This window comes from Trichocoleus sp. AS-A1 (genome assembly GCF_039962015.1).
Taxonomy (GTDB): Bacteria; Cyanobacteriota; Cyanobacteriia; order Cyanobacteriales; family FACHB-T130; genus FACHB-T130.
Window position 1 is genome coordinate 1 of record NZ_JAMPKG010000041.1, and the last position, 48,924, is coordinate 48,924.

Here is a 48,924-nt window from a genome sequence, read left to right on the forward strand (position 1 = left end):
TTCTTTTTGCCTGCTTATTGCTCCCAGATGAACCCCATCGAAGGACAGTGGCATCAACTCAAAACCCATGAAATTTCAGGACGAATGTTCGACAATGAATATGATTTAGCCCTGGCTGTAATGGACGGCATGGAATCACGGAGTGAACAAGGGGGATATACGTTAGAGCGTTTTAGGTTTAAATCATCCTAGCTACTTATGTCTTGCCTCGCTAAGGGCATCGGCACCAGGATTGACGACAAATAAGAAGCTGAATTATGCTCAAAACCGAATTGAAAATTTTAGAAAGTTGCCTGTAAGACAATACTGCAATGATTTTTGGCTGGAAGTGCTGCAAGTGGCTTTGGGGCAGAATGCTTGTCGAGCATTTGCTTCGTCGCTATACTGTAGATACTCTGTAGATACGTACTTGAATAAGGGCAGAGTATAGAGAGCGGTTTCGCTAGATGGAGATTCAGACTATGGCTGCGACTGTTGCAAAGTGGGGAAACAGTCTTGCTGTTCGGATTCCACAGAATTTAGCCAAGGAGATCCAGTTAGCTGAAGGGGCTGAGATAGATATTAGTGTGGTAGATGGAACTCTAGTTATCAAGCCCAGAAATCGAAAGCGTTACTCGCTTGATGAGCTTATTGAGGGAATTACACCGGAGAATCTTCACACTGAAATTGATAGTGGAATCGCTGTAGGGAATGAAGTTTGGTAGCACAAGCAAATCTGTATATTCCAAGCCGAGGAGATATCGTTTACTTGGACTTCGATCCGACAAAGGGGCACGAACAGAGGGGTCATAGACCAGCTTTTGTAATCTCGCCTCTTGTTTATAACGAGAAAAGCTCCCTGGCTTTGTTCATGCCTATCACAAAACAACAAAAAGGATATCCTTTTGAAGTTCTCTTGCCATCTGGATTGAAGATTCAGGGGGTTATTCTTGCAGATCAGATTAAGTGTTTAGACTGGAAAGCTCGTGGTGTTCAATTTGTCGAGTCTGTGCCAGAAAGTCTGATTGAGGAAGTACAAGCAAAAATTGAGCCACTTTTGCTATAACTAATCAATAAATAGCTTGACAAATTGAAATCTATCGCCCCAGTCAGAGTTTAGATTCAACTACTTAATCAAACAAGCCATCTACCTTTTGACGAAAGGCAATCAAGGCATGATTGCTCGAAAACTCCTTCAGGTCTTCTAGTAATTGGTCTGATATCTCTTTCGACACAATGGTTTTGACTTCAATGTTGGTGTTATAGCCAGCGATATCTCCCATACGTTTACCGTGACTACCAGCGCCCTTGGCTGGAATAATAGTGTAGCCAGAAGCACCCAATCCGCTGAGCAGCTTAACTAGGCGATCTTGCAATACCGTTTCGCAAATGATCGTGACGAGATAGCCCTGGCTGTGAGAAATGGTCATAAAAATTTTAGGAACAGTTGTGTCCCCATTATTTCATAGAGCAGTTGCAGGCTAGGGGAAGGCATCTGAAAATCTGCTTAAAGACTGAGATCCCAGCGCTACGATTGAAATAGTTAGAGGATGTTTGAGAAGCTAGTTTTCTAGGGAAAAAACTCTCAGCGATCGCACATCTATACAATCGTGCGAGACAAGTTTTGATGAGTTACGCTGATTTCAAGTCCCTCTAGATAGTATTTAGCTCAAGATAAATTCCGAGGGATAGAACGCATTACAGGCTGACAGATGAGTGGCGCTGCATTCAAGAGGAAGCTGTATGGACGCAGATATTAAACCAGAAGACGCAACCAAAGCAACCAGCAATACTCCAGAAATGGGGGGCGGTTTGCCCGTCGTGCAATATTGGGCAGAGCATACCCTGTCACCGGAAGGGCCAAAACTGTGGCAAACGTTGTTACATAAAAGTGCTTGCTTGTCCTGTGCTTGGGGAACGGGGGGACACAAGGGTGGCTTCGCGAACGAGTTGGGGGAAACGATGCAACGCTGCGCCAAAAGTGTTGAGGCAATTTCCGCCGAGTTGCAACCACCCGTTCCGACTCATTTCTTCGACCGCCACAGTATCGCCGAACTCCAGCAGTTAACTTCCTTAGAAGCGGATCGCCTCGGTCGTCTCAGCTTTCCGGTCATTCTGCGCGAGGGAAAATTTCATTACGAGCGGATTTCCTGGGATGAGATTTACGAGATTAGCGAAGCTGGTTTTCGCAAGTCCCCGGAGCGAGTCGCTTCCTATAGTTCCGGGCGATCGTCGAATGAAGCGGCTTATCTGCTGCAACTGATGATGCGATCGCTGGGGTCGAATCATTTGGCAGATTGTTCGGATTTGTGCCACGTCCCCTCGACGGTGGGACTGAAGCAGATGTTTGGCTCTGGCACCTCAATGGTGAGTCTGGATAGCCTGAAAAAGGCAGACTGCGTGGTGCTGATCGGGTCGAATGCGCCTGCTAACCATCCGCGCTTGATGAACGAACTGATCGAGTTGCGCGATCGCGGTGGCAAAGTTATTGTCGTTAATCCAGTAGTGGAAGTGGGGTTGGTCAAGTTTGCTTCCCCAGCATTTCCCCTCAAGTCGCTATTTACCGGATCGGAAATTTCCTCACTTTATCTGCAACCGATTCCCGGTAGCGATGTGGCGCTATTTATCGGCATCCAAAAAGCGCTAATTGAACGCAACTTAATTCAAACAGATTATCTTCGCACCCATGCTGAGGGTTGGGAAGCGGTTGTTGATTATGCTGGCTCTATTTCGTGGGATGCGATCGCGCAAACTTGCGGTGTTTCCCAACAGGAGATCGAAGTCGCCGCCGAACTAATCGCCTCTTCTAAGGGTGTGGTGTTTGCTTGGGCGATGGGTGCAACGCAGCAAGAAAACGGCGTGGATAACATCTATGCGATCGCTAACACCGCTCTGCTGACAGGCAATGCGGGCAAAGACGGCGGCGGTACGATGCCCATCCGGGGACACTCCAACGTCCAGGGTTTTGGCTCGATGGGAGTGACAGTCCAACTCAAAAAAGAGATTCAAGAAGCGTTAGAGAAATTGCTGGGGCGATCGCTCAACCGCAACCCTGGATATCGCGCCCGCGACTTAATTGATGCGGCTGATGCAGGGAAAGTAGATACGTTGATTTGCCTGGGTGGAAATCTGTATGCGGCGAACCCTGACTTAAATCAAGCAAAGCGAGCTTTAGGCAATATTGACACCATTATCTACCTCGCCACCAAACCGAATCTAGGACACTTTCACGGTTTAGCGCAGAAAAATACCATCATCATTCCCGTATTTAACCGCTTTGAAAATCCGCACGAAACTACTACGGAATCGGGCAACAATTTTGTGCGGCTCAATGATGTTGGGAAAACCCATCTCAAGGATGCGGATTTGATTTCCGAGGTAGAATTTCTCACACAATTGGCGCATCGGATTCTTGGCAGCGATCCGGTTGATTGGCGCAAACTGCAAGATACTAAATATGTCCGTCAACTGATTGCCAAAACGATTCCCGGTTTTGAGCAGATGGCGACGATTGATGAAACCAAGGAAGAATTCACCATCGCCGGACGCATTTTCAAGGAACCAAAATTTGCTACACCGTCGGGTAAAGCGAATATGTTTCTCACGCCATTACCAGAATTGCATTTACCGGAAGCAAAAGAGTTTGGAGTCCCGGAATCTAGGCAAAGCATTGTATTAGCATTGATGACGGGACGCAGCTACTCGCAACATAACACGGTAGTTTATAAACAAGGCGACAAGTATCGCGGAATGCCGCACCGAAATTGCATTTTAATGAACCCCTTGGATGCAGAAGAAGCAGGATGGCAAGAGCATCAACGAGTCACGGTGCAGGGTGATGCAGGCAAGTTAGAGAATGTTGAAATTATCTTTGGTGCTGTGCGTCAAGGAGCAGCAATGATGTTCTATCCCGAAGTTAATGTAATCTTTAAAGCGCGTATAGATAAGCAGTCTGGGATACCTGCGTTTAAGCGAGTTCCGGTTGTAGTTTACACCTGATAGCGGGAGAGCGATCGCTAATGCAAATCAACATATCATCGACGGCTGACTGCTCAGTGAGATCGCTACTCAAGCCTTAACCGTTCATCAAGTTTCCTCAAATATCTGATGCTAAGATATTCCTATGCGGTTTGAGTGGGATGAAAACAAAGCGGCAAGCAATCTCTCAAAGCACGGAGTTTCCTTTGAAGAAGCCAAAACTGTTTTCGACGATCAACTCTATGTTGACTTCTACGATCCAGACCACTCTGATGACGAAGAGCGTTACCTTATTGTTGGAGAGTCCAATCAAGGACGCTTATTAATTGTCTCTTATACGGAAAGAGGAGACTCGATTCGTCTCATTAGCGCAAGAGTTGTTACCCGCTCCGAGCGAGAAGTCTATGAAGAGGGTTGAGCCAGAAATGGAAGATGAGATGCGATCGGAATATGACTTAAAAAGTCTACGAGTCAGAAAGTTAGGTTCCCAAAGAAAGAGTTTTGGCGAGACAATCGTTCGCTTAGAACCCGATGTCGCAGAGATGTTTCCCAATGCCAATGCAGTCAATGAAGCTCTACGGTTTCTAATAAAAGTTATGCAGGAAAACCAGCCTCCTGCTGCCATAACCCAGCCTAAAACTGCTTTGGAGCAGACAGATAAAAGCCCTTAACGCGAATTAGTGCGATCGCTAAGGCGAATTAGCATAGAATTGAAGAATTAACGCCCAATAACAATAATCAAAAATAAATTAAAGTTTCAAAATTTTACTAAAAAAAATGACACATCCAGATCCTAGACACAAATTAATTTCCGAATTAAAATCAACTGCTCAAGAGTTTCGAGAGCAATCAATAGAATTTCAGGGATTGGAACGGGAATTTGCATTAAATCAAGACAAACTATTTAATGAATATAAGCGGTCATCATCCATCAGGCACCCAGGAGATAAAGGTGCTGTTCGAGAAGAAATATTACGAGAATTTTTGTCTGAAAAAGGATATCTTCCCTTAAAGTATGGAGTTTCAAAGTCAAGTGTTCGGGTTGTTTCTCAAACTGGACATCAAACTGAGCAAATTGATATAGCAATTTATGACTCTTTCAACAGCCCAAAATTAGTTAGCTATTCAAGTCTGTCATTTTTAGCAATTGAGGCTGTTTACGGTGTAATACAAGTTAAGTCAAAATTGAGTAGCAAGGACGATGTAAATAAGGGATTAAAGAATATAGCTTCATTTAAGAAGCTTAAAGGGGCTGAGGAAAGATTTGGCATTTTATTTGCATATGAGTGCAGCTTACAATGGACAACCTTAGCAAAAACCATAGAAGAATTTATGATAGAAAATCCTTCGTCAATTTGGCCAAATTTTGTTGTTGTTCTGAACCAAGGGTTAATAATACCTTGTGAAGAAGGCTTGGTGCCAAATGGATTAAGATATCACTATTTCAGGAACAGTGATATCAAAAATATTTCTAAGCCAAAAGCTACAGGTATTCCTAATATAGGCAATACCCTTCTAATTTTTTACCTTTACTTAATGGAATTACTAGAAGTTGCCAACGTCAAAACAGTAGATTTATATCAATATGTAAGACTACCATTTACGTCAAGCGAAAGAGCGTATTGTTTTACTTATGGGGAGGTTGAAGAAATTGGAGATTGCCCAAAACACGGTCGCTATTTTCGTAAGATATCTCATGAAGCAATTAACACAATTATAGAGGTATGTTTTAAATCAAAACCGACGGATTTATCTACAATTTTCAATATTGCTATGGCTTCTGATGATACTACATCTTCTGAAGATGTGCCTCAATCAAATCAAGTTTATATTTACAATCCTGAAAATTTGTCTTTAAAGGATATATTATTCTTACCTGGATTTAGTAGTTGGCAATTTTATTCTCTAACAATAGATGGTAAACAGTGCATAATACCTAAATATTATAGTTTTAGAGATAAACTTATCCATGAATGTCCAAAATGTAACTATCCAGCGACTTTGTAGTTAAAGTGAGGGTTATACATTGTTAGCCATACAGGGATCTATGAGGAGTATTCCTGGCAGGGTAATTATGCAAAAGCAGATAATACGCGATTACCCATTAACGATATATCTTCATTGCCACTTGTCAAGCAGTTGGGATTAGAAACTGGCAAGCGATCGCAATTACGCCTTGTGATTCCAGTTAGATAGCAGTTAGTCAGAAGAAAAAATAAGCGATCGCATCTTCAGATTTTTTGAATTTGCAACTTAGGCAAACTCGATCCACACTGAGATAAGGATTTATTTCGGAGTAAAATCGGATGCCAAATTTGCTTGAAAGAATTACAGTTAATCCAAAACAGTGTGGTGGTCGTCCCTGTATTCGGGGTATGAGAATTCGGGTATCAGATGTGCTGGACTTGTTTGCGGCTGGTTTAAGTGCCGAAGAAATCTTGGAGGAAATGCCCGATCTGGAAATGGAGGATCTGAAAGCAGCACTCACCTACGCGGCGCGTAAAGTCGATCATCCAGTTCTGGTGGCATGACGATTTGGGTAGATGCACAACTGTCGCCTGGAATTGCACCCTGGATCGCGAATACATTTGGGGTGACAGCAGTAGCCTTGCGCGATATTGGTCTGAGAGATGCTGAAGATTATGAGATTTTTGAGGCAGCAAAAGCGCAAGGAGCGATCGTTATAACCAAGGACAGAGATTTTGTTGATTTGGTCGCTCGCTACGGGGTACCTCCACAAATTATCTGGTTGACGTGTGGCAATACATCCAATACGCGATTGCGAGAGATTTTGAGTGCAACATTGCCAGACGCTTTGGAGCTTTTGCGCTCAGGCGAGATGTTAGTAGAGATTAGCGGGGATTAGTCCATCAACGGAAGGACTAGCGATCGCTCTCAGGTGCTTGTGGAAAAATAGAAGCACTGAATTATTTTTGTTGTGGTTGCCATGAATATAGTAGAACTAATGCCCACCTTACGAAGCTTGTCTCGTGCAGACAAGCTTAAAGTCATGCAGTTTCTAGTTTTAGAATTAGCGAAGGAAGAAGATGCGCTGCTATTAGAAGCTGGGGGGATATATCCAGTTTGGTCGCCCTACAATTCCCACGAAGCTGCCCAAAAACTAGCTCAATTGCTGGAAGAGGATAGCCAGACGGACAATGCCTAACTCTCAAAGATTCCCGTTTGTAGAGAGGAATGATGCCTTTGGAGTTCCTGATGCTGTACCAGAGTTACCTCTAACCTTAATTTACCGAGATACTACTGTGCAGATTTCAGGGTTGTTGGACACTGGAGCTAGCATCAACGTTCTACCTTACAGTGTCGGCATTCAATTAGGAGCAGTTTGGGAAGAGCAAACTACCTCAGTCATGCTTGCAGGAAATCTAGCTCCTGTTGAGGCAAAAGGATTGTTAGTATCTGCTAAAATTAGGGATTTTGTGCCTGTTCGTTTGGTATTTGCGTGGAGTCTGTCAGACGATGTGCCATTACTGTTGGGACGTATGAATTTCTTCTTGGAATTTAATGTATGCTTCTATCGATCGCAGATGTGGTTTGATTTGTCACCAAAGCAGTGAACAGTGAGTGTTAAGCACAAATGCGCGATCGCAACTTTGACTCTCTCTCGGCTTGAGTGCGATCGCCAATTTCTATGTATTGCGGTATAACCAGAACACCAAAATAGTGTTTATCCTTGCTGCTGTGACTGAGAGGCGCAGAAATTATAATTTTTTCCGATAGTCAAGGTCGCTTTAATGATGAAGCCTGACTTTAGCAAAAGGACCCGTCAAGAACTGAGAGCCTATGTTTTGGCTCACCGAGAGGATGATGAAGCAATTGAAGCTCTGATTAAACGTGGTAATCCTAATAGCCGAAAATATCGATTTCCCAAAAATGAAGAAGATTTGAGGGAAATGGAAGAGATTCTTAAGAGAAAATTGGGTAGCAGTTGAGAAGCAGCCTAACATTCAAATTGAATATTTTGATTTTATTGAGTCCTTGACCAAGAAAAAAGGACGCAGAAACCAGTTAGAAAGCAGTAAGTCAGACGCAGAAACAGGCGATCGCAAAGGAATTTTTAAAACTTCTGGGTCGTTTTCACCCGCGAAACGAACTGCGATCGCTAAAGTAAGAATTACAGCTCTCGCTATCTCTGGCGAAATTCTGGATGATAGGGTGCTAGGCAAAATTGGCAGGAAGTCACGATGAAAACACGCGCCGCGATCGCTTGGGAAACTGGCAAGCCCTTAGAAATTGAAGAAATTGACCTGGAAGGGCCAAAAGCTGGAGAGGTTTTGGTTCGGATTGTTGCCACAGGCGTTTGCCACACGGATGCATTTACGCTGTCTGGTAAAGATCCAGAGGGCATTTTCCCAACGATTTTGGGGCATGAAGGCGGCGGGATTGTGGAAGAAGTGGGTGCTGGCGTCACCAGCGTGCAACCAGGCGACCATGTAATTCCGCTGTATACGCCAGAGTGCGGGCAATGCAAGTTTTGTCTGTCTGGAAAAACGAATCTGTGTCAGGCAATCCGCGCCACGCAAGGCAAAGGATTGATGCCTGATGGAACTAGCCGTTTCAGCAAGAACGGTGAAACTATCTATCACTATATGGGCACCAGTACGTTCAGCGAATACACCGTATTGCCGGAAATTGCGATCGCCAAGATTAACAAAGCCGCGCCGTTAGAAAAAGTTTGCCTCTTAGGATGTGGCGTTACTACAGGTATTGGTGCTGTATTGAACACAGCGAAAGTAGAACCAGGCTCAACGGTTGCGGTGTTTGGTTTGGGGGGAATTGGGTTAAGCGTCGTTCAGGGAGCCGTAATGGCTCAAGCAGGGCGGATTATTGGCATAGATATCAATCCCAGTAAATTTGAACTGGCAATGCAGTTAGGTGCGACAGAATGCATCAATCCCAAAGATTACGAGCAGCCAATTCAGCAAGTGATTGTCGAACTTACGGATGGCGGTGCTGACTATACATTTGAATGCATCGGAAATGTTAACTTGATGCGAGCTGCCCTTGAAGCTTGTCATAAAGGTTGGGGAGAATCGACGATTATTGGGGTTGCGGGTGCAGGAGAAGAAATTAGCACTCGTCCGTTCCAACTGGTTACGGGGCGAGTGTGGCGGGGTTCTGCCTTTGGGGGAGTTAAAGGGCGATCGCAACTTCCCGGCTATGTAGATAGGTATCTCGCAGGCGAAATTAAACTTGATGAATTCATCACTCAGACGATGCCACTAGAGGAAATTAACACGGCGTTCGATTTGATGCACGCGGGGAAGAGTATTCGTTCTGTGATTCTATATTCGTAATATCCTGTCCGGCTTGCCCATAATTAAGAGAACCCCACCCCGCCATAGCCTGCGGCTATGTCTCCCCTCCCCGCAGGCGGGGAGGGGCTGGGGGTGGGGTTCTTCTCGATCGCGCAGAACTTGGTATGCAGCATTATCAGTCATGAACCAACCCATCCCGACAAACCTCACCTTAGTCAGCCGCAACCGGAGTTTCGGTGGCTGGCAATCTGTCTACCGCCATCACTCTGCGGTACTCGACTGCGAGATGAATTTTGGCGTGTATCTTCCTCCCCAAGCTGAAACGCAGTCCTGTCCCGTACTCTATTGGTTGAGTGGATTAACCTGCACGGAACAAAATTTCATCAGTAAAGCAGGCGCACAGCAATTTGCAGCGCAATACGGTGTAATTGTGGTTGCTCCCGATACCAGTCCGCGCGGCTGTAATGTCCCTGGTGAAGAAGATAGCTGGGACTTGGGAACAGGTGCGGGATTCTATGTCAATGCAACGCAAATGCCTTGGGCAAAGCATTATCGGATGTATGACTATGTAGTTTCAGAACTGCCGGAAGCGATCGCTGCAAATTTCCCCGTCATGGCAATTCGGGGCATTTTCGGACATTCGATGGGCGGATATGGTGCTTTAGCGATCGCTCTGAAAAATCCCGGAATGTTTAAAAGTGTCTCCGCCTTTTCTCCGATTGTTACCCCAAGCCTTGTCCCCTGGGGACAAAAAGCGTTTCAGAATTATTTGGGCAACAATAAATCTGACTGGCTAGCTTACGATCCGATGCATTTAATTAAATCTGTTCCAGAAAGATTGCCCATTTTGATCGATCAGGGAGATGCAGATCAGTTTCTAGGCGAACAATTACAACCCGACATTTTTGCACAAGCTTGTGCAGAAGTCAATCATCCCCTGACTCTCCGCAAACAACCCGGTTACGATCACAGTTACTATTTCATTGCCTCATTTATCGGCGAGCATTTCGCTCACCACGCGGCAGCTTTGGCTCAACCAGGCTTTTGATTAATCTAACCTAATAAGAACCAATAATATTTTATTCCCATTTCTATACGAAATGGATAAAAACTATCTATTTAGGTAAATGTAAATTAAATTTTGCGAAAAGCCAATCGAGACATAAAATGAGAATACAAGGTGTTAAATTATCTACCTTTGCTTTTCTTGTCGCTTTCACGCTAGTTAGTTGTTCTGAATCTACACAAGATTTAAAAAACTCCTCTCCACTTCCATCAAAAGCTCAACCCGATCGAGAAGTTAAAGTTGCAAAAAAACTTAACTTTCCAGGGGTTAACGTTGCTGCGAAAAAACAGGTGATTGCCAGAGGCGGAGGAATTACTTACCCAGGTTGGGCCAATGCCAATGATAATGTGGATTACAAAACAACAACAAATTATCCACAGCTAGGTCGATGGGGAAATGAAACGAATAATGGTAAGGGCACGTTTCAAGTTGTGGATTTGGGTTCCGTTTATCAACTTAATGGAGTCGGCTATAACATCGATTGGGATGGCGCGTTTAAGAATTCCTTGACATTTCGAGTCGAAGTATCAACAGATAACAAGTCTTGGCAGTTAGTTTCTAACATTGTTCATCCTTACGCTCCAACAACTGTTTTTAATAAACTTGATATTGATGTTGCAATCAAACCGACTGCTGCGAGATATGTCAAATATTGGGAACCACCGGACGGACAATGGAATGGTTGGGGTACTTTTCATCAACTCAGGGCTTATTCTTCAAAGTCTGTTAAACGGTAATCGCTAGGCTGAACGCTCTAAGTAAAACAGAGCTATTAGATAAAGCTAAATTTGGCGAAGTTCGCGTTGCTTGCCGCTGCTGAATGGTATTAGCAAGTCAAGTACGCGATCGCCAGGTAGTTCCAAAATTGTTGGTACGATCGCTACTGAATTGGTGTTGTTGATGGACGATTGCAAAACCAGTATGGATAGAAAACTTTCCCCAAGATACTCATAACAGCGCACCTCGAAAAATAAGAGCTGATGACCCAGTGGTGTAAAATCCTAGATCCTAGAGACAGTTAACGGCGGTCAACGGAGTCTAAACACAATGGAATCACATCGGAAGCCAACGGTTGTAATCACGGGTGCCTCCTCAGGGGTTGGTTTGTACGGTGCAAAAGCGCTAGCCAAAAAGGGATGGCACGTAGTGATGGCTTGTCGGGATTTGGAGAAGGGGAAAAAAGCTGCCGAAACAGTGGAAATCCCCCAAGACAGCTACACCCTCATGCAAATTGACCTAGCCTCTTTGGAGAGCGTTCGCCAGTTCGTGAATAACTTCAGAGCCAGCGGCAAGTCCTTGGACGCATTGGTGTGCAATGCCGCAGTTTATCTACCTTTATTAAAAGAACCATTACGCAGTGCCGAAGGTTATGAACTGAGCGTGGCGACGAATCACCTGGGTCATTTCCTGCTGTGCAACCTGATGCTGGAGGATCTGAAAAAGTCCTCTTATCCAGATCGCAGACTTGTGATTTTGGGAACTGTGACGGCAAATCCGAAGGAGTTAGGAGGTAAGATTCCGATTCCAGCGCCTCCAGATTTAGGCAATCTCCAAGGCTTTGAAGCTGGTTTCAAAGAACCGATTGCGATGATTAACGGCAAGAAGTTTAAACCAGGCAAAGCTTACAAAGATAGCAAGCTTTGCAATGTTTTAACCATGCGGGAACTGCATCGGCGCTATCACTCTTCCACAGGCATTACCTTTAACTCCTTCTATCCGGGATGCGTTGCAGATACACCTCTGTTCCGCAACCACTATCCTCTGTTTCGGAAAATCTTTCCGCTGTTCCAAAAGAACATCACCGGGGGATACGTGTCTCAGGAGTTGGCAGGGGAAAGGGTTGCAGCGATTGTTGCCGATCCTGAATACAAGGAATCCGGGATGTATTGGAGTTGGGGAAATCGCCAGAAACCCGGTCGTCAGTCTTTTGTGCAAGAGGTTTCTGACGAAGCCAGCGATGATAACAAAGCTCAAAAGCTGTGGGATCTGAGCGCTAAGTTAGTTGGAGTAGCGTAACGAAGACTGTGCGTTAGCGAATTATTGGTCATTGTTCAATATAGCTATCTGGTTTTGATGTTGTCTGCCGAAACATCAAAACCAAGGCTAAACCTTTAATCGCAGCACTAATCGGAGGTAGAATCATTGCCCCGCCTAAAGCAGAAACTGGAATCCACCAACCCGCTCTCGAAATCTGCCGCTTCAGCAACAACCATTGTGCAGTTCCAACAATTGCTTCATTTATTGCACCTATCTTAGATAGGCTAAAAAGCTCATACGAATTACTTAGATCCAATGATATAAAGTCACTAAAAAAATCAGATAGTGCGTTTGTAGATATAGAGTAACTCGCTAGCACACATACTGGTAAAGCTACCGCTCCGCCTATAGCAGACGCTGCAATCCACAAACTCGATCTCTTAATTCGCCGCTTCAGCAACAACCATTGGAAGCAACCCAAAATAGCCCATACAACAGTCCAGCCAAAGGGAAATCCGTTGCTGCCAAAACCTCCAGTCAAAAGTGTTACAAAAAAGCCAGCAACAATCCCAAGCAAACTACCTATAGTAGATAAAGCAATCCAGCCTAACCAAAACTTCCATTCCGCACTCTTTAGCATTGCGAAGTTAGAGGAGTTATTCATAGACCTCTGTGAAAAAATTTAGATTAAAATTTTAGCCGTTTTTCCCGGCTTGGGTGTGTTAAATACATATTTATTTGCCCAATTGTCAAATTGTTGATGGTCGCAATGAATTGTCACGCAAGCAGGCAGAAGTCTTGGTTTCAAGCTTTCTATAAAAGTGCTTGCACTCAACAGCAGCTTACTTCATGTCTGAACAAGACCAGCTCGGCAGAAATAACCCACCATGAAAACTCTCCCCCTGCTTCATCAACTATGTGAGGGGTGGGTAGTAAAGCTGATTGTCATTCTTTAGGTGGGTATTTTACCAAACATAAAATATAGCCTCAAAGCCATTCACTTTGAGGCTATTCTCCTTCAAACTATTAACGCTTGAAGTAAGACGATCGCGGCTTTTTTATGGCTGTTACTGACCAGGAGCTTCCGGACTATCGGCAGCAGGGTTTTGTTGACTGCTGGATGTTGAATCTGTTGCACTCGATTCGTCTTGAGCTGGAGTGCGATCGCTCTCACTTTCGGACTGTGTGGGAGCAGTTTGTGTCGAAGGTGCTTGTTGAGCCTCAGGCTGCTTTGGCTCAGCATTGGGCACAGTAATGTTGATGTTAGGTGCCGGAGCTTGCTGTTGAGGTGCCGGAGCCTGCTGTTGAGGTGCCGGAGCTTGCTGTTGAGGAACTGGAACCAAAACATCCCTAGTTCTTTCAATGATCGTGGTTTCTTTTCTAGGAGCTTGCTTTGCTTCAGGAGCTGGCTTCGCTTCAGGAGCTGGCTTGGCATCTGGTTGTCTAGGAACCACAATATTTGGGATAACCGGAGCGGGTGCCTCATTCCGTTGGTTTAAAAAGAACCAAGTACCAGCGGCCAAGCCTACCAGCGAAGTCAGGAGCAAGCCAATTACCAAGCCACTCGCGGCATTGTTGTTATCCCGAACCGCTAAATTCTCTTCTTGGTAGCTGCGCTCGGAGACTCGCCCGCTAACGTAACCATCCCGGTACGAGTCAGCGTTAGGTTTAACAACGCCATTATTAACTGTTTCTGTTCGCGTTACGTTGGTGTGAGTATGACCGTTAGCGTCATTGTAAGAATCCTGACGAACTTCACGGTTATAAGTTTGGTAATCCTTTGGATTAGTCATAGCTGTTGATAAACTCCAAAAAAATGTAGATAAAATAGAACCTTGAAAGTCTGTCGGCGTGACGCACTTTCTTTCAAAAAAGAATTCTTAGCTTTGTTGTAGTTTGATTCGCTACTTTTGCTTGAATTGTTTTCAGAATAACTTTTGCAAACGCACGAATGGCTCTATCTCAAGAGCGTATTCTTACTTCTATCAAAGGACTGACTGTTTCAATAACTGCTATAAGCTATTAGCGAAAGCTGATAGATATAAAACAAACTTAGTAAAGCGAAACAACTTTCAATTAAAGGCGTACCTTTACTAAATCTTTATTTTTTTATAGACAATCTTTACTGAATATTTATAGATAAAATCAACCAGTTATGCTGAGTATTAAGCCGTTTGTAGCAGTGAGCGTGTATAGATAAATGGCACTGACATAAGGAGAAATGTGAGAATTCGTAGGTTTGTTCCATGAGGCTAAGCGTTACCCAACAGTTCAAAGGGTTTAGCTGGGTTCGTCGAAGGAAATCCAGCCTACGTGGTTCAGGCTTAAGTCAGTGACTCATAGTAAAGGTAAAAATCAAGCCGTAACCAGCAACGGTAGCGATCGCGTCTGGGAATCCACTATCGTCAACGAGAATCTAGATGAAGTATTCCCCCAACCACCATTGATGCCAAGCAATCCGGGAGAGCGATCGCACTTCTCTTCTATTCAAAACACCACTACACCGAGGGCAATAGCAGAGTTTACCATAAAGTTTAAGTAAAGATGGACTGGCGGGAATACATTCATTCTGACTCCCCTGCTAGGTAAGCCAGTTGTGAAAGGAACTCGCCTGTCAGTAGAGTTTTTGCGTGGGTTATTTTCCGTAGGATGGACCGAACAACAAGTGCTGGAAAATAACCCTTCACTAACTCCTGAGTCACTAAGAGGTGTGTTCGCCTTTACCGCTGAGTGTAGGCGTGAAGAATCCTTGTATATTCTTCCACTCGCATCCGAGGCGGTTTGATATGGAATCTTTTGCTGATAAGTGATCGCTTATCTAAGGTAGAGGTTTGTTGCTGTCTGTAAGTCTTCCATTACTTTTGGATAGTTTCCCAAAGCCGCATAAGCACTACTCCTTCTGTTGTAAGCATCAGCATAGTTGGGATTGAGATAAATTGCGTGAGTAAAGTCCTCAACTGCTCCTTGAAAATTTCCAAGTTGATAACGCTCAACTCCTTGATTGAAGTAAGCAACTGCATCTTGAGGATGGGAGGAATCCTTTTTAACTTCCTCTGTATGGCTCTGGTTTGGTTCAGACTGCTGCCGATACTCATCTTTTCGCAAGTCATAGGAATTATTTCCACAAATGTATTCTTTAAGAATAGAGTTGCGATTGGGATGGCGCAGTTTGCGAAGAGCTTTGGCTTCAATTTGCCTAATCCGTTCCCTAGTTACATTGAAAATCTGGGCAATTTCTTCGAGAGTTTTCATCCGTCCATCATCCAACCCGTAGCGCAGACGTATTACATCCCTTTCACGAGGACTAAGGGTGTCGAGGACGCTTTCTAAGTCTTCCCGCAGCAAGTTTTTGGAAACTTGATTTTCTGGGTCTTGCTCATCTGTTTCAATCAAATCTCCTAAACACAACTCTTCCTGTGCTTCTCCCTTATAAAACCACGGGTCTTTGTTTAAATTTACATGGATAGGAGTTTCCAGAGAAATGGGTAACTGAACAGATTTGGTGATAAATCGCAGTTTCTCAATGGTCATTTCCATGCGAGTAGCGATTTCATCTTCAGCGGGCTTACGACCCATCTCTTTAGAAAGAAGCCTGCTAGTTTTCTTAATTTTAGAGATAGTTTCATACAGATGAACAGGCAAACGAATTGTGCGAGATTGGTCAGCTAGCGCACGGGTAATTGCTTGCCTAATCCACCAAGGTGCGTAAGTTGAGAACTTATAACCCTTTTCATGGTCAAAATTTTCCGCCGCCCGAATTAAACCCAGGCTACCCTCCTGAATCAAGTCTTGGAACGCTAATCCTCGATTCATGTATTTTTTGGCAATTGAGACAACCAAACGCAGGTTTGAATGCACCATTCTATCTTTGGCGCGACGACCTATATAGAGGCGGTGACGGAACCTGGGCAGGTGCTTTTTGACCTCTTGTAACCACTCTTCTTGTTGAGGATCCCGCCGGAGTTCTTTAGAAAGCTTCTCCCAATAGCACTCAGATTTTAATACTACTTCTGCCCACTCTATATCCTGCGGTTCGCGATTTAGCTGCTTAATGAATTGCTCACGTAGTCTTTCTAGTTCCATTAGGTCTGCCACTTTACGGGCGAATTCAATTTCTTCATCAGATCGTAGAAGACGAATTCTGCCAATTTCTTGTAAGTATATGCGAATAGAATCTTCCGTATAGTGTCTGTTATTTTTTCGGGCGCGAGGATGGATAAAGCAATCTTCACTATACTCATCTCCACTCTCATCTGCTTCGACATCCACCAGTTTATATTGGTTATCCTCAACCTCAAATAATTGTTCTAACTGGCTTTGAGGTTGGATAATAGTTTCAATTGCTTTGTTTATCCGATATCTAATTACCCTTCTTACCTTGGTAGTTGAGCCGTCTGAGTGAGTAATTATGGCTCCTGGTGTAAGAACTTCTGTCTTAAATCTCTTTACCCTTTGCCGCCACTCTTGGAAATACTTATTCAGCATTTCTAATTGTATCGGGACTATCTGTGGTTTTTGGTCTGGTAGGGCAATCACAATTAATGCGTGTCTTAAATCCAAGCCGTAAGTTTTATTTGCTGCATTCAGATAGGCAACACATTGGATTTTATATTCGTGTATCCGCTCCACTGGATAGGGCTGATGGGTGGTTTTCCAGTCTATAAGGCAGAGCGCTCCCTTCAATTGCACAATACAGTCAACTTTTCCCCAATAGCCTAGCTCTAGATTAAATACAAAATCTTCTACGTACAGCACCCGCTGTATCTGTCTCAGTGCAGGCTCGATTGATCTACACCACGGTTCTAGGTCTTTTGAGCAAGATTGGTATCTGTTATTTAGGCAGTTCTCTATCCACTCATGCAAGCGTTTCCCACGGTCTCGCACTTCGTCCCGCGATTGTTTCTGTAATTCCTCCGAGCCTGTATGTTGCTCCTTTGCGGGGTAGTAACCTAGTGGCTGATGGAGTGTTGTTTCTTGAAGAATGCTTGAAACACTAGACAGCTTGTGCTTTAGGTAAGTACAGAACCAGTTAGCTGTGTCACCTTCCAACCTCTGCAAGCTTCTGGCTAAAACTTGCTCATTGAGGTTCTCAAATATATCATCAAGGGCTGTATTGCTGCGTTTTTGGCAGCAATGTATTACTTGCTCAATTAGCTGGTTAAGCAGTGTCATTAATCGCGATCCTTGGCAAGGAGTAGAGTAGGCTCAATTCTTAGAGTTCCCATTACTGAATTACTGTTAACGGTTATCAAGGCACAGTTAGCAAAACTTTATGCAAAGTGATGTCGATGGCTCTAGGTGATCGCATCCTCCCCAAACTACTCACAAACTCAGCCGACAGAGGTGACAATCAAGCTATGACTAGCAGTAAAAAGATGTAGTAAACTAACCGAGATCAACTTGCAAAATAAGCCAGAGTGGTTTGCGGATGTCTCGCCTTATAGCAAAGTTCCAGTCATTAAATACGGTAGCGCTGCGTTTGGGAATCCACTATCATCTCTTTTCGAGCAACAGTCGCAATTTCCCTAACTGGAAGATTTCTTTAATAAATAATGTTCTACCGTTCCTTTGTCATCTTGATAAGTCTTTGAGTAATTTTCGTCGATGTAAGTGTTGAATTGACTATTACTCTTAAATGTTTCAATCCATCTTGCTAGGACAATTTGTTCGGGACGATACTTTTTCAAAACAGCAATAATATCATCCAAAGTCAAATTTCCCGATTTAAATCGTTTATCTGACATAACGGCAAGTTCTGGAGGAACCGGCAAACCCGCATAAAAAGCGTATATGGGACGATCGGTGAATATCCATTGAGTAGAATCCTTGTGTTTTAAGACTAGATTCATAACTTCAAGACTTTTAGATGGTCTTCCTTTAGGCTTAGCAGGAATCGCAATCATAGAGACAATCAAAAGTGCCGTTGCTAAGAGGGGAAAAATTAGCTTTTTGAAGTTTAGGGATTTTAGATTAAAATTCCACCCTTTTGGAAACAAATTAATGACTAAAGCAACTCCATAGGCGGCTAACCAGCAGATGGGAATCGCCAGTAAAGGATAATAGTGATACCAAACAGGTTTATGCTTGAGGAGAATTAAGCTAATAGTTACCAGCCATGTTAAAGGAAAAATTCCCGCTCTTTGTTTTTTAAATAAAATTACTAAAGTACCGATGAATGCCAAAAATACATAGTCATAGTCTTGATAAAGAAAGTAAGGTAAATTCTCAATGTTATTAAAATTTGTTGATTGACCTTGAACTCTCTCTCCCAGGTGTGCTTGAACTAGCTGTTCATAATTAAAAGCTTGGAAAATTAAGCTAATCCTTAGATAACTAATTGCTAGAACGATTAACCATAAAATCAGGGGAGACAAAACAAAGGACGAAAAAGAGTTTTTTGATTTACTTTCCTCTGGCTCTCGTAGTTTAAAATTTAGTAGATAAAAAAGCATTAAAGGAATTAAAAATACAGTAAATAGTTTTGTTTGTAAGGATAGCGCTAAAACGGCTCCGGATAAAATAATGAAACGTTTACGAGGCTGCTGTTTGTATAGTGTTAGAAAATAAATAGAGAGCATTGCCAGCGATAGAGAGGGAATCCCAATCATCACGGAAATGCTGAGTCTAAGAAATAGCCATGAGGTGAAGAGTAATAGTGTAGCAACAAGAGCAGGTATTTTTCCTAAAGAGAAGCGTATAATTTGATAAAAAGACCAAATTAGAAGTGCTGAAAAGAGTATAACCAACACCCGTGCCGCAAAAACTGAATATCCAAATACATTAAACCAGTAAGATAAAAAGACGGTGAATAGAGGAGGTTGATCGTTCCATATCTGCGTATATAGAGAAAAGCCTTGCGAGTATAAAAGCGCTTTGATTAAATTTAATCCCTCGTCATAATCGAATTCAAAGGCTTGTTGAACTGGTCTGATGGCAAGTACAAAGCCAACATAGAGAAATAGGATGAATATGTGAAAAAAGATATTTTTTAAATGGGTCATGCTTAATAAAAATTTTAAGTTTATAGGCAGCGAAAGCCTAAAGTTGATAATTCATGAGCGGCTCATGGTAAATAAAGAGGATATTTTTAATAACTTTTAAAAAGCTAATTACACTCCGGAACCCCACCCCAACCCTCCCCGTTTACGGGGAGGGAGAAAGGAGAAAGGGAGAAATCCTAGCTGAGGATGGGTTATATAAATTTTCACAAGAGAGATGCTCCCAATTAAATAGCTAGCAGACAAACCTTATGTAGGTTTTTATGTAATAGGTGAAATTAGTCAAGCGTTTATATTATGTATCTGACCTTATTACCTCGACCTCGCCAATGATTGCTTGGGTTCCTGGGGAATTTCCGACCGCATCGCGGACTTCCAATGCTTGTCCGTTGCTAGGCGAATGCCACCCTACCTCAAGACGGTAGTGATTGGCTGGTGTACCGGGTGTAACTGTAAGTTTATGGACATCCCGTAAGACTGTCCCTGAAGTTACTTTATCTGTAAAAAAATAGCCATCCAGCGGACGTGCATCAGAACGGTTTTGCAGGTTTCCTTGCGTGTCGCGCAGACTGATGTTAATGGTCATATCAGGGGGCATCGGTGCTAAAAATTTCCAATAGAATGTCACTACCAGCGCTTCATCGGGCAAGAGTTTAGAAGTATTCAGGTCATAACCGAGCAATTGTACCTGCTTGCCAAAAGACAAAGAAAGCGGAACCTGAATGCGTTCTAAATCCTCCGATAAAGGCACCGGGCCAGGATACACTCGTGCATAGTCAATATCGTGCAATCGTGCCGCATACAACGGTTGCTGAGGGGCAAAGTAAGCGATCGCTTTTGGTTCTGGCAACTGACGCTGGAATTGGTTGTAGTACAATACCACGCGATTCGCTGTCGTCCAAGGCTGGGGATCGGGCAGGATATCTTTTTCGATCGGTAAAGTTTGACCGTGAAAATAGGCGGCAAATGAGGAACTATACCAACTGGCGACTTTGATTTCTTTCGCATTCGGTGACTGGTTCAACCATTTAGCGGCTAAGTCCAGACCCTCGCCTTGACCCATCATAAATATATGTTTGGCAGCACGCGAACCGCCCAGCAAAGGGTTGTAATAGCTTAGGTAATAAGGATAGTAAGGTACAAGGACGATAAGTTGTAATCCGAAAAGCGCGATCGCTGTGGTTACGCCTCGGTTGATTCCCCATTTACCGAAGCGATGCTTCCCGAAGCGACGCCGCAGTGCCTCCGCGCCGCGTCCGACCCAAATCATCATTTCTAGCCAGCCAACCGCAGATAGCAGTGCTAGCACTGGCAAGAAAAGGTTAATGTAACGGTCAATCTTACTGTCGCTGACTGAGAGGATCAGCAGCACGCACAAGGGAATTAAAGCGAGTGCTGTTACTTCCGGCATCTTCTTTTGGTGACGCCGCAGCTTGGGGATTAACAATATCGCTAAAAATGCCAGCAACCCCACTTGCAGCACGGGAGAGAGACGATACGCCAGCACTAGCGGATAAAAAAGTAGTCCCGGCGAATCAGTGATTTGCCCTAAAAAGAAAAGTACGCCTCTGGCTGACTCTTTCAACAGACCTTTATAAATCTGCGCCACAACATAGGAAGGGGACACCCACATCGCAGGCCAAATTAGAACGATTGTCCCTAAAATGCTCAATCCCCACCACCTGAGATCCGCCAACTGCCGCTTCCAACCCCTTTGAGGAAAGCGGGTTCGCCAGATTCCCGACTCAATTAGCACGATCCAGAGGGCAACAGCAGGCAAGATAAATAAAGCTGTCACTTTTGTCGCTGTCGCCAGTCCCATAAATACCCCAGAGGCGACAAGCAAGCGACGGCGATAGCGATCGCGTAGCGGCGCTGATGCGCTTAGCAAATCGCTCCGCAGATACAGTAAAAATAGCAGCAACGCCAAAATACTAAAATCAGCCATGAGCGCGTCAGTCGTGAGGTAGCGCTGATAAGCCAAAAAGAAGGGTTCTAGTAACAGTAGGCTAAGAGAGCATAGGGCGACGGATTGCCCCAATAGCTGCTTTGCAAGTATATAAAAACACACCATACACGCTGAAGCGATCGCACCCTGTAGCAAGCGCGGCAGCACGTAGAAGAGGATGGGGAACTGAACTTGGTTGAAACAGGCATCCAGGTCTAGTGGCTGATTCAGACCTAGCAAACTTGGGAAGTGCTTTTGCAACCGACAATTCGCTAACATACTGCTGCCAATCACCCACATATTGGTGACGCCTGGATGATGACGGCGATAGGTGCCAGTTAAATCTCCCTCCAGCAAGTTCTGTATAAAGGTGCTACCGCGAGTCATCCACAGCACTTCATCAGAATTGATGGGAACGGTAATTGCCAGGATGCGTAGCGTCAGCGACACCAGAAAGATGCCGAGCAAAAGAGGAGAGCCTTTTATTTTGATCAATAGAAGTATGTGACTTTAAATTAATAGCCCATTTTCCGACTTTTAGAGGCTGTTTGTAAACATCGGTTAGCAGATAGCCTTGATAGAGCCGTCCTATATGATTCCGAAAGGCGAAATCCCCGACTTCTTTAAGAAGTCGGGGACTTGAACTCTAAGGATATCGCAACTTAAATAGGCTTGCCCTATTAAGCTTGATTCACTATTTAAAAAGGTTACTTCCCGGACAACAGTAACTCTATCACTTCAAACGCCCAGAACGTAGGATGCTCACAATTAACCACAAACCCAGGAAGCTAGCAGCAGCAAATAGACCATTGCTTAATAAAGATAGCCCCCCTCCTGTTTGAGCATTACTGGAGATAATCGCCGCCCCGATGATTAGGGAACCCACAACAACACTAAAGGAAAGGCGGTTAGCAGAGTTCTCCAAACTGCGACGAAATGGAACGATGTCTGGCATCTTGATATTCCACTTCAACGTTTCAGAAGTGATTCTTTCGAGCAGCAACTCCACTTGGCGGGGAGATTCCAAAGACAAACTTTTAATATCTAAAGCTGTTCTCAGCAAAGCTTGTAACGGGTCATCCCCGAATAATTGACGCCGGAACAAATCGGTCATCAAAGGCTTAATTTCCTCGATGAGATTTAAGTCTGGGTCAAATAAATGCCCTGTTCCCTCTAAATTTGCTAGCGTTTTTGAATATAATCCCATATTGCTAGGCAACCGGATTTTATTGTCGCGGGCGACTTGCAACACTTCATAAAAAACTTGACTCAAATTGATTTGTGACAGACTCAGGTTGTAATACTTTCGCAACAGCTTTTCAAAGTCACTTTCTAACTTTGCTAAATTTGCTGGTTGAGCCGATTCAGCTAATTGCAAAGTCAACTGACTACAGCGACGGGCATCAATATTTGCGATCGCTAACAGCATCTCCGTTAAAATCTGCTGAGTCCGGGGGTCTAGTCGCCCGATCATCCCAAAGTCAAGCAGCGCTACGCGACCATCTCTCAGATAAAAAATATTGCCTGGATGCGGGTCAGCGTGAAAGAAGCCGTCAAGATACAACTGTTGAAAGAAAACGCGACACAGTAGCCGAGTGATGTCTCGCCGCTGGTCGCTGGGGCTTTTACCGTCGTTGATTTGCTCGAAATTTGCCTCTAGCAACGGTACCCCATCTAACCATTCCAGTACCAATAGCTTTTGGGTGGTTAACTGCCAAATAATTTCCGGAATCACCACCTGCTTCGGGTCAAACCAGCGGCTGGTCGATAAATTGCGGCGTAGCTGGTTGGTGAAATTGGCTTCTTGGGTAAAATCAAGCTCAGCCAGCAAAGCATTAGAAAATTCGTTCGCTAAAGCGACAATATCGATATCTGGCCCAATATCGGTGCGAGCAACTAAATCGGCTAAACCTTTAATGATGGAAATATCTTGAGAGATAATCGCATCAATTCCCGGTCGCTGCACCTTCAGAGCCACTTCCCGCCCATCTGCTAAGGTGGCGCGATGCGTCTGAGCAATTGAACCAGCAGCAACCGCCACCGGGTTGATGGTGCTGAAAACCTCCTCCATCGGACGATCCAATTGCTTCCGAATCACCACTTCAACCTCTGACCAAGGCACGGGCGGTACCTCAGATTGAAGCGTTGACAGTTTTTCAATGTAGTCCGCCGAGAGTAAGTCAGGGCGAGTCGAGAGCAGTTGCCCCAGCTTGACATAGACTGGCCCCAAATCCACTAAGATGTTGCGAAGGACGGCGGGAGTCGGCAGCCTCGGTTCATCAGCTTTGCCGCCGGTCAAGAGCCGTCTCATGTAGTCCCAACCGTTGCGGAAGACGACCTCAAGGATTTCTCTTTGGCGAGAAGTGGTTTGGGTTAAGGAAAACACGGGTTTTAAGGGATAGCTAATGGAATCATGGAAGTCTGGCTAATGGGTCTTGAACAATTCGCAATTCGCCATTAGCCATCATCCCTCTTATTAATACTTCATACTTCCAACTTCTGCCTTCCGTTGGAGGGTAGATTACAGCAACTTTTCAAGCTTCGGATCGGTTCGTAGCAACTCAAGAACCTTTTTGATTTCTTGGGTGCGGTCTTTTTTGACAATCAGCGTGACATTGCGATCGCGCACAATCACCACATCCTCCATCCCAATCGTCACGATTACCTCATCCTCACCCTCGGCGTAGAGAATCGCCCCTTGCGTATCCATTCCCACGTGAGTCGCCAGTTCCACGTTTGGTTTGTCCCCTTTCAGCAACCGTTCGATGGCGTTCCAATCTCCCAAATCGTCCCAGCCAAAAGACACTGGCAGCACATAAGCTAGCTGCGTCTTCTCCATCAGCGCATAGTCGATACTCTTCTTCGGCACCTGAGAGTACGCTTCGACACCTTTTTCTTCGAGAAGATCCATCATTTCCGGCGCGTAAGTGCGAAGTTCATCTAGCACGACCCCAGCTTGGAAGATGAACATTCCGCTGTTCCAGCTGAATCGCCCTGTTGCCAGAAACTCCTCCGCCGTCGGGCGGTCGGGTTTTTCCGTGAATCGGCTGACGCGGTAGGTGGGAAACTCCCCAACCTTGCCAGTTTCTTCTCCTTGCTCAATGTAACCGTAGCCCGTAGATGGATAATTCGGCTTAATCCCCAATGTCACAATCGACGGCTGAGTTGCTGCCAAAGTAGCACCGGCTTCCAGCGTTTGTTGAAAAGCCTTCTCGTCTGCAATCCAATGGTCGGCGGGGAAAAAGCCGACAACCGCGTTTTCTCCATACCGCTTGGCAATTTCCAGTGTTGTCCAAGCGACCGCTGGGGCAGTATCGCGCCCCTCTGGTTCTACCAGCAAATTTTCTACGGGTAGCTGGGGCAGTTGTTCTTTCACCCCATCTGCCAGCAAAGCCGAAGTAACGACCCATAGCTTCTCCCAGCCTCCAGCCACAGACAACAGTCGGTCAGCAGTCGCTTGCAGCAAACTCTTGCCGCTGCCATCCAAACTTAAAAACTGCTTAGGTCGGTGCTTGCGGCTGAGGGGCCAGAAGCGTTCCCCTTTACCACCGGCGAGAATTACAGGGATTAGCGATTGATTCATTTTTGGCTTTAGCCTATTGTTTTCGGCTCTATGTTAACCTTGACGCGATCGCGATCGCTGTTTAACCTTTGTGCTTGCTCCCGATCAAACGCCTTGTGCAACTTCTCCCAACTTTCTGTAGAAACCAACCTGTAGAAGCAAGCTTAAGGCACCGCTGCAATGTCATTTCCTTTGGGAGATGGAGAACCTAAAGTTATAATCCACCTTGGAAATAAGTCTCCAGAAAGATACATATAGTCTGCGGTTGTGGTGATGAGGTAAACGTGGAAGAAGGTATCAAACAGTCTCAAACCAGTCCAGACCACGAAATGTCTAAAGGTTCTGGCAATCAGCAGGAACCCCGTACAGATGGCGTTGATGACGATTCCGATACCTCACCCCAATCGCAGACAAGCGATGTGGCAAATGAGGTTTCGCCCCAAAGAAATAGCTTGGGGCGGCGCTTGTTATGGATCGCTGTCTTTCTCATTACAGCAACAGTTTCTGCCACAGTGGGAGCAACTTTAGCACTGATTACCCCTTTGTCGCCGATCGTTGCCTCCCAGACTCCAGGAGAAAAGACCGCGACTGAGGGATGGGGTCGAGGTTTTCAGTACCGTCTGGCGCGACCCGTCAATATCCTGGTTATGGGAATTGACCGCCTCCACAACTCACCAGATAATTCGCCGGATAATTTCACCGGCAACAGCGATACGATGCTGCTGTTACGGTTAGACCCGACTGACCATTCAGTAAAAATGCTTTCCATTCCACGAGATACGCGAGTGGAAATTCCGGGCGTTGGTTTTAACAAGATCAACCAGGCGAATGTCAACGGGGGCGCAGCCTTATCCGCACGAGTTGTCAGCCGTACCCTAAACAATGTCCAGATCGATCGATACGTGCGAGTCACCACCGATGCCTTTCGGGAGTTGGTGGATTTGGTGGGCGGCATTGAGGTATTTGTTCCTCGCCAGATGTCCTATGTAGACGAAACCCAAAAACTCAAAATCGATCTTTCCCCAGGCTGGCAAACTCTCAATGGCGACCAAGCAGAACAGTTTGCGCGGTTCCGGAATGACAAGAACGGCGATATTGGTCGGGTGCAGCGACAGCAAGCCCTTCTCAAGTCGTTGCGGCAGCGTCTGACGAACCCAGCCGTATTGCCTCGCTTGCCTCAACTGATCCGGGTGATGTGGAAGTACGTTGACACGAATCTCAGCTTAGAAGAAACCCTAGCGCTGGCAAATTTTGGCATCAACTTGGAGCAAGATGATTTCAAAATGGTGTTGTTGCCCGGTCGATTCAGCGACCCCCAGGAGTACATTGCCAGCTATTGGATTCTGGATTCCGGGGGGAGAGATCGCATCATGCGCCAATATTTTGGGCAAGAAACGACTCTTGCCTCTGTAGAGGAAAGCCGTTCTCTTAGCACCCTGAGAATCGCAATCCAAAATGCCACCGAGCAGCCTGGTATCGCTTATCGCGTTTCTGAATATCTGGCGGCGAAGGGATTTGTAAATGTTTATGTTGTCAATGATTGGCCCGACCGCGAACGCCAAACCCAAATTATTGTCCAGCAAGGCGATTTAACAAAAGCAGCGGCTTTGAAAAGAGTGCTGGGCGTCGGTCATATTGAAGCGGCTTCTATCGGTGATTTGGAATCTGAGATTACCCTACGAGTGGGTGAAGACTGGCTCGATACAATGAAAAATGTACAATAAAAAATTAAAAAGCTGCCTTATTTTTATCTTTGATTGCAGACGAAGCTGGAGAGCCTTAAAAAGAACAACTTGCTTTTTAAATTTTTGATTAATCCTATGCAACCTTTAACTTCAAAAGCAATTAAAAATTTTGTGGTGCGCGTGCTTAGCGGTATCTTGCTATTAGCTTTGGCATGGCTGTGGGTGATGTTGAGCGCTACTCCTGCTTTTGCTCAGGCAGGGACAATTAATTACACCAATATTAATTTGGAAAATCGGGATTTCTCGAATGCTGATTTAGTTGGTGGTGTATTTGTCGCAGCTGAAATGCGAGGAACAAACTTCCAGGGAGCTGACCTTACCAATGCGATTCTGACCAAGGGCGTGTTATTAAAAGCAAATCTGGAAGGAGCAAACCTGACTGGGGCTTTGGTAGACCGAGTAACGTTGGATGAAGCTAATTTAACCAACGCGATTTTAGCGGAAGCAACGTTGACGCGGACTCGCTTTTACGACACCATCATTACGGGCGCTGATTTTACGGATGCACTAATTGACCGCTACGAAGTGGCTCAGCTCTGTCAGCGAGCAGAAGGTGTGAACCCAGTAACGGGTGTTTCTACGCGGGACAGCTTAGGCTGTCGCTAAACGGTCGTTCGCCAATTGTTGCATAGGCTCCCAGTTGAGGACATCTTGGAGCAATGCCTGATAGCCTGCGACATTTGGGTGGAGTCCGTCTTCGGTAAGATGCGATCGCCACCAATCTTCACCCCGATTCATCCACAGCTCGAAAATATCTAGATAAGGAATCTGTCGCGCCTGACACGCTAACCGCGTTGCTTCTTTATAGCGATATTGATCGCCGTGATTGTAGTAAAAACAGTCGAGAAACGGCATTTTCGCTTCATCTACTGGCACCATCCCCACAAAGAGTACCGGACAGAATCTTTGGGTTAGCGTTGCAGTTGCGCTCTGAGTACATCGCTCCAGCAACAAATCCATTTCTGCTTTGAAAACTTCAAAGTCGGTAAAATTCCGCCCAGTCGGTCGAGCCAACCGAGCCGAATCATTGACCCCGACTGATAGAATAATTGCATCCGGTACGCGATTTCTCAACTCACCCCGATGGCGAAACTCCTGCTCTAACCGCTGTTGCACTTGGCTGATGCCGTCACCCCGGACACCCAAATTGTAGAGAACGTGTCCCGGACTATCCGGCAGCATCCAGCGACGCCGCAGCCGCTCTACCCACCCGCCACCTTCCGGATCGCCGAATCCATAAACAAGACTGTCTCCCAGTGCTACAAGCTTCAGAGGATGGCGATCGCTTTCAGGAAACGGCTTAATCGTAGGAGGGACAAGGGTTTGCATGGACTGTAATCTCGAATTTATTTCCAGAATGATATAGATAGATTGATAAGAATCTACATAATATTAAACGATTCTTTGTCTTGAAAGAAATTCTTCAGTGAATCTCCAGGCGGTGCTAACAGCCACAAAAATTGGGGACTCCTGCTAGACTGAAGGGTGCAAGGTGACAGGAGGGTCGCGCGACTGTGCGCCGCTACTCACGAACAACAATTAACAACTAATCCAACGTGATGCAAAAGCGTTTCAAGTTTGATACTACCGAAGTTTTACTCCGGGCTGAAGAGCTGGTGAGTGCTGCTTCCAATCGCTACCGGATTACCGTTCAAGTAGCGAATCGCGCTAAGCGCCGTCGCTATGAAGACTTTGATAATGTTGACGATCCGATGATGAAGCCAGTGCTGCGAGCGATTCTGGAAATGTCCGATGAGCTAACGCAACCAGAAATTATTGGCGATTAGATAAAAAACAATAAGCAAGATGAAGCGACAAACCAGAAAATTTCCCAAGCGAATGCTACGTTTTGCCGTTGCTTGTCTAACGGCGCTGTTTTTATTTCCTTGGGGAAGCATCTTTGATCCTTCATCCTCGCTTTTTCATCTTTCCGAACAGCCTGCGATCGCCCAGATGTACGGAACTCAGGATGTCTGGCGGCAAGTTTATCAACGCTTACCGGATTTGCCGCTAGAAAATCAATACATCAGCAAGGAAACTGGCAAGCAGGCATCGGAAAATACGCTGGTGGGGCGCATCATCCGGTATCACGTTTATGTAAAGTCACGCCCACCCAATTATCGGCTGGACTGGAAACTGACCTTAGCGGACTATCTGGGCGCAAACGAACTAATCCAGGAGTCGCTATATCCCGGTTATGATACGTTGCAGAAAAATCCCATGCAGAGCGATCGCGCGGTCATTGAACGTCTGAATCGAGCGCAACGAGACGCCTTAGTTCAAGTCCTCGTGAGTCTATTCACTCCCAATTCTCAGCAGCAGGCACCCGTACCTTCTCCCAGCGCTTCACCTCAGCCACAGGCAGCACCCAAACCCAGTGGAGGGCTAGCACTGCCTCAGCCAGGAGATGCTCAGTTACTCAAGTAATGAAAAATTAAAAACTAAAAATGTAAGAAAAGCGCTTTAGTTTTTGATTTTTAATGACTTTTATGGAACGTCTCATCAAAAGTGGAGTTGGCTGGCGCATTGGCTGGAACCCTAACACGAGTGAGTTTAAAGGGTTAGTTGGTGGCGATGATTGGGCGATAGAGCTGACAGAGGCAGAGTTAAATGAGTTTTGTCGCTTGCTGGCACAATTGGCAGAAAGTATGAGCCAGATCGCGACTGAGTTGATGGATGAGGAGAAAATCGCCTGCGAAACCGAAAGCGACTTAATTTGGATGGAAGTAGAGGGCTACCCCCATGCTTACAGCCTTCGTTTCATTCTCCACACGGGACGGCGGGGTGAGGGTAGCTGGAATGAGGCAGCAGTACCGGGTTTGATGCAAGCGGCTCAAATGTTAAAGGTTTTCTGATTGCATCTTGACAGCTTTAAGAAAGCTGATATAGAATATAAGACTGTGCCGGGGTGTAGCGCAGGTTGGTAGCGCGCAGCTTTGGGGTAGCTGAGGTCGTGGGTTCGAATCCCGCCACTCCGATTAGTCCGGCAGAATCCGTTAAGTTGAAAGGGGCGAGTTCTCCTGAGGGAGATAAAATCGCTCCTTACTGTCATAGAAGCTCATGGCTTAGCGTGTAGGGAGCCTGTATCGCGGTTATTGCTGTGGAGCGATCGCTTATGCTCAGACGTTTAACCAGCCGCTCTCTGCTGACGGCAGCTATTTTTCTGGTTGTGACATCGCTTACCCTAATAATTGTCCTATTAACTAAGCAGCCAGTTATGACATCTCAACCCCAGCTGCTAACCGATCCCTTTCTACAACTGCCGACCGAAACAAGCGTGCGAGTTGTGTGGTTTACTGAGTTTGCTGGTGAGCATCGTGTCGCCTACGGTGAGAATCTCGCTCGCAGTGTTGTCGCCAGTACCACCAAACTCAGCCGCACTCGTGAGGATAGTCAATCGCGGGTAGGAAATCAGACTCAAGACGGTCAGATTTACCAGCAGCCGACCAGCCGAGACATCTGGCGGCACGAAGCAGAGGTGACTGGGTTAACTCCTGGCACGCGAGTTTCTTATCGCGTCACCAGCCTGCGGGAAGATGGTACGAGCGTTAGCAGTGAGGTATTCACGCTCGCCCCCAAACCCACACCGGGCACATCACTGAAAATTTTGCTGACTTCCGACCACCAGCTCAAGCCGATGACATCTGCCAATCTTCAGAAGGTCGTTGAGACCGTCGGGCAAGTAGACGCTGTCTTCTTTGTCGGTGACTTAGTCAACATTCCCGACCGTGCCTCCGAGTGGTTTGATGATAATCGGGGGGGTGCCTTCTTTCCTTGCCTCCAAGGTCGCAGCAACTACGAACTTGAACACAATGAACTTGAACACAACGGTGTCAAGACGGTTTATCGGGGTGGACAGATAATTCAAAACGCCCCCATGTTTGCAGCGATTGGCAATCATGAGGTGATGGGACGCTTCTCGATGGAAAGTAGCTTAAACGATCAGTTCGATGACTCCTATCCTCGTTGGGCTGCTCAGAAAATTTATGCACAAAAGGCAGAGGAAAAAAAGGCAGAGCAACTAAACCCCGGTGAGGACACGAAGCGCAATTTGGCGTCTCTTCAACCGTTAAAAGATATTTCTTTTAATACCGATACTTACGAAGAAATTTTTACTTTACCCGAAAGTAGGGAGGGTGGAAAACAATATTATGCCGTCACATTTGGTGATGTGCGGTTGGTGGTGCTTTACGCGACCAATGCGTGGCGTTACTGGGGATTAGAGGAGAAGACAAAGGGAAGATACCGCGAACGAGAACAACACTTAAATAACCCGGAAAAGTGGGGATATGGGCAGCACATCTTTGAGGCAATTGCCAAGGGTAGCGAACAATACACCTGGCTCGAAAAAGAACTGAATAGCCCGGAGTTTAAGCAAGCAAAGTACAAAGTTGTGATGTTTCATCACCCACCACATTCACTGGGGGATAACGTTGTCCCTCCTTATACTGATCCGGTGCAGACGATCGACCGAGATGGGAATGGCAATATTAAATCGGTGCGTTACAAGTACCCTAGAGAAGCAGATTACATTATCCGAGATGTATTACCACTGCTAGAAGCTGCTAATGTGCAGTTAGTATTTTATGGGCACTCGCACCTGTGGAATCGCTTTGTCAGTTCTAGCCGGATGCACTTTTTAGAAACCTCGAATGTCGGCAACTCCTATGGTGCGGCGTTGGGCGAAAAGAAGCGACCTGTACCAGAAGAGTATCAAGAGAATGATATCGTAACGGGCGATCCAAATGGGTTAGAGGCAGTAGTACCAACCATTGCGCCGCTAATGGGTGAAGATGGGAAGCCATTACCGTATGTGGCGAGTAATGAGATTACGGCATTTAGCATCTTCGACACGGGAACGGGTACGGTGAGCAGTTACCGTTTTGATACGCGAAAACTGGACTCAGAGGTGGTAAAGTTTGATGAATTTAAGCTGAAATAGAGAAAATTTACCTGGCGATTTATCGAGTAGGCAATGAGCGCGATCGCTCAATCATTCTAAAAAGTTGTTACCCCACCATTTTGCAAGCATAAATCGGCTAAAATTTTAGGTAAAGCAATCCCCTTTACAGTTACTTTTATAAGAATCCGATATGAGTTTTGAGATGCCAGTGGTTTATATCCCCGATTTCTCGCTCGAAATCGGGGATTTCGCCTTCACGAATCATTGAAGAAATAGCACAACTTAGCTATCTCGGATTGAAGGAGCCGTTGCCAAAGTTTCTGCTGCTTTTTGCATTGCTTCAAGATCCGATGATGTCCAGGTACGAGCATCCTGACAATTATGAGCAACTAGCAATCCCCACAACCGAACAGAATTGAGAATTGGCACCACTAAATTAGCGCGTACCTTCATCGTGCGGAGAAAATCGCGGTGGCAAGGGTTAATCGGTTCTAATTCAATATCTGCGATCGCTCGTACCCTTCCTGCTTGGTACAAGGCAGCATATTCATCATTAAAACAATCATCGGGGCCTGTTGAGCCGAAGATCGAGTATTCTCTAGACCTCAAGGACTCAAACGTAACCTGCCCTTTCCATTGGCGATAAAAGTAATATAAAACGACGCGATCGACTTGAAGCAAATCTCTTAGCTCGTCGGTCGTCTTTTGAACTAAAACATCTCGCTCGATACTATTGGCAAGACGGTTAGCAAATGCTCGCAAACCCGGATCGCTATCTTGTATAGCAGGACTAGAGTCAGAATCTCTGTTGAAGTTACTTTGCACGGGAAGACAAATCCGACTGAGTTATGACAATTGAATGTTTTTTATGATAACGCTATAGTCCAAATAGCATCCACTCTAAAAGCTAAGAGATTGATGCAAACAGCGATCGCTCTTATTTTTTGGGGGTGTGCAATGTCCTATACAGCAGAAATTCACATTTTATACTTCTTGATTCACCAGTAATTGACTTTTTTGCTGCTCAATTGGAATCTCAATTAAGAACTCTGCACCCTGTCCCGGTGCTGAAATACATTTCAGTTGACCGTTATGCTTATCTACAATTTGGTAGCTAATTGACATCCCCAAACCTGTCCCAGAACCGACCGGCTTAGTTGTAAAAAACGGATCGAATAACCGACTGCTGACTTCCTCCGTCATTCCTGGGCCATTGTCAGCAATCTGAATCCTGACTTGATTGGGTTGCACCGTAGAAGTCCGAATCCAAATTGTTGGAGATTCTTCGGGGTTCATCGTTGATGGTTTATTGCCGCGAACGGCGAACGGCGAGCAATGAACTGCTTCGAGGGCATCAATCGCATTCGTCAAAATATTCATAAATACTTGATTAATCTGTCCCGCATAGCATTCAACTTTGGGTAGGTTGCCATATTCTTTGACGATCTGAATACCCGAACGATCCGGTTTAGCTTTCAGACGATTTTGCAGGATTAGCAGCGTGCTATCGATGCCTTCATGAATATCGACAGTCTTCATCTCTGCCTCATCAAGACGAGAGAAGTTTCGTAAACTCAGGACTATTTCGCGGATGCGGTCAGCTCCTACCTTCATAGAAGATAGGATTTTAGGCAGGTCTTCGAGTAGGAAAACCAGGTCGATTTCTTCCGCCTGAGCTTGAATGGCGGCGGGTGGCTGGGGATAGTGTTCCTGGTAGAGCTGAAGCAGGCGTAGTAAATCGAGAGCGTATGCATTAGCGTAAGAGAGATTGCCGGAGATGAAGTTAACGGGATTGTTAATTTCGTGAGCAACCCCCGCAACCAACTGTCCTAAAGAGGACATTTTTTCACTTTGAATCAGTTGAGCTTGAGTTTGCTTCAGTTCGCGCAAGGCGTGTTCAAGCTGAGCAGCTTTGGTTTGGGCAGTGCTGGCGGCATCAAGCTGCTGGTTGTAAAGTTCGGCTTGGTTAATCGCGATCGCTAGCTGGTTGACAACCGCCGAGAGTAATTCCACCTCGCTGTCCGTCCAAGGTTGCACTTGGTTCCGGCGATGACAAGCCAAGGCACCCAGTTCGCCACTCGGTGTCTGTATTGGCAGCGCCAGCGCTGACCGAGTGCCTGCAACGAGTAATGTTTGCGGAATGACTGGATCGTCCGGAGTTTGCACTTCATCCAGGCGGAACATTTCTAAATTCAGCATTTTTTCCTCAAACTTTGGAAAAAATCCCACCGGATAGAAGCCAAGCCAGTTCGCTTCGGTGGAAGTTCTCGCTTCCTTAACAACCTCCCATCCGGGGGGTGAGGAATGGGGGCGATACCAAGCGAAGGTGCATGACTCAATCCCCATCCGCCTTTGGATCGCCCCGACGGCGGTTTCTAGAATCGTATCTAGATCGAGGGTGTTCCGGATCTGGTTAGCTAGACGGTTGAGTAGTTCTTCCTGCTGAGCGAGTTGTCTGAATCGAGTTTCCGATAGTTGCAGAGCGACTTCAGCCTGTTTGCGTTCGGTGATGTCGGTGGAAATGCCGCAAACTGCATAAGGCATACCATTGTCGTCGTAAAGCGGAAACTTCATCGAAATGTAGGTGTGTAAGCCGTCGTCTTGAGGAATCACTTCCTCACTTTCTAAAGGAATCCCTGCCGCAAGTACCTTTTGATCGTTGGTTTGCAATGCCTCAGCGACCTCATAAGGTAAATACTCGTACTCGGTCTTCCCTTTGACTGCCTTTGCATCAACGTTGAGCAAGTTGGCACACTTCCGGTTCATCAAAATATTACGACCTTGAATATCCTTGACGTAGATAGCGGCTGGAGAGTAAGCCAGAATTGCTTGAAGCTGCTGTTCGCTCTCCCTCAGAGCGGCTTCAGCCTGTTTGGCACTTGTGATGTTCCTCGCAGTGCCCGTGGTGCCGAGGATGTTTCCGGCGTCGTCCTTAGATGCGATCGCGTTGAAGCTCATCTGAATTGGCGTTCCATCTTTACGCAGATGCACCGTTTCGTATTGGAAATACGGCTCACCCTCCAGCAGGCGCAGATGTATCTGCCAGTTCTGCTCCACTTGTTCCGGTGGCTGGAAATCGGTGAACAAACGCCCGATCATTTCTTGGGGATCGTATCCATGCATTTGTTTGACCGCAGAGTTCACAAATGTAAATCGCCCCTGTCTATCCACCGACCAAATCAAATCCTGGGAAGTCTCGACCAAATGGCGGTATCTTTGCTCACTCGCCTTCAGCGCCGCCTCTGCCTCTTCCCGGTTGGCAATTTCGCTTTGCAATTGCCCAATGGCAGCTCTTAATTCGCAGGTACGCTCCTCAACGCGGATTTCTAGCTCTTCTTTGGCTTTCTTGAGTGCTTCCTCTGCTTGTTTGCGCTGGGTGATTTCCCGCGCTACCCCAACTAAACCGATAACCTTTCCTTTGGGGTCGCGGTAGACGCTTTTTGTGGAAAGAAATGTCCGGGTAATCCCTGTGGTGAGTATCGTTTCCTCGACAACTTGAGTCACGCCCGTCGTCATGATTTGGCGGTCAGTCTCCATGACTGGATGTGCCAACTCTAGAGGCAGTAACTCGGTATCATCCTTGCCGATAATTTTCCCTTCCGGTCTGCCAAAAACAGCGGCACCCGCCGAGTTGATCATCAAATAGCGACCTTGAAGATCCTTTACATAAATAGCATCGGGGGTGCCTTCAATCACCGCACACACGAGGCTGTAGCTGAATTCCAGTTCTTCTTTGGCTTTTTTCGCAGTTTCCTCGGCTCGCTGGCGCTGGGTGATGTCCGTGTGCGATCCCGCCATCCGAATCGCTTTGCCATTGTCATCTCGCAGCGCTGCTCCCCGCGCTAAAATCCACCGATAAGAGCCATCTTTATGCTGCAAGCGATGCTCTAATTCGTAATTAGAAGCTTGGCTATTCATGAGATAAGCTTGGACGATCGCGATCGCGCGATCGCGGTCATCGGGATGCAATCGTTTTTCCCACTCTTCAATCTGATTGGGCAACTCATGCTCTTCATAGCCCAGCATCTTCTTCCATTGAGGTGAAAAATAGGTCTCGTTGGTTGCTATATCCCAATCCCATAATCCATCTTTAGAACCTTGAACTGCTAAATCAAACCGTTCTCGGCTCTTACGTAACTCTTCTTCAGCAGCTTTCCGTTCGGTAATATCTTCAAAAGTGCAAAGGATGCCGACCACGTTTTCTTCACCATCATGGAGTGGAACTTTGTTACTGTCTATCCAAGACGGTTTACCATCCGCCTTGAGCGTTGATTCAATGCTGTGATATTCTGGCGTGTTTGTTTCCATAATTCGCCGTTCGCTATCCAGCAATAAGCCCGTTTTTTCTGTGAACAACAAATCGTAGTCGGTTTTTCCAACAATATTTTCTGGCTTGCCAACCCCTACTAGCTGTGCAAAATTCCAATTGCACCCCAAATAGACTGAAGTTCTGTCTTTCCAAAAGATAAATTGGGGGATGTTATCCATCACCAATTGCAGCATTTGTTGCGACTTTTGCAGTTGTTCTTCAATGCGTCTGCGCTCAATTATTTCGGTTTCCAGGTTCCGGTTAACTATCTCCAATTGATCTGGGCTAGGCAACGCTAGGGCTTGGGGAATTAAGGGTACTAAGCTGCCTGCTGTATAGACTGATATTCCAGCAGTTAGCGCTTTCATAAAACCAGCTATCCAATAAATGGGATGCCAAAGCGTCCAAACTTCTATTAGATGGGTTGTACCACAAGAAATAATAAAGGTTCCAAATAATAGAAATATCCCTGCGTAGGGTAAATCTTTTCGCTGGTGAACGAAGTAAAAGAGCGTAATAGGAATAGAGTAATAGGCAAGAGCGATTAGCACATCTGATATGATATGCAGCCCTACTAACTCTGGTTTCCACAAGTAACAATGTCCATGTGGAATAAAAGAGTTTGAACCCAAAAAAATCTGCAAAAATTGCAGCATATAGCTCCTACTACGTGTTCCTAATTTTTGCTCAACTTTGTAAATTTGTAGAGTATAAAAACATACAATTAATCTTTACATTTTTTCTCAACGAGAGAAGCTGAGAAGCCAAAATTCTAGAAAATTATGTTTAGTAATTAAAATTTTTAATCCCAGCCCATAGCCACGACAACTGTAATTTTTCTAGAAAACATACTCAATTCGCATAGCGATCGCCGTAATATTACGTATGCCCACTGGAAATGAATATCAATGTTTAACGATTGATAGGTTTTTCTACGCAATTGTTGTGTTGAAAAAGGTCTCTGGCGTCAATGTATAAAATCAATAAATTAAACGGGGGTTCATTTGTCAAGAGAGCGATCGCTGAAAATTAGCTAGAAAATTACCGACAAAATGCTCAATCGGAGTCGCTGCGGCGCTAAAACACTCAAAGCTGGGCTTTCTTGCTATAAAAAGAAGAATCACCTTCCGATAATCATTCTTAGAATGCGGCTAGGAAGGATAATGATTTTAAATTCGAGAGCGATCGCTATGGCTGGAACGCAGTGAGTAGCAACCGTTCGGCACACTGGGGTAGATTGTAAAGCTATATTGCAACTCTTGTAAAAAGATTTAGAAATCTGCCAAGCCCGTGTCAGAACCTTAACCTAGAACTTTAAAGGAATGTTGCAAGGGAAACGTCATGGATAAAATGCAAAAGTATCGCTTCGTCTGTACTCTCTCCTTTGGCGATATCTATGGGCAAATCATCGTTTGGCTGATTGTCATCTTCATTAGTCTCGCCTCTGCACTAGCGCTGTGGAGTACCACTCGGCAAATTTACGCCCTAATGACTGTCGGACTCATCCTCGTGCTGTCTTTGCCCTTCTTGCTCTTTGCCTTCGTGACCACGTTGTTTAACCACATTGAGGTTTCTGCAATGGATATCCAGGACACCACTGAGACCGTTGGTGGCAGTTTACCCAACCAAAACCCTGCCCAAGTGACTAGTTGAAGAGCCATCAGTCTTTGGTCAACACTGAGAACTGAGGGCTAAGGACTGAGGACTGAGGACTGAGGACTGAGGACTGAGGACTGAGGACTGAGGACTGAGACGCCAGAACTGGTATTAGGACTAAAAAGAAATTTATGAAGAACTTCCCCGCTTTGTGGTGGGGAAGTTTTTATTTGCGTCAGCATGGATGTAAGAATTCCAAAGAGCGGATCTTAAAGATGCTTGAACACGATGTCGTGATTGTGGGAGGTGGATTAGCGGGGTGTCGCGCCGCCTTAGAGATTGCCCGCACAGAACCCAGCTTAGATGTAGCGCTGATTGCCAAAACTCACCCGATTCGTTCCCATTCGGTCGCCGCGCAGGGGGGTATGGCGGCAACGCTGAAGAATGTAGACCCTGAAGACACTTGGAAAGACCACGCTTTTGACACCGTAAAGGGATCTGACTACCTGGCGGATCAGGATGCGGTGGAAATCCTCACCCGCGAGGCTCCAGACACGATCATCGACCTGGAACACATGGGAGTATTGTTTTCCCGATTGCCGGATGGTCGGATTGCCCAGCGGGCTTTTGGGGGGCATTCTCACCGGCGCACTTGCTATGCAGCGGATAAGACGGGTCACGCGATTCTGCACGAACTGGTGAATAATCTCAGGCGTCACGGCGTCCGCATCTACGATGAGTGGTACGTGATGCAGCTGATTCTGGAAGACGCCCAGGCGAAGGGTGTGGTGATGTACCAGATTCTGGACGGGCGAATTGAGGTTGTACGGGCGAAGGCGGTGATGTTCGCCACGGGCGGCTATGGCAGGGTATTTAACACCACCTCGAATGACTACGCCTCGACGGGGGATGGGTTGGCGATGTCTGCCCTCGCCGGGGTGCCGTTGGAAGATATGGAGTTTGTGCAGTTTCACCCGACGGGCTTGTATCCGGTGGGAGTGCTGATTTCGGAAGCTGTGCGGGGTGAAGGCGCGTATTTGATCAACGCTGAGGGCGATCGCTTCATGGCGACTTATGCCCCCAGTCGCATGGAACTCGCTCCCCGCGATATTACTTCACGAGCGATCGCGCGAGAAATTCGTGCCGGAAGGGGCGTTCATCCCGATGGCAGCGCCGGTGGTCCCTTTGTCTATCTCGACTTGCGCCACATGGGGCGAGAAAAAATTATGAGTCGGGTTCCCTTTGCTTGGGAAGAAGCTCACCGATTACTCAGCATCGATGCCGTAGATCAACCGATGCCCGTGCGCCCTACGGCTCACTATTCAATGGGCGGCATCCCCGTCAATACCAGCGGTCAGGTGAAAAGTGGCCCAGATGGTTTAATTGACGCTTTCTTTGCCGCTGGAGAAGCTGCTTGTGTCTCGGTTCACGGGGCAAATCGATTGGGCAGTAATTCCCTGTTGGAGTGTGTGGTTTATGGCAGAAAAACGGGGGCAACGATCGCGCAATTTGTCCAAAACCGCAAGCTGCCCGAACTGGATGAGCAACCCTATCTGCTAGAAGCTCACTGCAAAATCCAAGCGCAACTAGAACAATCGGGTCAATACCGGATTAACCAAGTGCGTCAAGCCTTCCAAGACTGCATGACTGAGTATTGTGGTGTCTTCCGCAGCGAGGAATTGATGCGCGAAGGTTTGAACAAGCTGCAACAGATTCAGCAGCAATCCCAGGATATTTACCTGGATGACAAAGGTAAACTCTGGAATACTGAAGTCATCGAGGCACTGGAACTCCGCAGCTTGATTATTGTCGGACAAATGATTCTGACATCGGCGCTCAACCGTCAAGAAAGTCGAGGCGCTCATTATCGCGAAGATTATCCTGAGCGTGACGATGAGAATTTCCTCAAGCACACGATGGCTTTCTATTCTCCAGCCGGGATCGATTTGCGCGATCGCCCGGTGACGATTACTATGTTTGAGCCAAAGGAACGGAAGTATTAAGTGATTAGGTGGAAAGTTTGCAAGTTCATAACCTGCCGACTTTCCACCTGCCCGTTTGGTGCTGGCTGCGAATGGGGGATATATTGCGATCGCCTGCCATGACACTCCCCAAACAAATTTATGTAGATTTATTAATTTCTTCTACCCACAGTTAGATGTATAATTACTTAACAATGAAGGGGAGTAGCTGCTAGCGAAGAATGATGCTAGCCCATCTGAATCAACATACTGGCGATGAGCCTGGTTCAGGTGACAAGCGAAAGAAACTAAAAATAAGCGCCTAGTCGCTGAACTAATTGTTTCAAACCTTGGGAGCGAGACCTTCACCGAGTTCACATCCGATGTGAGCTGCTGGTGAAGTCCCATGTACCCTCCAGAAAGCTCACTCAGATGCGATAGGTAGAACATTCTGAGGAGCTTGAGAGGATGCTGACAGCTTTTACTGCCGGTTTATTATTCATCACTTTTTCCGAATTAGGCGATAAAACCTTTTTCATTGCGGTAATTCTGGCAATGCGCCACTCCCGACGCCTGGTATTTGCAGGAGTCGTGGCGGCATTAGCAGCAATGACGGTTCTGTCGGTTCTCTTAGGACAAGTGGCGTCTCTACTCCCCAAGCATTATCTTCATTTGGCGGAAATTATTTTTTTTGTTGGCTTCGGGGTGAAGTTATTGTACGAAGCAAGCCAGATGCCAGCGGGACCAGACTGTGAAGAAGCCGAAGAAGCGCTCGCCACGGTTAAAGAAGCTGAGTCGAAAATGCCAAAAAAGAAAACTCCTTGGGCGATTGTCCTCGAAGCCTTTATGCTGACATTTGTAGCAGAGTGGGGCGATCGCACTCAGATTGCCACAATTGCTCTAGCTGCGTCCCAGTCGGCTGTAGGGGTTACGGCTGGGGCTATTGCGGGGCATAGTATTTGTGCAGCGATCGCTGTTTTGGGGGGTCGGATGATCGCCGGACGAATTTCCGAGCGATTAATTACAGCAATTGGGGGCGGCTTGTTTTTGCTGTTTGGAGCGATCGCCTTATTGGAAGGAAATTAAAAATTAAAAATGCCTGCATTAAAAATTCTGTTTTTTGATGAAAGCATTTTTAATTCTTAAGACCCAGGTTAAGGCGTAGGGCTGGGAGATACAGAAGGCGAAGTCGTAGGTGAAGTCGTGGGCGCAGTCGTGGGCGCAGCCGTGGGTGCGGGTGCGTCAGCCGCCAGTTGTTTAATTTGGTCTTTGACTCTAGCTGGAGCTAGAGCGATCGCCGTATTGAATAGGGGTTTAGCTTCGGCGATTTTGCCTTGTTCTCGCAGCACCAGTGCCTTCGCTAGCACCGGACGAAAATCCTGTCGATTGCCTTTGATGGCGTCATCGTAGATAGCGATCGCTTCCGGATAGCGCTTTTGCTCAACGTAAACCTTGCCCAACTCCAACTGCACCGAAGTGACATCGACGCTACCAGGTTGAACTTGATTCACTTGGGGAGCAGTTTTCAACGTGTCTTGCAGCAAGCCAATCGCTGCTTCCGGACGGTTTTGTTGTACCAGAAGACTCACAAGACCTTGCAGGGCGTTCATATCTCCCGGTTTAGAAGTCAAAATCGAGCGATAAGTTTGGGCAGCCCCTTCGCGATCTCCTGTTTGCTGTTTAGCTTGTGCAAGTAAAACTGCGTATTCACTTTGATCGGGATTCAGCTTTGCCAGTTTGTCCAAAGGTGCGATCGCGCCTTTGACATCGCGCATTTTTAGCCGCGCTTCCAACAGTCCCCGCAGTGCCGTTTGATTCTGCGGTTCTCGCTGCAAAACCAGTTCGTACCCTTTCGCCTGCGCTTCCAGTTCCGCTTGATTAGGTACCCCTGCCGACTGAGTCGGTGTTGGGGTTGCCCCAGTGGTAGGCTCTTGACCGTCAAAAACAATACCCACCAACGGAATGATGGATAATCCGACAAAGATCAACACACCCAGCCCTAGGACTAGATTAATAAACCAGCGATTGCGCTTTTGGGACACACGACTGCTCTGAACTCTATTGCCATTATCAAACACAATCTTATTTTCCACTGTCACACTTGGCAAACCGCATCACTGTCTCCACGTTTTAAAATAGTGGCAGCATCGAACCGAACTTGATAAGGTGTAAGTGTTTTTGCTGAGTGCAAAAACATTACGGATCTACCAGTCGTATCACCGCATTCAGTACAATGAGCTGACTGACTCCCCCCAAGGGGATGTGTCTCCGCCGCGAGGAGTATTATGAGTCCTTCTGTAAATCGGTTCTCCGAATTATCCCAGTCTTCTGGCGATCCTAAGCCAGAACCACCACCCCTATCCAGTCCGCCAACGCCAGCGGATACAGCGTCAAACAGCGATTTGGAACAAACAACTGAAGAGAATCCTGCTGTCACACGACAGCAACCCATTCCTCCCCCTAGCGAACCCATGCAATACCGGGCCATTGGCCTAGTAAAGGGTAAGTACACGTCCTCCGACGAGCAATTTACGCGAGGAATGCTGCTGGCAAGCGATGGAACAGCCATCGATGCCGTGCTATTAGGTCGGGTGATGAGTTTAGTCAAAAATCACCTGAACTTAGAGCAGGAACATTTATGGGTTGTCTATCCCCGGATGCGACAAGAAGACGGCAACTTGCACGTCCAGATTGTGGGCGTTTGGGAGCCGGAAAGGTTGAACCAGCCGTCGTCTGACCCAGAAGCGGAAACAGCCCAATCGTCCGAACCCACGCATATTCAAAGTGAAGAGTCGGCGGCGAACGATGGCTATTTTTCGATTCGCGGGGAAGTGATTTTTCAGTCGCGGGAAGAAGAAGAAGGCATCATCGTCAAGATTAAGCAGTCTCCCCGCAAGCAGGAAGACACGCCTAAGTTTTTCAAGTTGAAACTCAATGGTGTGGTTCAAGAAAAGGCAGTCGGTCATTTCATGGATTTGCAGGTGCAGCGACAGGGGAACTCCCTGGTAATTCAGGAGAGCCAGGATATTGGTCGCCTGCCTCCTAGAAAGATTCCGGGCAAGAAACCGTTTCGAGGAGGTGGAGGTGGGCGTCCTCCCAACAGAAAGCCAGGAGGAGGAAGCCGAGAGCGTCCCGTGCGTCCAAGCGGAGAAAGACCCGCAGCGATCGCGCCCCCATCCCCCAAACGCAAAGAACCCTTGCCAAAGCCAGTTAAGCGCTCTTCCCCGCCGCCAGAATAAACTGGCGGTTAGTCATGAGTCACTGTGATGAGTTACACCTAATAACGAATAACGAATGACAAATGACTAATCTAGGGAAATTTGAGAACCCCATCGGTCTTGGGGTAAAAATGAGCGATCCAGTGGAATGGGGGCAACAGGTTCGGTGAGGGTAAATGTCCCCGCCTCAATCCATTGCTTCAACTCCAGCGCTACTTGATTAGAAAAAAATAGGCTGACTAAGGGGGCAACCCGCACGGGTTTGCCCTCTATTGTGATGCGTCCCGTCTTCAGCTGGGCGTAACTCACAAGACCAAAAGTGGGACGGACGCGCCGAGGAATCGAGAAATCGACAACCGGCGCAACGATCTCCTTGTCTTGCACGGCACAATTGGCGACGACTTGCTCTTGTAAAACGGGCAGTGGGATACCAACGCCTAGCATCAAAGAAGGGCCATAATTTTTGAAGTAACAGCCGCGCACCCAGCGAGAATTCATTTGTTTGGCGTCTCCCATTAAGGCAAGGGTAGCCGCCGGACCAACAGGCGTTCGATTTGGCAACCGCTTTTGTAAGGGGAAGTGTTGGGTGCCTTCCCAAGCTACATAGCCAACGCCACCGCCTAAGAAAATCCGGGTGCCAATCCCAATTATTTGCAGGTCTGGATCGTTCAGGAGGGGAGAAATTGCCCCAGCGTTTGAGTAGACGGCATTGGCAAGGCGGGGTTGCAGAGGGCCGAGGTAAGTATAAAGGGGGCGATCGCCTCCATTCACCCCGACGATAAAATTTTGGTATAGATTGCGGGGATTATATAGATAAAACTGGTTAATCGTGTCGCGGGTGATGGTTGTCTCAAAGGAAGCACGAGGGTAGCAGTCCGTCCCTTGCCCAATGGCGCGTAGTTGCACCGTTTTCCCAGCAATTAAATCTTCAATCACATGACCGCCGCCGCGTTCTCTAGATTCCTCGCCGTCTAGGGGTTCGCCCGTACTCCGATATTCCACCATCTGGGTTGCTCCCAGATACAGATCCACTGCCCCAAAGCCAGAGTAGGCTAAAACCCCATCTAACCAACAGGAGCGAATTTTAATTGGGGGATCGGTGTGTCCCAGGTTAATAATCGCCCCCGAAGACTCCATCGGCTCGAAAGTGCCGGTGGTAATGACATCTACTTGCTTCGCAGCTTGGGTGACTCCCACTTCTGCCACCCGTGCTTTTAATTCTTCTATTGTCCACACCACTGCACGCTGGTGGCTGATTTTGTCGTTAATTTCGGCAAGGGTTCGCATAGGGAAGGTTGAAGGGTCGGACTTTTGCTCATCCCTAGTTTCCACTATTGCGATGCCTCGTGGGGCGACGCTTTTGGGAGGTTAACGGTGTGTGTTGCTGTTCAGATTGCCGATGAGTCTATCGCTGCCAAGTAACTAACTAAATCAGTTTGGGTGGAGAAATCTAACAGCGCTTCTGCCAATCCCTCTAATTGAGGAATCGATAAACCGCGAATCTGTTCTTGCAGTTCGGGATTGATGTCACCAAATCGTAGCCTGAGCTGCCGCAAAATTAACGCCACTTCTCCTTGTCGCAGACCTCGTTGCTCGCCCTTTTGGAGAATGTCTTGATAGATAACAGATTCCTGCATAATTTCCTCTCGGAATAGTTGTTGAATCAAATCTTTTTTAAACCGCAAACCAGCAAGAACCCCGGCACAAGCGAGGATATTCTGTCGCTCGGTGGTTTTCTCGATCCTAGCGACCCCAGTGGCGACTTGCTCTAATAAGGCTCTGGGTGAATCGCTGCGGGCTAAGGTTGCCAGGGGTAGGAGAGCCGGGTTTGCTAGCAGTGGGGTGGGATCTTCCTCCCACATACGGATGACTCGATATTGATGTCTGGTGTTTGTGTCTGTGTACTGCTGTCGAAAGACGAGTTCTGAGGTAGTGGCTTGCAAAAAGATCGCTACCTGCACAATTTCACACCCATATTGCCGCTTCAGCCGCGTGTAGTAGTCGAGCATCCGGAAGTCGAGGGGCGGAGTTGATTGCGCCGAGGTTTGAAATTCCAGGTGCAAGATTTGGTTGGCGACTTGCAGGAAGATGACAGAATCGGCGCGAATCGGTTCCAAACTGAGTTCGCTTTTGATTACCTGGATGTCTGAAACTTCAGATGACAGTAGCCACTTGGCAAATTCATCTGGGTAGTTCTCAGCGAGATACTTGCAAGTGTTGTCGTATTCCAAGAGGGCAATTGGAGAAAGTCTTATTATTTTCTCATCGGAGGTTACTAACTAATCGCGATCGCTACTTATCGCTACTTCTTCCCTTTATCAGTCACATCATTAACATTCGCCTGATTCTCGTTATCAAGATTAGGCTTGTCATTAATGGATGACTTCCCTTCCGGCAACACCACCGTTTCTCGCTCAAATTCAGCAGCTTCATGAGACGTTGCTATACCCTCTGGATCAAAATCTGCTTCGCGCTGACTGCGCCATTGATCGAGAACATCTTTGAATAAGACTTCTTTGAACCAAATCTGACCAACAACGGTTAGCGGTAACGCCAAGACCAACCCTAAAAATCCAAAGAATGTGGCGAAAAATACTTGAGCAAGTAACGTTACGGCTGGCAACAGCGACACCTGTTGAGCCATAACGTAGGGTGTTAAGAAATTGCTTTCAACCTGCTGAATAAAAAAGTAAAGACCGAACACAGCCAAGCATTTCCAAGGAGCCTCCAACAACGCGATCGCCATTGGTGGAATGACACTAATCGTCGGGCCAAGATTGGGAATCAAATTTAGCACCCCCGCCAAAATCCCTTGAGCCAGCGGCGACGGGATTCGCAAAACCGACAAGCCAATCATACTCATCAGCGCGACTACACTCATGCTGATGAGAGCGCCTCCAAGCCATCGCCCTAATGACACCTCGCATTGGTCCAAAATCCCATCCACGCGCCGCCGATAAAAAGAAGGAAATAGCCGCACAAATCCCTTGCGGTAAGCTTGGGGATTTGCTAAGAACATTCCGGTTAAAACCAGCACCAGCAAAACGTTGAGGATAATCCCTAAAGAGCTGGAGAAAAAGGCGACCGAACTGCCCAATAGCCGATTGATTAAGGGCTGTACTTGTTGGCTTATGCTCTCCACATCGGGTAGGTACGGTGTCAGCTGGCTAGGAAGACCCGTTCTGAGGCGATCTACCCAAAGATTCAAGCGCTCAAACCCTCTAGGAACCCGTTCTGTGAGTTCTTGAAACTGGACGGTAAAGGGCGGCACAATCAGCCAAAAAAACCCGACAATCAGAGCTAATAATAAGACAATCGACGCCAGGATCGCGATGCCATGTTTCATTCCCGATCGTTGCAGCCGCCGCGCCAATCGGTTTAAGGCAGTCGCCAACACAACGGCGGCAAACACCAACAGCAACACCTGCCGAATTTGCCACAAAACATAAAGAGAAACGACTAAGACGAATAAGCCAATCCACTGACCTAGATTCACAGGTGTTGACTCCGAGCTGACATAGGCTGTAATTGCCGTTTAATGCAGCTAGATTAGCCGATTTTGGCAACTTTCGCATGGGTTGAAAGTAAGGTTTGAATAGCTGCCAAGCGTCAACTGTTTCAGTGTTTTTATGTAAGCCGCTCTAGTCAGATAAGTATTCATTGATACTTAAAATACAACTTAGTCCAGTTGGCGATATTGTCGCGATCGCTGCCAGAAGGTCACAGCCATAATCAGCGTTGGCAGAAACACAACCATCAGCACTAGGGCTGGGGATGCTGGAATTGATAAATAGGGACCACCGTACTTAATTAAGATTGACAGTGCCGCTGAGGCGACTAGCACTTTAAGAATGAATCCAACCTGAGTTGTCATACAACTTAATAAACAAAGACTAAAGTACGGCTATACGGATGCTTGTAGGGGTAGACACCGAACCCAGGCGATCGCATCCCCTTTTTTACAATAGCTTTTAGAGCTTCACCCTGTTACCAATTTCGATGCTCTAAAAGCTTACTAAAGCCAAGAGTACATTTAGCTTTCACTCAGTAGACATCTGAAAGCAACCTTTCAAACTTTATAACTTTTAAGAGGTTCGTATCTACAATGCCTGTTGAAAATAATAATAAGCGATCGCCCAAAGCCTCTAGAACAAAGCAGTTTGGCGGCAGCTTCCTGGTTTTGTTCACTATCCTTCTACTGCTAAACTTTATCATTCCGAGTTTTGGCTCTCAATTGCCGCAGGTACCCTACAGCGACTTTATCAATCAGGTAGAAAGCGGTAAAGTTGAGCAGGCAGTTGTGAGCAATGACCGGATCGAGTATGCGCTTAAATCCGATGCCACGGGAGAGCAAGCCGCACCAGATCAGGTATTCGTCACCACGCCAGTGGCAATCGATCTGGATCTACCCAAGATCCTGCGCGAACATAACGTAAAGTTTGCTGCACCTGCACCCAACAACAATGGCTGGATTGGAACCCTCCTCAGTTGGGTTGTTCCTCCCCTGATTTTCTTTGGAATTTGGGGATGGTTGATGAACCGGGGTGGAGGCGCAGGTGGCGCAGCGCTGACGGTTGGGAAAAGCAAGGCACGGATTTACTCAGAAGGCAGCACCGGCATCAAGTTTAGTGATGTGGCGGGTGTCGATGAAGCCAAGTTAGAACTGCTAGAGATTGTGGATTTCTTGAAAAATGCCGGGAAGTACACCCGATTGGGAGCCAAAATTCCCAAAGGCGTGCTGCTGGTGGGACCTCCGGGAACTGGAAAGACACTCTTAGCAAAAGCGATCGCGGGTGAAGCGGGCGTTCCTTTCTTCAGTATCTCTGGCTCCGAATTCATCGAGCTATTCGTCGGTGTCGGCGCTGCACGAGTCCGCGACTTATTTGAACAAGCCAAAAAACAAGCCCCTTGCATCGTCTTCATCGACGAACTAGACGCGCTAGGTAAATCTCGCGGCGGTGCTGGAGGCTTTGTCGGTGGAAACGATGAGCGCGAACAAACCCTTAACCAGTTGCTCACCGAAATGGATGGTTTTGATGGGAATACCGGGGTGATTATCGTCGCCGCCACGAACCGCCCAGAAGTGCTAGATCCAGCTCTGCGGCGTCCGGGTCGTTTTGACCGGCAAGTGGTGGTAGACCGCCCGGATAAAGTGGGTAGAGAAGCCATTCTTGGCGTCCATTCCCGAAATGTCAAGTTAGCAGATGATGTAGACTTGGTAGCGATCGCGGGTCGCACACCTGGGTTTGCCGGTGCCGATTTAGCTAACCTGGTGAATGAAGCGGCGCTACTGGCAGCACGTCAGAACCGCGACGCTGTGATGATGGCAGACTTCAACGAAGCAATTGAGCGTGTTGTCACCGGATTAGAGCGCAGATCCCGCGTTCTGAATGATGTTGAGAAAAAGACTGTCGCTTATCACGAAGTCGGTCATGCGATTATCGCGGCTTTGATGCCGGGAGCTGGTAAAGTCGAGAAAATCTCTATCGTCCCCCGTGGCGTCGGTGCCTTAGGCTACACGCTCCAGATGCCAGAGGAAGACCGCTTTTTGATGGTAGAAGATGAAATTCGCGGTCGAATCGCCACTCTCTTAGGTGGACGCTCATCGGAAGAGTTAATCTTTGGAAAGGTGTCTACGGGTGCGAGTGACGACATCCAAAAAGCAACAGATTTAGCGGAACGGGCGATTACTCTCTACGGCATGAGTGATGAATTGGGACCCGTGGCGTTTGAGAAGCCGCAGCAACAGTTCATCGAGGGTTACAGCAATCCGCGTCGTTCAGTGAGTCCCGTGGTGGCTGAGCAGATTGACCGCCAAGTGAAGGAAACGATTGATGCAGCGCACCACATGGCTTTAGAAATCTTAGACAAGAATCGGGATTTACTGGAAGAGCTGGCACAGATGCTTTTGCAAAAAGAAGTTTTGGAAGGCGCTGAACTGCGGGAACAACTCAAATCCGCTAATATTCCTTCAGAAATGGATGAATGGTTGCGTAGCGGGAAGCTACCTGACGGGATACAGTTGAAGCAAGCCGCTTTGGTTTAATGACTCCTTGAGGTGAGAAAAAAGCGATCGCTTTTCGTTTAAAGCGATCGCTTTTCCTTTGGGAGCATCCCGATACGTGCCAATCTACAACAGCGGATTTCTTTCGCCTGTTTTACGGTTTTATTGCAGAAATCTGCAAGGTAACTGGACTAAGTATTATTACCTGGTTCCAGAGAAGAATGATGGAATCAAGTTGCGATCGCTAACGAGAGTGGGTAGTGAAACGCATCTTTTTTGTAAAAATTTATATATAGCAATCGCCAAGGTAATTAGGACGACAAGCATAAGACATGCTCGATTGCATCTCGCAAACAATTAAACTGGTTGAGTTGTTTGCGGATGCGGCTGTTGAGCCAAGACCA

Annotated in this window: 47 protein-coding genes, 1 tRNA gene and 4 pseudogenes; 32 read left to right on the forward strand and 20 right to left on the reverse strand. The window is 46.6% G+C overall.

Annotation, left to right across the window (positions count from 1 at the left end; all coding sequences use genetic code 11):
* The 3 genes and pseudogenes from NC994_RS23295 to mazF form a co-directional block, all read left to right on the forward strand.
* Window positions 1-192: pseudogene (locus NC994_RS23295) on the forward strand (IS630 family transposase); the annotation flags it as partial.
* 269 nt (window positions 193-461) lie between these two features.
* A complete protein-coding gene (locus NC994_RS23300; protein ID WP_190439501.1) occupies window positions 462-704 on the forward strand; it encodes an AbrB/MazE/SpoVT family DNA-binding domain-containing protein in 243 nt (80 codons plus the stop codon).
* Window positions 698-1,045, forward strand: coding sequence for an endoribonuclease MazF (mazF, locus tag NC994_RS23305; RefSeq protein ID WP_190439508.1), 348 nt, complete (start codon window positions 698-700; stop codon window positions 1,043-1,045). The genes NC994_RS23300 and mazF overlap by 7 nt, the downstream gene beginning before the upstream one ends.
* Window positions 1,046-1,109: 64 nt before the next feature.
* Here the strand turns inward: mazF and NC994_RS23310 are convergent, their stop codons facing one another.
* The gene (locus NC994_RS23310) at window positions 1,110-1,409 is read right to left on the reverse strand and encodes a hypothetical protein (RefSeq protein WP_190416119.1); all 300 of its coding nucleotides are present in this window, start codon (window positions 1,407-1,409) and stop codon (window positions 1,110-1,112) included.
* A 313-nt stretch (window positions 1,410-1,722) separates the two neighbouring features.
* Between NC994_RS23310 and NC994_RS23315 the strand changes: the two genes are divergently transcribed.
* From NC994_RS23315 to NC994_RS23375, 13 genes are all read left to right on the forward strand, one after another.
* Window positions 1,723-3,978 (forward strand): FdhF/YdeP family oxidoreductase, encoded by a 2,256-nt coding sequence (locus NC994_RS23315; protein ID WP_190439513.1) that lies wholly within the window; start codon window positions 1,723-1,725, stop codon window positions 3,976-3,978.
* Window positions 3,979-4,102: 124 nt separating this feature from the next.
* Window positions 4,103-4,375 carry a BrnT family toxin gene (locus NC994_RS23320; RefSeq protein WP_190439515.1) on the forward strand — a complete coding sequence of 91 codons (273 nt, stop codon included), beginning with the start codon at window positions 4,103-4,105 and terminating at the stop codon, window positions 4,373-4,375.
* Window positions 4,362-4,628: a hypothetical protein gene (locus tag NC994_RS23325; protein WP_190439518.1), complete on the forward strand. Its 267-nt coding sequence runs from the start codon at window positions 4,362-4,364 to the stop codon at window positions 4,626-4,628. Before NC994_RS23320 ends, NC994_RS23325 begins: the two co-directional genes overlap by 14 nt.
* 106 nt (window positions 4,629-4,734) lie before the next feature.
* The gene (locus tag NC994_RS23330; RefSeq protein WP_190439521.1) at window positions 4,735-5,964 is read left to right on the forward strand and encodes a DUF6602 domain-containing protein; all 1,230 of its coding nucleotides are present in this window, start codon (window positions 4,735-4,737) and stop codon (window positions 5,962-5,964) included.
* 299 nt (window positions 5,965-6,263) lie between these two features.
* The gene (locus NC994_RS23335; protein ID WP_190416124.1) at window positions 6,264-6,488 is read left to right on the forward strand and encodes a DUF433 domain-containing protein; all 225 of its coding nucleotides are present in this window, start codon (window positions 6,264-6,266) and stop codon (window positions 6,486-6,488) included.
* On the forward strand, window positions 6,485-6,823 hold the full coding sequence (locus NC994_RS23340) for a DUF5615 family PIN-like protein (RefSeq protein WP_190416125.1): 339 nt from the start codon (window positions 6,485-6,487) through the stop codon (window positions 6,821-6,823). The genes NC994_RS23335 and NC994_RS23340 overlap by 4 nt, the downstream gene beginning before the upstream one ends.
* A gap of 81 nt (window positions 6,824-6,904) precedes the next feature.
* The gene (locus NC994_RS23345; protein WP_190439524.1) at window positions 6,905-7,123 is read left to right on the forward strand and encodes a hypothetical protein; all 219 of its coding nucleotides are present in this window, start codon (window positions 6,905-6,907) and stop codon (window positions 7,121-7,123) included.
* On the forward strand, window positions 7,116-7,532 hold the full coding sequence (locus NC994_RS23350) for a retroviral-like aspartic protease (RefSeq protein WP_190439528.1): 417 nt from the start codon (window positions 7,116-7,118) through the stop codon (window positions 7,530-7,532). Before NC994_RS23345 ends, NC994_RS23350 begins: the two co-directional genes overlap by 8 nt.
* A 177-nt stretch (window positions 7,533-7,709) precedes the next feature.
* Entirely contained in the window at window positions 7,710-7,907 is a 198-nt protein-coding gene (locus NC994_RS23355) for a hypothetical protein (RefSeq protein ID WP_190439532.1), read from the forward strand.
* Window positions 7,908-7,953: 46 nt separating this feature from the next.
* Entirely contained in the window at window positions 7,954-8,163 is a 210-nt protein-coding gene (locus NC994_RS23360; RefSeq protein WP_190439535.1) for a hypothetical protein, read from the forward strand.
* A complete protein-coding gene (locus NC994_RS23365) occupies window positions 8,160-9,272 on the forward strand; it encodes an S-(hydroxymethyl)glutathione dehydrogenase/class III alcohol dehydrogenase (protein WP_190439538.1) in 1,113 nt (370 codons plus the stop codon). The genes NC994_RS23360 and NC994_RS23365 overlap by 4 nt, the downstream gene beginning before the upstream one ends.
* Window positions 9,273-9,414: 142 nt before the next feature.
* Window positions 9,415-10,281, forward strand: a complete 867-nt coding sequence (gene fghA, locus NC994_RS23370) for an S-formylglutathione hydrolase (protein WP_190439540.1) — start codon at window positions 9,415-9,417, stop codon at window positions 10,279-10,281.
* A gap of 119 nt (window positions 10,282-10,400) precedes the next feature.
* Window positions 10,401-11,036: a discoidin domain-containing protein gene (locus NC994_RS23375; protein ID WP_190439543.1), complete on the forward strand. Its 636-nt coding sequence runs from the start codon at window positions 10,401-10,403 to the stop codon at window positions 11,034-11,036.
* A gap of 45 nt (window positions 11,037-11,081) precedes the next feature.
* Here the strand turns inward: NC994_RS23375 and NC994_RS23380 are convergent, their stop codons facing one another.
* Window positions 11,082-11,213, reverse strand: coding sequence for a hypothetical protein (locus tag NC994_RS23380; RefSeq protein ID WP_277877712.1), 132 nt, complete (start codon window positions 11,211-11,213; stop codon window positions 11,082-11,084).
* A 133-nt stretch (window positions 11,214-11,346) separates the two neighbouring features.
* Here NC994_RS23380 and NC994_RS23385 point away from each other — a divergent pair, with 133 nt between their 5' ends.
* Complete coding sequence (locus tag NC994_RS23385; protein WP_190416132.1) at window positions 11,347-12,315, forward strand: protochlorophyllide reductase; 969 nt, start codon at window positions 11,347-11,349, stop codon at window positions 12,313-12,315.
* A gap of 28 nt (window positions 12,316-12,343) precedes the next feature.
* On the opposite strand, the gene NC994_RS23390 is transcribed toward NC994_RS23385, so the two are convergent.
* On the reverse strand, window positions 12,344-12,940 hold the full coding sequence (locus NC994_RS23390) for a hypothetical protein (protein ID WP_190416133.1): 597 nt from the start codon (window positions 12,938-12,940) through the stop codon (window positions 12,344-12,346).
* Window positions 12,941-13,343: 403 nt separating this feature from the next.
* Window positions 13,344-14,069, reverse strand: a complete 726-nt coding sequence (locus NC994_RS23395; RefSeq protein ID WP_190439546.1) for a hypothetical protein — start codon at window positions 14,067-14,069, stop codon at window positions 13,344-13,346.
* 539 nt (window positions 14,070-14,608) lie between these two features.
* Between NC994_RS23395 and NC994_RS23400 the strand changes: the two genes are divergently transcribed.
* On the forward strand, window positions 14,609-14,818 hold the full coding sequence (locus NC994_RS23400; RefSeq protein ID WP_190439549.1) for a hypothetical protein: 210 nt from the start codon (window positions 14,609-14,611) through the stop codon (window positions 14,816-14,818).
* A gap of 2 nt (window positions 14,819-14,820) precedes the next feature.
* A pseudogene (locus tag NC994_RS23405) lies at window positions 14,821-15,061 on the forward strand (DUF433 domain-containing protein).
* A gap of 29 nt (window positions 15,062-15,090) precedes the next feature.
* On the opposite strand, the gene NC994_RS23410 reads toward NC994_RS23405, so the two are convergent.
* The 7 genes and pseudogenes from NC994_RS23410 to NC994_RS23440 all read right to left on the reverse strand — a co-directional run bounded on the left by NC994_RS23410 (window position 15,091) and on the right by NC994_RS23440 (window position 24,805).
* A complete protein-coding gene (locus tag NC994_RS23410) occupies window positions 15,091-15,381 on the reverse strand; it encodes a tetratricopeptide repeat protein (RefSeq protein ID WP_242032587.1) in 291 nt (96 codons plus the stop codon).
* Window positions 15,382-15,402: 21 nt separating this feature from the next.
* Window positions 15,403-16,641 (reverse strand): annotated as a pseudogene (rpoD, locus tag NC994_RS23415) (RNA polymerase sigma factor RpoD); the annotation flags it as partial.
* A gap of 72 nt (window positions 16,642-16,713) precedes the next feature.
* Window positions 16,714-17,448 (reverse strand): annotated as a pseudogene (locus tag NC994_RS23420) (PD-(D/E)XK nuclease family protein); the annotation flags it as partial.
* Between the two features lie 353 nt (window positions 17,449-17,801).
* Entirely contained in the window at window positions 17,802-19,277 is a 1,476-nt protein-coding gene (locus NC994_RS23425) for a glycosyltransferase family 39 protein (RefSeq protein WP_190439555.1), read from the reverse strand.
* A 292-nt stretch (window positions 19,278-19,569) separates the two neighbouring features.
* Window positions 19,570-21,690, reverse strand: coding sequence for a glycosyltransferase family 39 protein (locus NC994_RS23430; protein ID WP_199299763.1), 2,121 nt, complete (start codon window positions 21,688-21,690; stop codon window positions 19,570-19,572).
* Between the two features lie 265 nt (window positions 21,691-21,955).
* Window positions 21,956-23,608 (reverse strand): AarF/ABC1/UbiB kinase family protein, encoded by a 1,653-nt coding sequence (locus tag NC994_RS23435; RefSeq protein WP_339380518.1) that lies wholly within the window; start codon window positions 23,606-23,608, stop codon window positions 21,956-21,958.
* Window positions 23,609-23,743: 135 nt separating this feature from the next.
* Window positions 23,744-24,805, reverse strand: a complete 1,062-nt coding sequence (locus NC994_RS23440; RefSeq protein ID WP_190439558.1) for a mannose-1-phosphate guanylyltransferase — start codon at window positions 24,803-24,805, stop codon at window positions 23,744-23,746.
* Between the two features lie 263 nt (window positions 24,806-25,068).
* Between NC994_RS23440 and NC994_RS23445 the strand changes: the two genes are divergently transcribed.
* Window positions 25,069-26,508, forward strand: coding sequence for an LCP family protein (locus NC994_RS23445; protein ID WP_347276240.1), 1,440 nt, complete (start codon window positions 25,069-25,071; stop codon window positions 26,506-26,508).
* A 96-nt stretch (window positions 26,509-26,604) separates the two neighbouring features.
* Window positions 26,605-27,135, forward strand: a complete 531-nt coding sequence (locus tag NC994_RS23450) for a pentapeptide repeat-containing protein (protein WP_190439561.1) — start codon at window positions 26,605-26,607, stop codon at window positions 27,133-27,135.
* On the opposite strand, the gene NC994_RS23455 is transcribed toward NC994_RS23450, so the two are convergent.
* Window positions 27,121-27,858, reverse strand: coding sequence for a GDSL-type esterase/lipase family protein (locus tag NC994_RS23455; RefSeq protein ID WP_190439564.1), 738 nt, complete (start codon window positions 27,856-27,858; stop codon window positions 27,121-27,123). The genes NC994_RS23450 and NC994_RS23455 overlap by 15 nt on opposite strands.
* A 230-nt stretch (window positions 27,859-28,088) precedes the next feature.
* On the opposite strand from NC994_RS23455, the gene NC994_RS23460 reads away from it, so the two are divergent.
* From NC994_RS23460 to NC994_RS23480, 5 genes are all read left to right on the forward strand, one after another.
* Entirely contained in the window at window positions 28,089-28,316 is a 228-nt protein-coding gene (locus NC994_RS23460; RefSeq protein ID WP_190416141.1) for a DNA-directed RNA polymerase subunit omega, read from the forward strand.
* Window positions 28,317-28,335: 19 nt separating this feature from the next.
* A complete protein-coding gene (locus NC994_RS23465; RefSeq protein ID WP_190439567.1) occupies window positions 28,336-28,956 on the forward strand; it encodes a hypothetical protein in 621 nt (206 codons plus the stop codon).
* 62 nt (window positions 28,957-29,018) lie between these two features.
* A complete protein-coding gene (locus NC994_RS23470; RefSeq protein ID WP_190439570.1) occupies window positions 29,019-29,384 on the forward strand; it encodes a DUF1818 family protein in 366 nt (121 codons plus the stop codon).
* A 49-nt stretch (window positions 29,385-29,433) separates the two neighbouring features.
* Window positions 29,434-29,507 (forward strand) — tRNA-Pro (locus NC994_RS23475).
* A gap of 137 nt (window positions 29,508-29,644) precedes the next feature.
* A complete protein-coding gene (locus tag NC994_RS23480; protein ID WP_190439572.1) occupies window positions 29,645-31,471 on the forward strand; it encodes a fibronectin type III domain-containing protein in 1,827 nt (608 codons plus the stop codon).
* Between the two features lie 243 nt (window positions 31,472-31,714).
* On the opposite strand, the gene NC994_RS23485 is transcribed toward NC994_RS23480, so the two are convergent.
* Window positions 31,715-32,257 (reverse strand): GAF domain-containing protein, encoded by a 543-nt coding sequence (locus tag NC994_RS23485; RefSeq protein WP_190439575.1) that lies wholly within the window; start codon window positions 32,255-32,257, stop codon window positions 31,715-31,717.
* A gap of 159 nt (window positions 32,258-32,416) precedes the next feature.
* On the reverse strand, window positions 32,417-36,397 hold the full coding sequence (locus NC994_RS23490; RefSeq protein ID WP_190439578.1) for a PAS domain S-box protein: 3,981 nt from the start codon (window positions 36,395-36,397) through the stop codon (window positions 32,417-32,419).
* A 685-nt stretch (window positions 36,398-37,082) separates the two neighbouring features.
* Between NC994_RS23490 and NC994_RS23495 the strand changes: the two genes are divergently transcribed.
* On the forward strand, window positions 37,083-37,394 hold the full coding sequence (locus NC994_RS23495) for a hypothetical protein (protein WP_190412006.1): 312 nt from the start codon (window positions 37,083-37,085) through the stop codon (window positions 37,392-37,394).
* Window positions 37,395-37,432: 38 nt separating this feature from the next.
* Here the strand turns inward: NC994_RS23495 and NC994_RS23500 are convergent, their stop codons facing one another.
* Window positions 37,433-37,579 (reverse strand): hypothetical protein, encoded by a 147-nt coding sequence (locus NC994_RS23500; RefSeq protein ID WP_190439581.1) that lies wholly within the window; start codon window positions 37,577-37,579, stop codon window positions 37,433-37,435.
* A 33-nt stretch (window positions 37,580-37,612) separates the two neighbouring features.
* Here NC994_RS23500 and NC994_RS23505 point away from each other — a divergent pair, with 33 nt between their 5' ends.
* The 3 genes from NC994_RS23505 (at window position 37,613) to NC994_RS23515 (ending at window position 40,384) form a co-directional block, all read left to right on the forward strand.
* Entirely contained in the window at window positions 37,613-39,340 is a 1,728-nt protein-coding gene (locus NC994_RS23505) for a succinate dehydrogenase/fumarate reductase flavoprotein subunit (RefSeq protein WP_190439584.1), read from the forward strand.
* Window positions 39,341-39,348: 8 nt separating this feature from the next.
* The gene (locus NC994_RS23510; protein ID WP_190439587.1) at window positions 39,349-39,495 is read left to right on the forward strand and encodes a hypothetical protein; all 147 of its coding nucleotides are present in this window, start codon (window positions 39,349-39,351) and stop codon (window positions 39,493-39,495) included.
* Between the two features lie 271 nt (window positions 39,496-39,766).
* On the forward strand, window positions 39,767-40,384 hold the full coding sequence (locus NC994_RS23515) for a TMEM165/GDT1 family protein (protein ID WP_190439590.1): 618 nt from the start codon (window positions 39,767-39,769) through the stop codon (window positions 40,382-40,384).
* A gap of 68 nt (window positions 40,385-40,452) precedes the next feature.
* Here NC994_RS23515 and NC994_RS23520 read toward each other — a convergent pair whose 3' ends face one another.
* Window positions 40,453-41,391, reverse strand: a complete 939-nt coding sequence (locus NC994_RS23520) for a tetratricopeptide repeat protein (protein ID WP_347276582.1) — start codon at window positions 41,389-41,391, stop codon at window positions 40,453-40,455.
* Window positions 41,392-41,583: 192 nt separating this feature from the next.
* On the opposite strand from NC994_RS23520, the gene NC994_RS23525 reads away from it, so the two are divergent.
* The gene (locus NC994_RS23525; RefSeq protein WP_190439596.1) at window positions 41,584-42,537 is read left to right on the forward strand and encodes a hypothetical protein; all 954 of its coding nucleotides are present in this window, start codon (window positions 41,584-41,586) and stop codon (window positions 42,535-42,537) included.
* 66 nt (window positions 42,538-42,603) lie between these two features.
* On the opposite strand, the gene NC994_RS23530 is transcribed toward NC994_RS23525, so the two are convergent.
* The 4 genes from NC994_RS23530 to NC994_RS23545 form a co-directional block, all read right to left on the reverse strand.
* A complete protein-coding gene (locus NC994_RS23530) occupies window positions 42,604-43,803 on the reverse strand; it encodes a homocysteine biosynthesis protein (protein WP_190439598.1) in 1,200 nt (399 codons plus the stop codon).
* 101 nt (window positions 43,804-43,904) lie between these two features.
* Window positions 43,905-44,747 carry a DUF4351 domain-containing protein gene (locus tag NC994_RS23535; protein WP_190439601.1) on the reverse strand — a complete coding sequence of 281 codons (843 nt, stop codon included), beginning with the start codon at window positions 44,745-44,747 and terminating at the stop codon, window positions 43,905-43,907.
* A gap of 71 nt (window positions 44,748-44,818) precedes the next feature.
* Window positions 44,819-46,012, reverse strand: coding sequence for an AI-2E family transporter (locus NC994_RS23540; protein ID WP_190439604.1), 1,194 nt, complete (start codon window positions 46,010-46,012; stop codon window positions 44,819-44,821).
* A gap of 183 nt (window positions 46,013-46,195) precedes the next feature.
* Window positions 46,196-46,390 (reverse strand): hypothetical protein, encoded by a 195-nt coding sequence (locus NC994_RS23545; RefSeq protein ID WP_190412016.1) that lies wholly within the window; start codon window positions 46,388-46,390, stop codon window positions 46,196-46,198.
* A 231-nt stretch (window positions 46,391-46,621) separates the two neighbouring features.
* Between NC994_RS23545 and ftsH the strand changes: the two genes are divergently transcribed.
* A complete protein-coding gene (gene ftsH / locus NC994_RS23550; protein WP_190439611.1) occupies window positions 46,622-48,562 on the forward strand; it encodes an ATP-dependent zinc metalloprotease FtsH in 1,941 nt (646 codons plus the stop codon).
* The last annotated feature ends 362 nt before the right edge of the window (window positions 48,563-48,924 follow it).

Bases quoted from the DNA above. Each gene is read 5' to 3' on its own strand.
- NC994_RS23300 (WP_190439501.1), top strand. From the start codon at position 462: ATGGCTGCGACTGTTGCAAAGTGGGGAAACAGTCTTGCTGTTCGGATT.
- NC994_RS23310 (WP_190416119.1), bottom strand. From the start codon at position 1,409: ATGACCATTTCTCACAGCCAGGGCTATCTCGTCACGATCATTTGCGAA.
- NC994_RS23315 (WP_190439513.1), top strand. From the start codon at position 1,723: ATGGACGCAGATATTAAACCAGAAGACGCAACCAAAGCAACCAGCAAT.
- NC994_RS23320 (WP_190439515.1), top strand. From the start codon at position 4,103: ATGCGGTTTGAGTGGGATGAAAACAAAGCGGCAAGCAATCTCTCAAAG.
- NC994_RS23325 (WP_190439518.1), top strand. From the start codon at position 4,362: ATGAAGAGGGTTGAGCCAGAAATGGAAGATGAGATGCGATCGGAATAT.
- NC994_RS23330 (WP_190439521.1), top strand. From the start codon at position 4,735: ATGACACATCCAGATCCTAGACACAAATTAATTTCCGAATTAAAATCA.
- NC994_RS23335 (WP_190416124.1), top strand. From the start codon at position 6,264: ATGCCAAATTTGCTTGAAAGAATTACAGTTAATCCAAAACAGTGTGGT.
- NC994_RS23340 (WP_190416125.1), top strand. From the start codon at position 6,485: ATGACGATTTGGGTAGATGCACAACTGTCGCCTGGAATTGCACCCTGG.
- NC994_RS23345 (WP_190439524.1), top strand. From the start codon at position 6,905: ATGAATATAGTAGAACTAATGCCCACCTTACGAAGCTTGTCTCGTGCA.
- NC994_RS23350 (WP_190439528.1), top strand. From the start codon at position 7,116: ATGCCTAACTCTCAAAGATTCCCGTTTGTAGAGAGGAATGATGCCTTT.
- NC994_RS23355 (WP_190439532.1), top strand. From the start codon at position 7,710: ATGATGAAGCCTGACTTTAGCAAAAGGACCCGTCAAGAACTGAGAGCC.
- NC994_RS23365 (WP_190439538.1), top strand. From the start codon at position 8,160: ATGAAAACACGCGCCGCGATCGCTTGGGAAACTGGCAAGCCCTTAGAA.
- fghA (WP_190439540.1), top strand. From the start codon at position 9,415: ATGAACCAACCCATCCCGACAAACCTCACCTTAGTCAGCCGCAACCGG.
- NC994_RS23375 (WP_190439543.1), top strand. From the start codon at position 10,401: ATGAGAATACAAGGTGTTAAATTATCTACCTTTGCTTTTCTTGTCGCT.
- NC994_RS23385 (WP_190416132.1), top strand. From the start codon at position 11,347: ATGGAATCACATCGGAAGCCAACGGTTGTAATCACGGGTGCCTCCTCA.
- NC994_RS23390 (WP_190416133.1), bottom strand. From the start codon at position 12,940: ATGAATAACTCCTCTAACTTCGCAATGCTAAAGAGTGCGGAATGGAAG.
- NC994_RS23395 (WP_190439546.1), bottom strand. From the start codon at position 14,069: ATGACTAATCCAAAGGATTACCAAACTTATAACCGTGAAGTTCGTCAG.
- NC994_RS23425 (WP_190439555.1), bottom strand. From the start codon at position 19,277: ATGACCCATTTAAAAAATATCTTTTTTCACATATTCATCCTATTTCTC.
- NC994_RS23440 (WP_190439558.1), bottom strand. From the start codon at position 24,805: ATGAATCAATCGCTAATCCCTGTAATTCTCGCCGGTGGTAAAGGGGAA.
- NC994_RS23450 (WP_190439561.1), top strand. From the start codon at position 26,605: ATGCAACCTTTAACTTCAAAAGCAATTAAAAATTTTGTGGTGCGCGTG.
- NC994_RS23455 (WP_190439564.1), bottom strand. From the start codon at position 27,858: ATGCAAACCCTTGTCCCTCCTACGATTAAGCCGTTTCCTGAAAGCGAT.
- NC994_RS23460 (WP_190416141.1), top strand. From the start codon at position 28,089: ATGCAAAAGCGTTTCAAGTTTGATACTACCGAAGTTTTACTCCGGGCT.
- NC994_RS23465 (WP_190439567.1), top strand. From the start codon at position 28,336: ATGAAGCGACAAACCAGAAAATTTCCCAAGCGAATGCTACGTTTTGCC.
- NC994_RS23470 (WP_190439570.1), top strand. From the start codon at position 29,019: ATGGAACGTCTCATCAAAAGTGGAGTTGGCTGGCGCATTGGCTGGAAC.
- NC994_RS23480 (WP_190439572.1), top strand. From the start codon at position 29,645: ATGCTCAGACGTTTAACCAGCCGCTCTCTGCTGACGGCAGCTATTTTT.
- NC994_RS23490 (WP_190439578.1), bottom strand. From the start codon at position 36,397: ATGCTGCAATTTTTGCAGATTTTTTTGGGTTCAAACTCTTTTATTCCA.
- NC994_RS23495 (WP_190412006.1), top strand. From the start codon at position 37,083: ATGGATAAAATGCAAAAGTATCGCTTCGTCTGTACTCTCTCCTTTGGC.
- NC994_RS23500 (WP_190439581.1), bottom strand. From the start codon at position 37,579: ATGCTGACGCAAATAAAAACTTCCCCACCACAAAGCGGGGAAGTTCTT.
- NC994_RS23505 (WP_190439584.1), top strand. From the start codon at position 37,613: ATGCTTGAACACGATGTCGTGATTGTGGGAGGTGGATTAGCGGGGTGT.
- NC994_RS23515 (WP_190439590.1), top strand. From the start codon at position 39,767: ATGCTGACAGCTTTTACTGCCGGTTTATTATTCATCACTTTTTCCGAA.
- NC994_RS23525 (WP_190439596.1), top strand. From the start codon at position 41,584: ATGAGTCCTTCTGTAAATCGGTTCTCCGAATTATCCCAGTCTTCTGGC.
- NC994_RS23530 (WP_190439598.1), bottom strand. From the start codon at position 43,803: ATGCGAACCCTTGCCGAAATTAACGACAAAATCAGCCACCAGCGTGCA.
- NC994_RS23545 (WP_190412016.1), bottom strand. From the start codon at position 46,390: ATGACAACTCAGGTTGGATTCATTCTTAAAGTGCTAGTCGCCTCAGCG.
- ftsH (WP_190439611.1), top strand. From the start codon at position 46,622: ATGCCTGTTGAAAATAATAATAAGCGATCGCCCAAAGCCTCTAGAACA.